Raw genomic sequence first — 57671 nt, 5'->3', positions numbered from 1 at the left:
GTTGTCAGAAACTTTCACTTCCTCAATTGGAATTTGAAGCTCCTTACCTTCTCTTAGTACAGTGGCTTCTTTTGCTTGGAGACTTAACAACTTCGATATGGCAAGCGTTGTTTTCCCTTTGGCCATCGTTTCAAATAATTTCCCTAATAGAATTAATGTAATCAGTACAGCACTTGTTTCAAAATATAGATGTGGCATATAGTTAGTGTTACCAATTGTTTTCATTCCTTCAGCTAAGCTATAAAAATATGCTGCTGATGTTCCTAACGAGACAAGGACATCCATATTAGCACTTTTATTTTTCAGGGCCTTAAAAGCACCCATATAAAACTGACCACCTATATAAAATTGCACAGGCGTTGCCAAAAGTAATTGAAACCATGGATTCATCAAAAAATGTGGCATTGGTAAACCAAAATCAACAGGCAAATGGGAAAGCATCGTATATAGAAGCGGTATTGACAGAATTACCGACAGAAGAAATATACGTTTTTTCTGTTTAATTTCCGCATCTTTATGCTGCTGTTTGGTATCCCTGTGAACCTTTTCTGTTGCTTCATAACCAAGATTTTCTATTTTAGTAATAATATCATTACTTGAAACCAGTTCTGTATCGAAAGAAATAGCTGCACTTTCCATTGCCAAATTGACATTTGCCTCAACACTGTCCATTTTATTGAGGACTTTCTCGATTCTCGTTGAACAGGCAGCACAGGTCATTCCAGAAATGTCTAATTTGAGCTGCTCTTTCATTTGGATCACCTCTTTTATATGTATACCCCCGCAATGTATATTTGGTCAAAGGATTTCTACCGAAAATAATACTATATTTAATTTAAGCCTAATTTTGACGTCTTTCGATGATTTTTGTCACAGAAGAGTTTTGTTTTTTATTTATTCTCCATTTTGGTAGTGAGTTCCTGTTAATTACTAAAATAAAAAGCCTCATCCTATTTGGAAAAGGCTCATGTTGATTATTCTTTTATTGCTGCTTCTAAAGCTACTTCTATCATATCGTTAAAGGTTAATTGTCTTTCTTCGGCTGTTGTTTCTTCACCCGTTAAGATGTGATCACTAACTGTTAGAACGGAAAGTGCTTTCCGATCAAATTTAGCGGCTAATGTATATAGGGCGGTGGTCTCCATTTCGATCGCCAGGATTTGATATTTAGCCCATTTTTCAAGTTCAGCGTTATCATTATAGAATGAATCTGCTGTAAAAATATTTCCTACTTTCAAGTTAAGTCCTTTTGCCACCCCTGCATCATATGCCTTACGAAGTAAATCAAAGTTTGCTGTAGGGGCAAAATCGACATGACCAAACGTTAAACGATTCATATTTGAGTCGGTTGAGCTTGTCATTGCCAAAATGACATCACGAACCTTTACATCTTTTTGAATGGCTCCACATGTTCCAACACGAATTAGATTTTGGACATTATAGCTTTGCATAAGTTCATTAATATAAATAGAAATGGAAGGAACACCCATTCCAGTTCCTTGTACAGAAATTCTTTTTCCTTTATACGTCCCAGTAAATCCGAACATATTACGAACTTCGTTGTAACATTTTGCATCATCTAGAAATGTTTCTGCAATATATTTAGCCCGAAGCGGGTCTCCTGGCAGTAATACTGTTTCAGCAATTTCGTTTTCCTTCGCACCAATATGTACACTCATCTATATTCCTCCAATCAATAACTACAGCCGTATTAAAACTGTTTTCATTGACAATATATCATAAACAATTTCTAATGAGAAACTCTGCAATGAAACAGACATGAATTTATTATTTTGTGGGAAGCTATTTTTAAGATTGGAGGGAGATCATTCATGGGTAAAAAACATCGAAGCCGCACTAATTCACCGAAGAAAAATAATCACATCCCTGCTGAGGCCATTGTGGCTGAACATGAAGCACATGCAAAAGAGCACAATGCAACTGGTGGAAGAAAGCACTAAGCTAAAAAACCTAAGGAATATTGTCCTTAGGTTTTTAACTTACAGAAGTACTATTCTGTTAATAGGAAACCAACCACCAGGTTTTAATTGATAATAATGCTGTCCTCCCCTGCCTTCGTCAATTAACACAATATCCCCGGTTGAGAGAAATCTGCCTTGATAATCTGCAGGGATTCTGTCAGTTACATTAAAGCGGCTGAAAGTTTCCTCTAAGCATTGCACCCGGCTATTTGCTGGAATAGTGGTTCGAAAAACCTCTTTATGCCCTTTATTTTCACGGTATTTTGGAGTTTGAAAGATCGTCACATCATATTGTATACATGCTCTTTTTGTTAATACTTTGATCATCATATACCTCCAATTATTAGAATTAATTGCTTATTCTAGTAATTAGCGATGGACATTGTCGATTCCTTCTTGAAAATCCCATTATTTTTGTCGAATTGCACTTTTTTTATCCAGCAAAGATGATTTTTGTCGAATCAAGCGTTTCAATAGACATAAAAACAATAGGACCAAGATGGCCCTATTGTCAGGATTTTATGAATATCGTTGAATTGCACTTTGAATTTTTTGTTGTAAATTCGGGATATCTGCATTTGAAACTGACAAGCGTACATTGGTCTCATCTGCACCCATTGCCTCTGAAAACAATCCTGATAGCCCTCTTGCCCGACGGTCCACTTGGAACATGATATCAAGCATGCCATTTCCAGACGGGAAGAAAACTACTTCTAGTTCATCTAATCTGCCACGAAATAATCCTGCAGTAGGTACAAACTCAAATTCTTGAAAAAACGGTAAACGTCCCCGTAATCGCCGCGGTGCTTCTTCACAATCGGCTTCTCGAATCCTAAATCCTAAATTATCAATAGCATTAAACACAGCAGACATAAGTGAGTTAGGGGCAACTTTTAGATAATCTTTATCGCTTGGGTCCACACCGCCTTTAATATCTAGACCGGTAGTTACCCAAATCTTTGACCTGCCAATGGAAAGCGGCGTATCCAAAGGAAGTTGAAAGGAAAATGGAATGTCTTTTTTCTCATTTGCACGAATGACAAAAGGAGTAGTTAATCGAAACTTTTCGATCGCAGCAGTGACGGTATACTTTTTGTCATCTGACTCTCTTAAATAGGTGGTATTTAAGGTGAGATAAATCTCATCAACCTGCTGATCGATCTTGCCTCCTTTAATTTCAACTACTCCGTTAACAGTCTCCCCCGGCATATAAGTATCTTTTTCAAGCTTTGTGTCCACTGCTGCTGACCCAATTCCTACGCTGGCAAATACTTTGTTAAAAAAAGACATTTTTTCTCCCCCTAGATTAAGTATAAATTTATTATTTCAGCTCTTATTTGGGCACAGTTTTCATATGCTGGTTCAATCTGTAAGAGCTTTCTAATTATGTGTTTGGCCTGGTTCGAAATTTCCAATTCCTCTTCCCAGCTTTTTTCCTGTTTGTGTTGTGGAAAAGTAAAATTTGAATACAGCAAAAACAATAGGAAATGTCCCAATCCATAAAAATCCGCTTGGCAGTTAACCTCTTTACGGATATTGTTTTCCTTTTTTGTTGTCTGAACTGCTGTTTTAAGATTAAGATGTCTTCCTAACCCTAAATCAATTAGCCTAATCTTAGCACCATCCGAAATGACATTCGGGATTCGGATATCTCTGTGGATTATTTTATGATTGTGCAAATATTCAATCGGATTTAGTAATTCATAGACGATTTGAAAAGCTTCTTTTTCAGAGACTTTCTTTCCTTCAGCAAAAATAAGCTGTTCAAAGTTCATCCCCTCAATAAATTCCATTGTGTAAAAAGGAATGTTGTTAAAGGTACCACCCTCAAAATACCTTGGAAAACCAGGATGTTCAATCGAACTTAAGAGTTCTTTCTCATAATCAAAGTCAATTCGACCCGATTGCGTTAATCTTTTATGGAGTCGCAAGGCTTTTAGAACCTTTTTTTGCTTTGATTCCAGATCATAAACCAAGTAACTATGACCGTAACCACCTGCTCCGAGATGTCTAATGACCTTGTATCGATCAGCGATGAGCTTATCATTCGGGAACAGTTGTTCAAATAAATTGGAAAATAGGAATGCAATTTTTTTTATCATGAGAAGGGCACCTTGCTAGCTGCTAAAAAAACTTCTACTTTTATACTTCTTTTTATAATGATGATGTCCTAGGTTGTTGTGCTTATAATGATTTCTTCTCTTCCAGGCATCACTTGAAGAGCTATATTGATGGTGATGGTGAAGCTTACTTTTGAAAATTAATTTAAGGATTTTTTTTAACAATTCTTTCCCCTCCTTAGCTTCGTAAACATTCATACGTTTAGAAAAAATAAAGGTTTCATGATTAGCGAAATTTACTAAATATGATGACCAATGCTCTTTGGCTAAAGGTTTTTTTAACGAGCACAACAAAAAGCGAGCACCGAATGCTCGTCTTCTGTATTAATCTATATTAAAAGGAAAAGACTATTTCCTTCTATTTGATTAATTAATTTTTTATTCATCCTCTTCTTCTTCGTCGATAATACTCTTCTCAATTAAATATTCGAAAGTTATGTCTGCAATTTCCTCTAATTCTTCTTCACTAGGAACGTATCCCCTTTTTACAAGCTCATGAAAGAAAAATTCGGCAATCTCTTCAGTATCAATAAATACTTCAATTTCTCTCATAGCATCGCCCCCTTTTTAGAGAATGTATGATGTACATGGCTTTTTCATGCTATTTACTTTAAGGACTTAACTGAATATCCATTTCCAAAGTGAACGAGGATTTATTAACCCCTTAAATTTCAATAAGAGATGAAGTCTTTTTTGGATTGGACAAGCATAGGATGAATGAAAAGAACTTTCCCTGAGGTGATATGATGTTAAATTTACAATTAAAATTAGAGGCATGGATAAATGATGTTAATCGGGAGGATGGTCTCACCCTCCAAACATTTGAGAAGATTCTAGATGTGATGTTTTTTCTTATTAAATGGGCTGGTATCCCGTTTGTTGTTTATTTACTATTTGAAATTTCGAGGTGGTAGCTTCTTTCTTAGACGTGACTCTTGCCATCGTTACTGACAAGACTTTCCAATTTCCGAAGAATCACACGCATTACTTGATAATATTCCTGATCCTGAAACATTTCATATAAAATCCGGTAATCATTAAATATGTCCAATAAGTTGTCAATTAATTCCTTTTTTTCCTTTTTTCGTTCAATTTCTTCGAATTCTGCTTTTCTAATAATGTTCTGGACTTTTGGATTATCGACTGCCTTTTCCTGCTTATTCACTAAGTATAGGAGACCCAGTTTTTGAATAAATGTATCAGCATTTTCAGCATCTGCAACAAGTGTCAATTCTTCTTCACCAGCTTCAAGCCATTCACCATCACTTACCCTTGATAGCTCATAAATGACATCTTCCCAGGCATCTTCTTTATAACGCCAAATTTCTGTACGGAAGCCTACAACTTTAAACAAGTCTGCACCATAACCGCTTACTTGAACTAAATCGCCGAAGAAAAAATTATATTCGATGTCAATTTGTTCTTGTTCCATTACAACGCCATCGAATTCTGATAGTAATTGTAAGGCGGATTCAATGAATAATCCGTCACTTTTGTTTACTTCATATACGTACTTCCCGTCTAGCCACTTTACATCTGTTACCTTGCCAACTGTTCCATAGATTGTAATCACGACCGTATCACCGATCTTATACTTCGGTTTTTTTCTATTTCCCATTTCCTCCCATCCTCTCAATAATAAGTCGTGAATTTTGATTACAATAGTATATGCGCCGTTTAAATAAAAGCGCATGTGAATTGTAAAATGAAAAAATCGCCTCATTTCTGAGACGATCACATTGTTCTATATTTTGCTTTCAGTAATCAAATATTGCTGCCATGCCTCATCAAAAACGGACATTGATTCTAAGTATTGACCATTCAGTTCTAGATAAGAACTTAACTCATGATAGTCCTCGGAAGTTTTCGGAAAACTATGATCTAAATAGGCATGATTGGCAAAGTCACTAATAGCATCCTTTGGAGCAGGATGCCTATATTTCATTAAAAAATGATAAAATGATTTAATCATATATAAACGCCTTCCTCATCCAGATTCACTATATATATATTTCTTATGAAATACTATAACGGATACTATGGTAAGCGTCCAGCGTTTAGACATACCATAAAGCATAAAAGCAGCCTACAATTGAGGCTGCTTTCATTATGATGAAAAGTCAAAGTAATTTTTCTTTAATAACCTTGGAACCGCCATTAACTCTTCGAAGCTGACCACTTTTCCAATCAGTTTACAATCAATTAAATACAACTGATTCTCTATTTCTTTTACAATTGGTTCGCTTTGATAAATCATTGCACAATCAGGGCAGGAAAAGGTGGGGGTTTCCGAGATTTCAATCGCTCGCGTCCCATCTGGCAGCTCCCAAAAAACTGAAGTGGTTACTCTTTCTACATTTGTGCTTGAACACCATTCACATACGGTTTCCAATTACACTCCTCCTATTCCTTCAACATCTAGGCTGATGTTCCATCCGTTTTTGTTTCCTGACTACCTGCTTCTTTTTGAGACAATGCTTTAAATTTCTTATCCTTTAATTCATCCCGTTTGCTGCGCTTATCCTTTAACGTCGTGTGTGCCGGGTCTTGGTAATAATCCTTACGGCGATTTAACCTTGTTAATCCCTCTGGAACAAGGTTAAAGTGTTGATCATTCATAATACCTGAGATTCCTGTAAGAGACCTTTTCGCTTCCATATCAGGGTAAACCTCTTGAAAATAACCCTCTGCCCTTCCAGGCACATAATTTTCTGGCTCTGGGTATGAGGTGATTACGCCTTCAAAATTCCGAAGGACCACTTTCTCTGGACTTTGCGAGATCAAGTAATTCGGCTGAAGGGCAATTTTACCCCCTCCACCTGGTGCATCTACGACAAAGGTCGGTACGGCATAGCCAGAAGTATGTCCGCGAAGCCCCTCGATAATTTCAAGTCCTTTCGAAACAGGTGCCCTGAAATGACCGATCCCTTCAGATAAATCACATTGATAAATGTAATAAGGCCGGACGCGAATTTTGACAAGATCATGCATTAGTTTTTTCATAATTGGCACACTGTCATTGATTCCTGCAAGGATAACAGACTGGTTACCAACTGGAACACCGGCATTGGCAAGCATTTCGCAAGCCCTTTTTGAGTCCTCGGTAATTTCGATCGAAGTATTAAAATGAGTGTTCAACCAAATTGGATGATATTTTTTCAAGATATTACAAAGGTTTTCGGTAATTCGCTGCGGGAACACAACAGGTGCTCTTGTCCCTATCCGGATAATTTCAACATGATCAATTTCCCTCAGGTTTTTAAGGATATATTCCAAAATATTATCATTAATCAGCAGGCCGTCCCCGCCAGAAATTAATACATCTCTTACCTGAGGAGTTTGCCTGATATATGAAATAGCTGCATCCAGCTGCTTCTTCGGAACACCCATGCCAATTTGCCCTGAAAAACGTCGCCTTGTACAGTAGCGGCAATACATCGAACACTGATTGGTAACAAGAAAGAGAACTCGGTCCGGATAGCGATGCGTTAACCCAGGGACAGGTGAATCTTCATCCTCATATAATGGGTCCTCCAGATCATATTTAGTTTTATAAATCTCCTTCGAAATAGGCACAGACTGCATTCTGATCGGACAACGTGGATCATCAGGATTCATTAAGGAAGCATAATATGGAGTAATATTTAAGGGGATGGTTTTTGTAGAAATTCTTACACCCTCCTCTTCATCTGGAGTTAAATGGATCACCTTTTTTAAATCATCTAACGTACGGATCGTATTCGTTAGCTGCCAAAGCCAATCGTTCCACTGCACTGAAGTAACATCTTTCCAAAGTTCTATATCTTTCCAATACCTTAGTGGTTTATATAAAAATTGTTTCACTGTAAGTTCCTCCCATCTTGCTTCACTAAAATAATATGCAAGAAATGTGCCAATGTCATAAGAAGGCTTAGAACTTACCCTTTTAGTTTTTTGCAAAAAAAAAACGCCGAAAACTCGGCAGCTTAGTCTATTATTTTTTTCAGTTTATATTGTAAGGTTTGCCTAGGAATCTCTAAAAGCTTCGCTGCTTGGTTAATGTTCCCTTCAGATAATTCAAGGGCATTCAAAATTAGATCCTTCTCTAATGTTTCAATATTTTTCCTTAATGATAGACTTTCCATTCCGACATTATTAGTTGTGGTTGTGCTTGGAAGATGTCTTAACATGCTTGGTAAATCGTTATACTTCAACTGCTTTTCTTCACACACATTCATCATGTATTCAATCGTATGTTTCAGTTCCCTTACGTTACCAGGCCATGGATAATTCATAAAAAATAGCTCAAGTTTCTTCTCATATCCGCTAATATTTTTATAGAGTTTTTGATTAAATCCCTTGATAAAATGATCTGCTAAAAAAAGAATATCTTCTTTTCTTTCTCTTAAAGGGATGAGTGAAAAGGTAAATACATTTAATCGATAGTAAAGGTCCGCACGAAGCGTATGATCTTGAAGGGCCTTGCTTGGAATGACATTCATGGCTGCAATTACGCGCACATCCACAGAAACACTATGCGAACTTCCCACTCTTCTTACCATTCCATCCTCCAAAACCCGTAATAATTTCGCTTGAAGTTCTATCGGCATCGTATGTAATTCATCAAGGAATAGCGTTCCGCCATCTGCAAATTCAAATAACCCTTTACGGTCTACTGCCCCCGTATAGCTTCCTTTAGCCGTACCAAACAGGATACTTTCTAACAGTGTTTCAGGAATGGCGGCACAATTTTGAGCAATAAACGGTTCAGATGAGCGAAGGGATTCATGATGCACTCCTTGAACAAATAATTCTTTCCCTGTTCCAGACTCGCCGTAGACGAGAATAGGGGAATCCGATTTCGCCAGTTTCTTAGCCTCATTTTTGATGCTCTGAAAGGGTGGATTAACCGTCAATAGATCATTTAATGTATAGTTTACCTGCCTGTTTACCTTCTTTTTACTGTTTTTCTTTAAACCCTTTTGTAAATCTAATAGTCGTTCCGCAAGTAGTTTCATTCGGGAATAATCTTTCGCTATTTCAACCGCGCCAATTATTTCTTCCCCGAGAAAGATTGGCAGGGTTGTATTGATGGTATCAATTCTTGTCCCATGCAAATTCATATAAACCTGTGTTTGGTTGTAGATCGGATGTCCCGTTTTAATTACTTTTAGCAAGGTACTGGACTCTTCCGTTAGGGAGGGAAATGAGTCAATTAAATGCTTTCCCTGCACTTCCTTTACGTCCATCCCATCGTGCTTTGCTGCCACTGCATTATAAAAAATTGTCTTTCCCTCAGTATTGACCACATGAATTCCTTCATCAATCCCTTTTAGAATGGCTGTCAGAACTTCTTGCGTTAAAGCGGTTAACTGAACCATTTGATTCACCTGCCCATCCTTCCAATTTAACAAGGTGCCGAAAAATTGGCACGGTAAGCCGAAATTTTAGCAGTTTGCCAGATTCTTTACCCACATATTCATATTTTCAAGCTTGTCATAGATAAAGCAATTATTCATCAGCCTGCCCCGATACGAATATCCCAGCTGAAATAAAACTGCATTCATCCCAAAGGATAACGATCTAGCAATCGAATAGGCACAAAAGATTCCCTTCCTTTTCAACTCAGCTTCAAGTTCCTGAAGAATAATTTTCATAAGCCCATATTTCCGATGTTCAGATAATGTTGCACAATCCGTTAACTCTGCATTTTTATAAAAAGAATTCACTTCGGCTGAAGCTGCACTGACTATTTTTCCTTGAAGGAAAAAAGCGTAATAGATGGTCCCATCCTTGATGGTCTTTTTTATATATTCCGGTTGATGCAAAGGGGTTGGGTAAATTTGAAACACTTGCCCGTACAGTACCGCAAGTTCCACAGCACTGCTCTCGTCGACCTTTCGTAATTCATATTCATTTGGTGGATATCCTTTCTGAATCGACGTGTCTAATTGATATATACTGTTGACCATCTCGTCTTCGGTCACCCAATGATCATTTTTCTTCCGGTCTGGCGTGTAATACTTTGAAAAAAAATGGGCATCTGAGCCAAGAAAATAGCGATCAACAACAGCTTCTGGCTGTAGACCCTTTTCCAAGAAACTAAGAAAGTCTTCATTTCTGACTTTGACAATTAACTTTTCAGCCTTGTGCTTTGCTGCGAGCTCTTCCGCTCGTTCAATTAGCAATTTTGTATTTCCACGATAATCATCCACACGAATACGTTTATTAAATGGATCAAGATATATTTCAAGAAAATAGCTTTTTTCCTCTAGAAATATAGTGGATGCCGTTTGATTCATCGAGTTCACCCCATCGGTAAATGATAATTTCACTAGCATTCTCGAAAAAATGTCTGGCCTAGATTAGCCAGACATTCCCACTAGGTCGGTATAAATCAATTATAGCAATCTTTTGATCAATAAATGGAAAAATCTGTTTACTCTGCCGCCTCACACCATTTTAATAAAGTAAGAGCAATAATCTCACTTGCGATAAACATATCTTCGAGAACAATATGCTCATTGGCGTCATGTGCTGTTTCTGTTATCCCAGGTCCGAAAATGACCACGGGAGTATTACCAATATTAGAAAGAATACCGCCGTCTGTTCCCCAAGGGCTTGCCTCGATGATAGGACTACTACCCTTTACTTCTATAAAACTCTTTGTCAATTCATTCATTAATGGATGGTCATTTTCAAGACTTCCTGGCAGCCACCTGCCGCCAAACCATTCTATCTTAAGAGGATTTTCCCTGAGCCACTTATCATTTTCACTTATTTCTCTCAAGCAAGCTTCCATTTCAAGTTGTGCTGATTGAATCGTTTCTTCCGGAGAAACTCCCATTCTCCCCTCAATAATTGCGGTGTCAGGCACCGAAGAAGGCCATTCGCCGCTTGAAAGCTTTCCAATATTTATTGGAATAGGAATGGGGATTTTTTCAAAGAGAGGATCAGTAATCCTAGCATTTCTATCGTTCTCTAACTGTTGTAATCTTTGAATGACTACTAGTGCTTTTTCAATTGCGCTTACACCTTTATACCTGGTTCCTCCATGGGCTGCTCTGCCTTTCACGGTAATTCTGAACCACATTGAGCCCTGCTGCTTCGGGAATATCTTCAAATTGGTCGGTTCTGGAATAATGGCCCCATCCGCATGGTAACCTCTAAGAACGGCTGCTAGGGTACCAGCTCCGCCGCTTTCTTCTTCAATGACACTTTGAAAAATAACATCCCCTTTTAGTTTAATATCATTTGCAATTAAGGACTCAATCGCCATTATCAGGGCAGCATTCCCACCCTTCATATCCGTCGCGCCTCTTCCATAAAGCTTGCCACACTCAATAGTCCCGCTAAATGGGTCATGTTTCCAGCTTAATTCATCCCCGACTGGGACCACGTCAATATGACCATTTAAAATCATCGATTTGCCGCCGCCTGTACCTTTTAACACAGCTACTAGGTTAGGATTCCCGCCGAAGTTCTGACGGTCACAACAATAAGCAGGGTGGGAATTTAATTCATCACCACCGATTTCCCAAATATCGAGTGCTAATCCTAACTGTCGGCATTTTTCAATAATAATCGCCTGGGTACTACTTTCGTTCCCCCGAGTGCTGTTTTCTCGGACAAGGATTTGTAAAAGTCTTGCCCCTCGTGCTCGATTCTCTTTTATCCATTGTTTTATGCGCATTTCATTATTGTCCAAACGATTCACTCCTTTTAGAAATGATTCAGCTTAATACGGAATCATACGAACAGTTTCTCGTATCTTAAATTCGCACCCGGTTTTGTTGACAACAGTTTCTAAACTGTAGGGCGCAAACAATTCTGTTAATAGTAAACCCTCTTCAGATACACTGAAAACAGCTAGATCAGTGATAATTAAATCGACACAGGCTGAGGATGTTAATGGTAACGTGCATGATGTGACAATTTTGGGTCTACCTTGTTTATCACAATGATTCATGACAACAATGACTTTCTTAGCTTTTTGAGCAAGTTCCATCGCTCCGCCCATCCCTGGAACCTTCTTTCCTGGGACAATCCAGTTAGCAAGGTCGCCCTTTTTACTGACCTCTAGCGATCCTAAAATCGTTATATCCACTCTGCCCCGGCGAATCATTCCAAAAGAAATTCCACTATCACAATAAGATCCGCCCTTGTTTAGCGTGACTGGAAAACCTCCTGCATTACATAAGTTTTCATCTTCTTCTCCCTTTACTGGGGTAGGTCCCATGCCGGTAATGCCGTTTTCAGCGTGAAACATCACATTTGTCTCGGTTGATAGATGGTTCGGAACGAGCGATGGAATCCCAATTCCAAGGTTGACAACCATTCCCGTTTGAATTTCCTCTGCAGCCCTTTTAGCCATTTGATTTCTCATATCTACTGCCATGCCCATTTCCAATTCACCCCCTTAGATGGAATGACATAATCTACAAACACTCCTGGTGTAATGATGGCATCGGGGTCAAGACTACCAAGCGGGACAATTTCCTCTACTTCTGCTATCGTGATATCCCCTGCCATAGCAACGAGCGGATTTGTATTGCGGGCACTTTTGTCATAAATTAAATTCCCATACTCATCTGCCTTTTTCGCATAAACAATCGACACCTCAGCCGTTAAAGCTGTTTCAACAAGAAACTTCTTATCTCCTAGAGTAAAAAATGGTTTGTTTTTCGTAACCATTTCATTGTCCGTACCGATATCTGACAATATCGCTGGCAGGCCAACACCGCCCGCGCGTATTCTTTCTGCTAATATTCCCTGTGGTGAAAACTCTACCTCCAGCTTTCCCTCATGCATGAACTGGCCAGCAAAGGGATTGGAGCCAATATGAGAAGCAATTACTTTCGCTGCCCTTTGTTGACTGACTAATTTCCCTATGCCAATTTGCGGGAATCCCGTGTCGTTCCCAATTAAAGTAATATTACGAACTCCTTTTTCAAGAATACCATCGATTAATGCCGGCGGAGAGCCGACCCCGCCAAACCCGCCAAACATCAATGTCATTCCGTCATGAAAATATTCCATAACAGCTGCTAAGGTTGTAATTTTTCTGAATGGATTTTCCATTTACATCACCCCTTCCCCTACATTCAGTTGGTTAGAAAAATCTTCAAATGTTTCTTTTAATAAGTGGACCAATTCCTCCATTTCTTTTTGAGTGATAGTAAGTGGAGGAGAAATAATAATAGAGTCTCCGTTTATCCCATCAATGCCAGCACCAGCTGGATATACAAGCAGTCCTTTTTCCTTTGCAAGAGCTACAATCCTTTGTGTAATCTGGGCGTTTCTAGGGTAGGGTGTTTTGGATTCCACTTGTTGGACAAACTCTATTCCCAGTAATAGCCCTTTGCCTCGGATATCACCAATAAACGTGAAAAGTGGTTTTAATCCTTCAAGTTGTGCTCTTAAATAGGCACCCTTACTTTCAACCTCTTGAATAATATTGTTTTGTTCTAAATATTCGAGAACAGCTAAGGCAGTTGCACAAGCCTGTGGATTGGCACTTAAGGTATGGCCGCTCATGACCACCTTTGTTCCTGCCATTATCGGCTCGATGACTTTTTCGGTTGCAACAGCAGCTGCAATCGGTGCGTAGCCTGCACCCATCCCTTTTCCTAATGCGACAATATCAGGATTGATTCCCCACTGTTCACTCGCAAGCATTGTGCCAGTCCTGCCACAGCCAGTCATAACTTCATCAGCGATAAAAAGAATGTCATAATCCTCACAGATTTTCTTTATGACCTTGTAGTAATCTTTTGGCGGGGCAATTGCTCCGCCTGCAGCTCCGATGACGGGTTCTGCGATAAAAGCGGCGATTTGTTCGGCGCCAATCCGCTTAATAGCTGTTTCTAACTCATGGGCACATAAATAGCCACAGTTAGGTGCCTCGAGGTTATAAGGGCAACGGTAGCAATACGGGGGATTAATGACAGGGAAATCCTCTAAAAGTGGAACAAATCTTGCTCTCCTCCCTGTATGACCTGACATCGAAAGAGCACCTAGGGTAATCCCGTGGTAGCTTACCCATCTTGATAAAACCTTGGTTTTCGTTTGAACACCCTTTTCCTGCCAATATTGAATCGCCATTTTCATGGCCGTTTCAGTTGCTTCAGAACCGCTGTTAACGAAAAAACACCAATTGAGATCTCCTGAAAGCATATTTGCAATTTTTTTCGCTAAATTTTCAGCTGCTTCACTCGTAAATTGTGATCGATACACAAACGAAACTTTTTTTGCTTGTTCATTCATTGCTTCAATAATCTCTGTTACACCATGACCAATATTGGCAGTTACAGCGCCGGAAGCAGCATCTAAATACCTTTTTCCATCCATATCAAATAAATAAATTCCTATGCCGTAGTCAATCACAGGGTAAGTGTCATCGAGTATTGGTTTTATTAGAAACGAATGATCCATAGGGAAACACTTCCTTATTAAATTAGGCAGGCCTTATAGAAATTGTATGAACTTTTACTTTTCAAGATGATTAATATAAAATTACTTTTAGAATTATAGAAGGAAAGGATCCTATGAGCACAATAAAAAAAATAAAGTTAAAAACGAAAGATATTTCAACCATTCAATTAATCGTTATTTTTTATTTATCCGCATTAATCGTTTCTACTCTTTTATTAAAAATCCCAATGGCTCACCGTCCAAATGTTTCACTACGTTTTATTGATGCGATGTTTACCTCCGCTAGTGCGATCAGTGTAACCGGTTTAAGTGTCATTTCAATTAAGGATACCTTTAGTAATTTTGGAATCTTTCTCTTATGCTTAATTCTGCAATTGGGAGGCTTAGGCGTTATGTCCTTTAGTACATTCCTATGGATTATGTTGGGTAAAAAAGTAGGCTTAAAAGAAAGACAACTGATTATGATTGATCAAAATCAATCCAACCTAGCTGGTTTGGTCCAGCTGGCAAAACGGATCCTGATTATCTTTATTTCGTTTGAATTTGTGGGGGGAATTATCTTAGGGATTCGCTTTTTAAACTATTTCGAAAGCCCATTGTCTGCTTTTAAACATGGATTTTTTTCATCCATCAGCGCCACTACCAATGCGGGATTCGATCTGACGGATGCGTCACTCAGTCCCTATAGTGAGGATTATTTTGTTCAGACGATAATAATTTTGTTGATGATTGTTGGGGCAATTGGCTTTCCCGTGATGGTTGAGGTTTTTGAATTCTTTTTAAGCCTAAATAGAAGGAAGAAATTTCATTTCACCTTATATACTAAGTTAACCACTATAACGTTTGTCCTCCTTACCATAGCAGGTGCATTTTTGATTTACTGTTTTGATAGTCAACACTTTTTTTCTGATAAAAATTGGCATGAATCCTTTTTCTACTCTTTATTTAATTCCGTAACAACTAAAAGTGCTGGATTAGCAACAATGGATATCAATGATTTTACTCCGAGTAACCAACTTTTCCTGTCGATATTAATGTTTATTGGCGGTTCACCGAGTAGTGCGAGCGGGGGCATACGAACCACCACGTTTGCCATTGTTATTTTAGCGATCATATTTTACGCACAAGGAAAAAGCTCAATCAAAATCTTTAGACGTGAACTGCTAAGTGAGGATGTCCTTAAATCATTTATCGTAATCGCGACCGGAGCATTTTTATGTTTGTTCTCCATTTTAATCCTATCGATTACAGAACATGGCACTGTGATAGAGGTTATTTTCGAAGTATCTTCTGCTTTTGGCACCAATGGATCATCGTTGGGTTTAACACCAAGACTTACTACCTTTGGACAAATACTCATCATTATCCTGATGTTTATTGGAAGAGTGGGCATTGTTACCTGTTTACTTATCTTAAGAGGCAAAGGCAGCAAGGAAAAGTTCAACTATCCGAAAGAAAAGGTTACCATTGGTTAAATATAAAAAAAATAACCCGCAAAAATTTGCGGGTTAGACAAGAATGGTTTCCTGGGTTCGTTCAGTTTTTGCCTTTTTTATAATGTCCCGAGCAATCCAGACTCCGCATGCACTTGCTTGTGCAAGACCACGGGTAATCCCCGCTCCATCGCCACCGACATAAAGTCCCCTGATTTCCGATTCAAAACGGTCGTTTAAGCGTGGTCGCGCCGAATAGAACTTAGCCTCAACACCGTAGAACAAGGTATGCTCTGAAGCAAGTCCTGGTGTCACCTGATTCAACGCCTCGGTCATTTCTATTAAGCTTTTTAACGTATTATACGGAAGAACTAACCCAAGATCACCGGGGACAGCCTCTTTTAATGTCGGCTCAAGGAAACCTTCCTTAATCCTTTTTGCAGTAGATCTTCTGCCCTTTAAAATATCTCCGTATTTTTGGACGATTAGTCCGCCATTTGAAAGGCTGTTTGCTAAGCGGGAAATTTCATGTGCATATTCATTCGGCTTATCAAATGGATCTGAAAACGTATGGGAAACAAGTAAGGCAAAGTTTGTGTTCGGACTGCCAAGTTTCGGATCTTTGTAGGCATGTCCGTTGGCAAGCATAATCCCGGAATGATTTTCAACCACCACATGCCCAGATGGGTTACTGCAAAATGTTCGTACAGTTGTCCCAACAGATGTATTAAAAATAAATTTCCCTTCATACAAATGCTCATTGATTTCCTGCATGACAATATTGGATGTTTCAACACGAACACCAATATCTACTTGGTTACTTATCATGTGTAATCTGCGCGATTTTAAGATACCAGAAAGCCATTTAGAGCCATCTCGGCCTGGTGTAATGACCACCTTATCCGCATAAATATTTTGGTCCCCTTTTAGATTAATTCCTTTCACCACAAGCCCATCTGTTGTTTTTTCAGTTATTAAATCCACAACTTCTGTTTTATAAGACATTTCAATCTTTGTCTTTAAGTATTCGTAGATACTTTTCATGATTTCAAGATTTTGTTCAGTCCCTAGATGGCGTACCTGTGCACGTAACAACTTTAATCCAGCAGCATAACCGCGGCGTTCGATGTTTTTTACTTCATCTGTTAATGGGTCAGTAATGCTCGTGGTTGCACCATGCTGTAAGTTGATTTCATCAACATAACGAATTAACTCAACTACCTGAGAATCCGGAAGATAATCTGTCATCCAGCCGCCAAATTCACTTGTGATATTAAACTTTCCGTCCGAATAAGCACCTGCTCCACCAAAACCATTAGTAATCGAACATGCCGGAAGACACCCAGCAAATTCTTTTCTCCCAGCTGCCGGAGGACATTTCTCAATTTTCTTTTGTAAAATCGGGCAATTTCTCCGATAAATATCATGTCCTTTATCCACTAATAGAACCTTTGCGTTCGGCATTTTTAGTGTCAGTTCATAGCAGGCAAATATCCCTGCAGGGCCAGCACCCACTACTATCACATCATATCTCGTATCCATTGTCCAATTACCTCCAAAGTCATTTTACTCAACATTTGTAAATATATCAGACTAATTTTGTTCCGTCAACAATAAATACGAACTATTTTTTAAAAAAATATTCTATCGTTCGGATTTCGCTCGTTTGTCAGAAAATTATATAAAAAGGAAATGGCTGACCCGTTTTGAGTCAGCCTTTATTTCATAATTTAATAGCCCCAGCTTGCCCCGATAATGATTAATAAAATAAACAGGACGACAATTAACGCAAATCCACTGCCGATTCCGCAACCTCCTACAGGGTAACCGCAACCTCCTACAGGATATGCAGGGTAACCACAACCACCATGTCCGTAATACATACACTTCACTCCTCACGAAATTGTTTCTTAACACTGTTACTTTATGTAGTAGGTACTTGACCCGTATGTGCATTCGCCTATATTATGAAATACAATGATAAAAATTGTAGGTGAAACGATGAAATCCATTTTGAAAAACTTTATTAACGGTATTTTAACAATTGTTCCAATCATCCTTGTGATCTATGTCATTTACAAAACGTTTCTATTCTTAGACGGTTTACTCGGAAACACACTGAAGCCTTATTTAAAGGAAGATTACATCCCTGGGATTGGCTTACTAACAACCATCATTTTAATTACTGTTTTAGGCTGGCTATCTACGAAATATATATCGGGGAAAATCATCCGCTTGATCGATATTCTTCTAGACAAGATTCCAGTTGTCAAAACCATCTATTCTGTTATTAAAGACACCGTCCAATCCTTTCTTGGCGAGAAAAAATCTTTCTCTAAGGTCGCCCTGGTTGTTATCCCAGGAACAGAAATGCGCAGCCTGGGGTTTATTACTTCAGAACAATTAGAGGAATTTTATTCTCCTCTAAAGGACCATGTGGCTGTCTATATCCCGCAAACATTCCAAGTGGCCGGGTTTACCTTTCTAATACCAAAGGAACAAGTAGAAATTATCGACGTCAAACCCGAGGAAGCAATGAAATTTGTCTTATCGGGCGGAATGACTTCAAGCTCAAAACAAAAGGTAAAATAAAAAAGCCGCAATCGCGGCTTTTTATTTTGCTCCGAAAAGTTTCGTGTATTCCCCATATCCTTCTTCTTCAAGTTTATCTATGGGAATAAATCGTAACGCAGCAGAGTTGATACAATAACGCAATCCAGTTGGGTCTGGTCCGTCATTAAAGACGTGACCTAAATGGGAATCGGCGGATTTACTCCTTACTTCTGTCCGAGTCATATAATGACTGAAATCAGCTTTTTCAATCACTTCTTCGTCTTGAATCGGTTTAGTGAAGCTCGGCCAGCCGCAGCCGGCATCAAATTTATCCAAAGAACTAAACAGCGGCTTCCCAGAAACAAGATCTACATAAATCCCCTCTCTCGTTTCATTCCAATATTCATTTCGAAACGGAGGTTCTGTGCCATTATTTTGTGTGACTTCATACTGGATCGGTGTTAATTCCTTTTTTAGATGTTCTACATCCTTATTTTTCATTTTTCTCCCCCCAATGACTTTGAATAAAGCCGGCGCGGCCCGAGCCTACTTGATAGGATTCATAATGGGCCCGATTTTTCTTATAGTACTGTTGATGATATTCTTCAGCCGGATAAAAGGTCTGTGCTGGCAAGATTGGTGTGACAATCGGTTTGCTGAAGCGGCCGCTTTCTTGTAGTTCTTGCTTGGATTGTTCGGCAAGCCTTTTTTGTGTGTCATCATGATAGAAAATTGCCGTTTGATACGATTGCCCTCGATCATAGAATTGGCCGCCCGGGTCGGTTGGGTCAATTTGCTGCCAAAATAACTCCAAGAGTTTTTCATAAGGAAAAATCTCTGGATCATAGGTGATTTGGACGGCTTCAAAATGGCCGGTAGTATCCGTACAAACTTGTTGATATGTCGGGTTTTCTACGCTTCCCCCTGTATAGCCTGAAATAACACTTTTAATTCCGGGCTGTTCATCAAATGGTTTCACCATACACCAAAAACAGCCGCCGGCAAACGTTGCAACTTGATTTGTTTTTTCCAAGTTCCCACACCCCTTTAACTTTATTTCACTTTGAGTATGAGTATACAGAATGATTTAGGAAAAACAAAATCTCCTGACTGAAAGAAGGGCGGAGTCCTCTAAACGCTAGGCCTGTAGCTAGACAATAATAAAAGGCTAAACAAGTCACGGTCGACATCGACCTAACTTGTTCGGCCTTTCCTATTTTAATAGCTCTTTCGCTGCTTCATCTGTTTGTTTATATTTTTCCATTGTTTTTTAACTTCTGCTTGTGCACGTTTATCAGCTTTCCTTTCGATAAACGCCAACTCCTTTTGCAACTTGTTGTAGCTTGTCAGCCGCTCAGCCTCAATCAATCCTTCTTCAATTGCCTTCACCACAGCACAGCCGGGCTCATTCTTATGCTGACAATCTCGGTAGCGACACTGGGTAGCTAATTCTTCAATTTCTGAAAAGGTCTCTGTTAAACCGTCTGAGCTTTCCCAAAGCTGCAGTTCCCTCATTCCTGGGGTATCAATCAAAACACTGCCATTCGGGAGAAGGATTAGTTCACGGTGGGTAGTTGTATGACGCCCTTTATCATCTGCCATTCGAATATCCTGAACTAGCTGTTTCTCCTCTCCTAAGAGACGATTCGTTAAGGTCGATTTCCCAACCCCTGAAGAACCAAGCAAGGCAATTGTTTTTCCTGGCTTCAAGAAAGGCTCTAGTTCCTCAAAGCCAGTCATCGTTTCGGCACTAACTGCAATAACTGGAACTCCACCAAGGCTAATCGCTTCAACCTTAGCCAGCATATTATCGAGATCCTGACAAAGGTCTGCCTTACTTAAAACAATAACTGGGTTTGCCCCACTTTCCCAAGCAAGCAAAAGGTAGCGTTCGATTCTTCTTAGATTCAAATCTTCATTCAGTGAATTTACGAGAAAGACAGTGTCGATATTAGTCGCAATGATTTGCTCTTGTGCGGTAAGACCAGCTGATTTTCTCGAAAACTTACTTTTTCGCGGCATGATGGCCAAAATGGTGCCTTTTCCTTCGTTACTCCTCGGCATTAGAGCAACCCAATCACCTACAGCTGGGAAGTCCTCTCTGTTAAGGGCATTGAAGCTAAACCTGCCCGATACCTCACATAATAATTCACCCTGTTCTGTCCACACCCTATACATTCGTTTGTGCTCGAGTGCCACACGGCCAAGAATCATCTCATCATTTGTATTTAATTTATGAAAATCATTTTTTACAGTTTCAGTTAAACCCATTGCTGCTAAATTCATCTTTATTCCTCCAGCGAATCATTATTTTTTCATAATAAAAAACCATAGGCACACACAGCCCATGGTTTTATTCGCATTATGGAATAAATGGTCCCTAACAGGAAAATCTTTGGGCTGTGCAAACAACAATATTCAAATTACGGTTTGGACTCATCGATTCAATTGCCATTGCACTTCACCCACTTTCAAACATATTTGTTATCAGTATATGTGTAATATTCCCATTTGTAAATAAAAAATGAAAAATTTCCAAATTACTGCGATATAAGTTAGACACCTACCTATTTAAGCTTGAATAAATTATGGTGTAACCCATTAGATAGGAGTTGATAATATGTCCGAGAAAAGAACTCATTCCGATTATCTTCAAAAAGCGGCGATGTATGAATTGTTAGCTCAATTTTATAAATACTCATTTCCAAACTTACACATGCAGTATTATTTAAAACATATAAAATACATGAATAAAGCGATGAACTTGATGCGTACCAATTCCCAACCAATACAATTAGAAGCGAAGGTGCGTTTCCTTCACACCTCCCCAGATTCCCCGAACATTGATATTTATATAGACGGGAAACGAGTGATAAGAGACTTACCATTTAAAAAGGTAAGTATGATTCTGTCATTACCTGCTGGAAAACATCATATTGACATTTACCGAACGGGCAACATGGTGGACAGTGTTTTAAATAAAACGATTACTGTTGAACCTGGAAAATCCTATACACTTGCTGCAATTGACTCTGTTAAGAAATTACGCCTGCTCGTGTATCAGAATCAACCAACAGTACCAAGAAATGAATCGAAGGTTCGCTTTATCCACTTATCACCAGATACTTCGCCACTAGATATTGCAGTCAAAGACCGAGATGTGATTTTCCCAAATGTTTCTTATAAGCAGGCAACCGAATATTTAGGGTTAACACCTATGACAGTCGATTTGGAAGCAAGGGAAACTGGCAGTAAGACCGTACTTCTACCCCTGCCGAGGGTTCAATTTATGGCAAATGAAAGCTACACAATTGTCTTTATTGGCTTAGCCAATGGTCAACCAGAATTCCAATTCATCACTATTAGGGAATAAAAAACAGGTGCCTCCTAATGATGAGGCGCCTATTTAACTGGTACTAAAATCGTAAAGGCAATATCATCCTTCTTTAAATCAAATTTATCTGCCTTTATTCTTATATCACTTTTTTGTTTTAACTGTTGCATATTAACATAAATAAGTTTATCTTTAGGTCTTATGTCGACTCCCTTTGGAATCTTATAATTTTTGCTAATAAAAGTTAGGACGTACGAAATGGGGAGATGTAAACTGCCGATTGTCATTGATTTCTGATTTAAAACCAAATCACCATTTTCAAGTGCCTTAGGCTCGAAGGTTAACCTCATATTCAATTCCTCACTAAAGAAGGGCAAGGTACCATATAATTCAACCTCATCTCCCAAAATGATTCGATAATCAATCGGTGAATCAGCGGCCTCTTCCTTTAAATAATGATTGATGAGTTTATTTAAATCATTCTTATTTGAATTAACATGGAATGAAACATGTTCACCCATTGGCACATTCCATTTGCTCGTTTGCCGGCCATCCGACGGAAACATGACCAGCGACAACATAACAATAGCGAACAAAAGGTTGATTCCTATCAACAGCAGGAATCCGATTTTCCATTTGTTTTTCATCTAATTCTCCTCTGTATTGACCATATATGGCGTTTTGTCCAATTCAGGTAATACTTGTTCTTCTAATGTCTTGTTCAACCTTTGAGCAATCAACTCATAGCCTTTGTCATTTGGATGAAAATTATCTGTATATAATAAATTTTCGTTAGAATTTAAAAACATGTCTTCTATCGAGACAAAATAGGCATTGGGGTAATTAGCAACGACCCTTTGACCAGCCTTATTCCAATCAGCAACAATCTCATCCAACTCTTTAATTTCTGAAAACCATTTAGAAAATGGATTATATAACCCCACTAATACAACCTGAGTATGGGGATTTTCCTCAATGATAACCTCGATAATTTGAGTTAAATGAGTTCGATAGGATTCTTTTTCGGTGGTAAACGTGGAAAGTTGAAGGTTTTCAATATTATCCTTGACGACTTTCATTATGTCGTTTCCACCTATCGTTAGAATAACAAGATCTGCCTTTTGTATCACAGCTTTCATTTCTGGCGTTTTCAATCGTTTTAAAAGTTGAGTTGTCCGATTACCTTTTACGCCATAATTATAGAAATCAACTTCTTTTATACCTTTTTCTTTTTCAAGCATTGTTTCTAAATATGGCAAGTAGCCGCCTTTGTTTGTACTATCACCTACCCCTTTGGTAAGTGAATCGCCTGCTGATAAAACTGTTAATTTGCGGGGGACGAAGTCAGCGGGAACTTGTGCAAATGCCTGTGCTGCTGTTTTCTTTTCAGAATGTAACGCCCATTGGTCAACTTGATTACATGAACATAGGAATAATACTGTGAGAATTAGAAGGGGGAAGAGCTTTTTCATCTTAAATTCACCTGCCTTCTAAATTATAATTATTATAACACGGCTTGAATCATTCAAAACAATATGTACTATATCCTATTCCTGCCAAAAAAAATAGACCTGTCCGAAGGTCTATTGCAATGCTTTCATATCATGAATTATTTCATCAAAGGGAACATCCTTGTAACCATCATAGGATTTTTTAATATGTCCTTCTTGGTCTACTAAATATAGAGAGGTCCCATGAATCACTTGATTACCCTCGACAGGTTTTTTGACAAGTGCTTTATAATTTTTCAGGGCGAAGTTTTCAATAAACTCCTGCGAGTATCCAGTCACAAAGGTCCAATTTTTAAAATCCACTTGGAATTGTTCCCCATAACGGGTTAATACTTCAGGGGTATCGACATCTGGATCGACACTGAAGGAGACCAATTCAACATTCTTCAAGCCCTCATCCTTGACCATTTTTTGTAATTTTGTCAAGTTAGAAGTCATCGGCGGACAAACATCTGCACAGCTTGTAAAAATAAAGTCTGAAATCCATACCTTACCCTTTAAATCCTTTAATCCAAAGGATTTATTGTCTTGATTTGTAGCTGTAAAGTCCTTAATTGGCCAGTCGACGGCATTTTCTATTTCTTTTTGTCCACACGCCGACATAATGAGTGTAGTAAGAACTAAGACCACTACTAAAAACCGAGCTTTCATACCATCACCTGCAACCTTTTTTCTATTCCATATCGTGAATAGTTTAACAAAGATTTGAAAAAGAAGAAAGGAATTGGTTTGTTAATCGATTACACCTGTTCGTTCAATCATATTCTTTACATGGACATCAAAGGTAACATCCTTATACTTGCGGTCCCACTCCTCCTGCGTGATCGGTTTGCCCCTTAAGTGGGCTTCGTATTCATTTCCAAGACCGATCGGGTCAATTTCTAATTTCTTAAAACGAAGAAGTAAACTTTCTATTTTTTCTTTCATCGACTCATCTAACTTTTTTTCAAGAAACTTTATCGAAGTCGGTTTACCTAAATCTAAGGCTTCGGTCATTTCTAATACCCTTGAATCTAAGTCTACATCCACTCTAAAACGGAGGTTTTTTTTATCGACTATTTCAATTTTAGTCTTACTTCGAATGTTATCAATGCTGACATATATTTTACTGAATATTGGTTTTTTAGTGTAATTTTCGTTTTTTATAATGATTTTTTTTAATTGATCTGTCTTATACCCCATTTCTTTTGTACCAGCTTTATATTTATCAATTAATACTTTCAAATAAAAAAGATCCCCTTGCCTTAATTCATCAACTAAACGGTCACCTTTAAAAAGACCCACACCAGAAATAATAACATCTTTATCCTTTACTTTAAGGATTGGGAGAACAGGGTCCTTCCCAATATCATAATAATTATGGTTAAACTCATGCAGGGTCGGGGAGATAATTTGTTCCCCCTCCACATTTTGTTTAATTAAATTGTACATATATGTCCCAAGATTTAGATTTTCTTTACTATTTTCAATTTGCAATATTTCAGCTGCTGATTGGTCTGCAATGGTCAAATAAACCATATTACCGATGGCAGCATCTCGATTTAATGTATCTACGAGCTGAATAATCCCTTTTTTAGCAAGATCTCTACTGTAGACAACCGAACGAAGCTGACCAGAAACGAGTTTCTGATTGGATTGAAGATTTTGTTGTTGTCTTAATCCTTTGCTTGTTTTTGCCACAGATGTAATTACTTTTGTGGCAGATTGGGTGGTCATTGGATCAAATTTTTGTACGACTACGGTGCCTTTTATTTGATTTTTCCCTTCCATATCGAATCCCGATGTTGTAATAAGACCTAATTTTTCAAGAGGCTTTTGCTGAACACAACCTGCGCTGATGATCATCGTCATGGAACAAACCAAGAGAAGGATTGTTCTGCTTTTATGATGCTTCCGCACTTGTTTTCTTCCTCCTTAAGAACCATTTTTTCACCAAAACCAACAATGAAAGGAGTATAGGATAGCAGAAGGCAGATAAAAAGCCAAGATGAGCTACAAAATCAGTCAGTTCATTCATTTGATACCTTGCTTTAATAAAAAATGAACCACCCCAAACAAGGATACCAATAATCCAAATTCCCTTCTTTTGCTTCCAATTTATGATCCGACTAAAGCCCTTTGATGCAGCCCATAAATAACTGCACATGTTTGGCAAAATGACTAACATCCAAAATGAAACGGCAATAAATTCAAACCGTTCTAAGTTTGGTAACCGAACGATTTTAAACATCGATAAAACAGGCCAAATGGTCCGGGCCAACCCATTTTCCGCAAAGAAGGTAATACACACCATTGTAATCAAAGTAAAGAGAATAGTCGTGTATAAATTTCCAATTTGTGAATACAGAAAAACCTTTTTTTTATCCTTAACATATGGATATAAAAACATAAGCAGTTCAAAGCCCATTAGTGAAAAGGATGTTTTAAACACACCATTTATAATATGTCTCAAATCTGTATTTAAAAGAGGAAGCAGATTCTTAGGATCTGCATACTGCATCGGCACGATAAGGATAAAGATCATCCAAACAGTCCCCATTACAGAAATAAAAGCCACTCCGACAATAATACGAATGCCTCCATTAACGGCATAAATTGTTAAAAGGATTAGCGCAAGAGAGAGTTGCCATATTGGTAAGTCAGGAAAAATCCATACTTGAACAATTTCAATATAATTCATGTGGATGACAAAAAAACTTAAGCTCATGTAGATCATATAAAAGATGTTCATCGCATTCCCAAGCCACTTGCCAAAAATATCTACTTGGATTCCATATAAATCAGCGCTATCATATTTTTTTAGCATTAAAACCATCATTGCTAAGACAACGGCAGATAAGATTCCACCGAGAAATACAGATATCCATGCATCATGTTTGGCCGCTAAGTACACAATCCTCGGTAATCCAACAATTCCTACGCCAGTTTGCGAAGCATGTATAAAAAACATGACAAGGAATGCATTAACTAATAATCCTTCCTTTGGCTGCAAATTCACTTTCATCCTGACCGCTCCTATTCATCTACATCCTTTTTTTCCACACCTTTTTGTTTTGGAAAAAGGTCATTGTCAACGGGACGGTTCGTTACTGGCCTGTGAGATAAGAATTGAGCAGGAAATTTAATAATACTGTATCCTAAGTCCCTCCACCTAAAGGGATAGAGTGGCATGAGATAGGGACTCCCAATTGTAGTTAATCTTAAAAGGTGAATGAGAATAAAACAAAATGATAGCATAATTCCAATTCCCCCCCATATACCTGCTAAAACGATAATTGGAAAACGAATCATCCGAACGGCAGTACCCATTATATAGCTAGGTGAAGTAAAGGAACCTAGCGCACTAAGTGCGATGATGATTATTAAAATATTACTTGTAAACCCTGCTTGTACCGCTGCCTGACCAATTACAATACCACCAACAATACCCATTGTTTGACCTACTTTGGTTGGCAGCCTTGCCCCAGCTTCTCTTAAAAGTTCGATAACAAATTCTAAAAGAAGGGCTTCTAGTACTGGTGGGAACGGAACATTTGCCCTCGATTGACCAAGAGAAATTAGCAGCGCAGATGGAATGACCTCATAATGATAAGTCAATACAGCCACATAGGCCGGGGTCAATAATATTGATAAAAAAATAGAAATAATTCGAAGCAGTCTTAAGAAAAAACCCATATTCCAACGCATGTAAACATCTTCGGTTGATTCAAAGAAGCTTAGGAATGGTGTCGGTCCATAAATAGCAGAAGGAGAACGATCCATCATTACGGCAACCCTCCCCCTCATTAAGGAAAGGGTGACTCGATCTGGTAGTTCAGTTGACATGATTTGCGGGAATATCGTCCAACTATTATCCTCTATTAACTGGCCAAGTACCGTTGTATCCGGAATATAGTCGTACTCTAACTCCGATATTCTTTGCCTAAACGTATTTACATTATTTTCATCAGCGATATCTTTAATGTATACAAGCTTTCCAGGTGTTTTCACCCTTTTTCCGATCGTGATATCCTCCATGCACAATTGTGGGTCTTTCAAATTACTCCTGATAATATTTAAATTTCCTATTAGGGATTCTGTAAAGGAAATCTTTGGACCGTACACGAGCGACTCGGTTTCTGCCTTTTCAAGGGATCTTTCAACAGTTTTCCCGACATTTGCAAGGATCCCGTACGGTTCACCATCCACATAAATGTACGCTTTTCCTTCTATTAATGAAGACACGATTTCTTTTAATTGATTGGCTGCAGAGATTTCTGCAATCGGCAATATTTGGGCAAGACTCTCGGTGGTCCATTCAACTTGTGTATTTTGTTGAACGGGTATCAATGCAAATTCATCAAAGCTTGTTTTATCAATAAGGCTGCTTAAAAAGCAAAAGATAATCTTTTTACCATTCTTTTTTAAGGTCCGAAAATTCAGATCTGAACAATCGCCTATCTCTGCTTGCAATTCTGATTTTAGATCGTCCACATTTAAACTATGCGGTTTCTTATCTTCAGACTGTTTATTTTCTGATCTTCGCTTAAACATTGGCAACACCTTAACCATTCAATTTTTTTTATCTTTACCAAAAACTCTAATATTAACCAAAAGAAAATAAAGGGTGTCAGGCACCATGTGAAAACTTCACATGGTGCCTGACACCCTTCGTCTGATAAATTTATTCAAAATAATACATGAGGGCAATTGTCCCCGGTCCAGTGTGAGTGCTTATCGTAGGACCCGTGTAATCAATCGAAATATCTTTATACCCGGTTAATTCAGTAATTGCCTTTTTCAGTTTAGAGGATAATTCGTATGCTTCCGCATGAACAATGCCAGCACCATATATCGTTTTTCCTTGGACATCCTCCGCAAATTGCTTGGCCATATATTTAACCACCTGTGTATGGCTGCGAACCTTGGCGACGGGATTGTATTCCGAGCCTTCAAGCGAGGCAATCGGCTTGATATTTAATAATGAACCTATAAAGGCTTTTCCCTTACCAATCCGTCCACCCTTCACCATATTCTCAAGGGTATCTATCATAATATACAATTTTGTATGTTCGCGCACCCTATCAAGCCGGTTAAGGATTTCGTCCATTCTCTTACCCTGCAAGGCCATTTCCGCTGCTTCCTTTACCTGGAACTGGAGGGCTATCGAGATAAACATCGAGTCAATAACTGTAACTTTCGTTTTCGTCATTTGGGCTGCACTCTCAGCAGATCGAACTGTCCCGCTCATTTTGCCTGTCATATGGATTGATAATACCTCATAGCCTTCTTCTCCAAGCCGATCGTAAACTTCAAGAAAAGTACCCGCAGAAGGTTGGGAACTTTTCGGTAATTCCTCAGATTTTTTCATTACTGTTATGTATTCAGCTGCATCAATTTCTACTCTGTCTAAGTAAGATTCACCATTTATTGTTACGGACAAGGGCACAACCACAATACCCAGTTTTCCGGCCATTTCTAGCGGCATGTCCATTGTTGAATCGGTTACAATTTTAATTTTGCTCATAACTATCACTTCCCTAACAGTACTGCTATGTATTATACAATTAACTACTATTGAAAGGAATAACATCCATCACTTTTCATGTTTTTTTAAAATAGGTTCTGTTAAACTTGGCTTTTGATTTCCGCTCCAGGTGCGTGCGGTTCGGGGGTACTAACCCGCCTCCTCGGCGCTTGCGCCAGCGGGGTCTCCATCAGGAGTCTTCGCGCCTTACGCTCCAATCAACATAGTGCCAAAATCAACAATGACATAGCCAAAATAAAAGAGCACCGCTGGGGGATACCCTGCGGTGCTCGAATGGCATTAAGCATTAAGCGTTATTCTTTAATTCTCCAACTTTAAACAATTGTTCATAATCTGGCCACTTCATGACCTTTTTCAAATAATCTTTAAAGGAGTAGCATTTTTTTAAGTTTATTTCGTCGTAAAGCGACGTAACAAACTTCTGTAAACGGACTTGGATCATAAATTTATAAGTGCTATCTTCCTCCAATACAGGAATGTCCATGACTTTAACCTTCTGTCCAACAACATTTTTGAACTCTAGGCTTTTGAATAACAAAATATCAATCCTCTTTTTCACCCGTTTGAGTATATTATACACTCTTTGGACGACGAATTGTGTCTAATTATGAATAGATTAAAAAATATTTATGAATTATTAATATGTCGGTACTTAAAAAACATAAAAAACAGGATCTTTCAGCTAGAAGTTAAAACCGATCGTATTTCAACAAAAAAAGACCCTAAGGGAGTTTTATCTCTTAAGGTCTTTTGTATTCCATTTATGCTTCGACTACCTCATCTTCTTTGTCTTCTTCCTGCAGCTTTTTCAAGCGTTTGCGGTAGACAAACTTCGATAAATTAATACTGATTTCATAAAGGAGCAAGAGTGGCAAGGTTACCACAAAATCAGACATAAAGTCTGGTGGTGTAATAACGATTGCAATAATAATCAAAACGAAATACGCATATTTACGAATTTTTGCTAAAACAAACGGATTAATGATGCCAAGTGAAGTCAAAAACATAACTACGACTGGAAGCTCAAACAGTACCCCGAATGGCAAGGTCATATTCATGATAAAGCTAAAATATCTTTCGGCAGTGAAGTTTGTGACAAACATATCTTTTCCCATATTCACCAAAAAGTCTAGAACCATCGGAAAGATAATAAAATAACCGAAGGCAAGACCAATGATAAACAAGAAAAATAAAGCCGGAACATAAGAAATCGTTATTCTTCTTTCTATCGGTCTTAGTGCTGGTCTAACAAATAGCCAAATTTGTAAAGCAAGAACTGGAATAGTACCCGCCACAGCTACAACAGTTGCCAGCATGAAATAAATCCACATTATATCACTTGGTCCGAGAACCATCAGTTTTGTATTTCCAACAAACCATTTATAGATATCGTCTACATAAATAAAACCGGCGATAAAAAAGACTACAAATGCAAGTGCAGATACAATAATTCTTTTGCGTAGTTCTTCTAAATGATCAACTAAATTTAATTCTTTATCATCCATGTACTTCCCCTGCCAATTTCAAAAGGTTAAAGATGTGCACGTATATATCGCTCAGAGAGTTGACTCTAGACGAAATATTGCCATTGTTTTAATAAGATGAACAAGTTTTCATGCATTTTTATAGGTTAAACCTAGAGAAGAAAAAGGTGTAGGACTTAAAATCTCACACCTTATTTAATCAAATTTTTCTTTTCTTCATCAATATCTTTCATAACATCGTCTGTTAGTTCACGGGTTGACTTTTTAAATTCTTTTAATGTTTGTCCGAAGGCGCGGCCAATTTCCGGAAGTTTCTTAGGTCCAAAAATAATCAATGCAAGTGTTAAAATCAAAATCAATCCTGGTATACCGATATTAGAAAACATGGATTTTCATCCCCTTTAATTGTTGTATTATATCTACTATGATTATAGTACCGAAAATTCATTTTGAGTTAGTTAAATGCAATAATTCATAGTAAATTCACAATATCTAGAAAAAGTAAAACAATAGTGATTTATAGCATTTTCGTATCATATTATTAATTACTAATGACAATTTAACAATTACAACAAACGAAGTCAATGATTAAATGCGTTTAAGGAATTATTAAAATATTTTGATAACTTTCTTTTATTTGAATATAATTGGATCATTAGGAACATATATTTTTCAAAATGACAAATAATAAGGATAGGATGTGATGAGGATGGAATTTTCACTTTGCAGTTATGATGGGGCTCTTCCTGTGGAGGTAACACTTGATGATGATAATGGAAGATACACCATTCGTAAAAGCGATCGTAGTGGGGAATATTTTAATAGCCCACAAGAACTAATAAGCTGGGTTAAAACACATTTCAACGAAAGAGAATTTTGCCATCCACATGAATTTAGGGGTATGCTTGCTAAATTAGCAGATTACGAATTAAATGGATCCTATTTCTAATATCAAACAAAAGAAAGCACCAGCGATGCACTGATGCTTATTTTTATGAGTCCAAACCTGATCAATCCGCGCTACGATTTTCTTTCATATATTTTGAATTCATAATCGTACGGATTCTTCTCATCCATTAAGCCCTTTTCACTAGACACTAGTTCCCATTTGCTACGATCAAATTCAGGAAAAAACGTATCCCCCGCAAATTCTTCATGAATAAGCGTGATGTATAGACGATCCGCAAACTCAAATGTCTCGTTAAATATTTCCGCTCCACCAATGACGAAAATTTCTTCGCTTTGCTTTTTGCTGTTCTTTACAAAATCCTCAATGGAATAAAAAACCGTACAATCTTCACTCTGATAATTAACCTGGCGGGTGATCACAATATTTTCTCTGCCAGGAAGGACACGACCAATGGATTCATGCGTTTTTCTTCCCATCGCAATTGGGTGGCCCATCGTCACCCTCTTAAAAAATTTTAAATCCTCCGGCAATCGCCATGGTAATTGATTATCTTTCCCTATTACTCTGTTTTCGTCCATCGCTACAATAAAAGAAATCATACACTCACTACTCCTTTAATGTGAGGGTGTGGATCATATCCCTCTAGTGTAAAGTCTTCATACTCAAAAGAGTAGATATCCTTGACTTGTGGATTAATTTTTAGAGTTGGCAACGCTCTCAGCTCTCTCGCCATTTGCAACTTTACTTGTTCGAGATGGTTTTGATAAATATGAACATCACCAAAGGTATGGATAAATTCACCTGGCTCCAAGCCGCACACTTGGGCAATCATCATTGTTAGCAGTGAATAGGATGCGATATTAAATGGGACGCCAAGAAATACATCGGCTGAGCGCTGATAAAGCTGGCAGGACAGCTTTCCATCTGCCACATAAAATTGGAACATACAGTGGCACGGCGGTAACGCCATATTATCTACCTCAGCAACATTCCAGGCATTGACAAGTAGTCTTCTTGAGTTGGGATTCGTTTTAATCTGGTTGATAAGCTCTGTAATTTGGTCAACGGTTTTTCCATCTGCACCTGTCCAAGAACGCCATTGGTGACCATAGACAGGACCTAATTCCCCATTTTCGTCTGCCCATTCATTCCAAATGCGTACCCCGTTTTCCTGTAGATACCGAACATTGGTATCCCCATTTAAAAACCAAAGCAGTTCATAGATAATCGATTTTAAATGTAATTTTTTGGTCGTCACGAGTGGAAATCCTTCTGCCAAATTAAATCTCATTTGATAACCGAAGGTGCTAATTGTACCCGTACCAGTTCGGTCGCCCTTTATGTTTCCATTTTCAAGTACATGCTTACATAATTCTAAATATTGCTTCACCGTGGACACTCCCTTATCTGAACATATTTATCTATTTTAACAATCAAGGGCAAATTAGTGAAGCGATAGCTGTTTCAAAAATTCAAATGTTTTTGGTGCTTTCTTCCGTAATAGTTCTTTTGTATCATCATTTAAATAGTACATTGCGAAGGTCTCAGCAAAATATTCTTCCGGATATAAAAAATAGCTGTTTCCCGGAAATAATTGTTCATGTTCCTTTTCCCATACGCTCATAAAGTCCTTGGAACCACTAATCTCCCCATACACATAGTGATCGATCGAATGGGCCAACTCATGTAATTCTAGATTTACAGAACTATGACCCTTTCCTGATTCACTGAAACCAATCTTAACAAGGACCACCTTCGATCCTCCAATCCCAGGGACATCATCCCAGGTTACGTTAGATGTATAACCCCGCGGAACCTGCCCAGCTAATTGCCTTGCAGTGGGATTATCCGTCAGCTTTCCATTAAAAAGTTTCAGGTTAATTCCCTGATTGTTTATTTTTTTCAAAAGGGAGAAAGGTAAAGAATTGATTCTGGAAATCATAGCAGCCGCTTCTTGTTGATCAAAGTGCTCCTTTGGTAATACAATTATTTGATCTAAAAGTGCTACTGACCGATCATCTTTAAGTGATTGGTAGATTAGCGAATTTCTAGGATAATCTCCAAGCAAAATACCATCATAAGAAGCTTGTGATGTAGTTATGGATGATAGAAACAAACCAGCGATTAGTAGAGTAATTACCGATTTACGCAAATTATCATCCCCTAATAATTCAATATATTAAATGAATTATAACATAGGACTTAGTTAGTTATTTTGAATTTACAAGCCAAAAGTGGGGAATAAAGGCAAAAAGCTGCCGAATACGGCAGCTTCACAATTTTAATAAATTTAAACTTCTAATCCATAATTTCGGCAAAGGGAGGCTAATCCACCTGCAAAACCACTGCCAATCGCGTTAAATTTCCAATCACCGTTATGGCGGTAAAGTTCACAAATAACAACCGCTGTTTCGACCGAAAAATCCTCGCCAAGGTCAAATCTTAAGACCTCATTATTAGTATCTTCGTCAACCAACCGAACAAAGGCATTAGAAACTTGGCCGAAATTCTGGAATCTTGCGTCCGCATCATGAATAGTCACAGTAATCGCAATTCGATGCACATGCGTGGGAACTTTACTAAAGTCAATCTTGATTTGCTCGTCGTCGCCGTCGCCTTCTCCGGTTCGATTATCACCCGTATGTTCAACAGAGCCTGAAGAGTGAATCAAATTATTGTAAAAAATAAAGTCGGAATCTTGGATAACTCTGCCATTCGCATCTGTTAAAAACGCGGATGCATCCAAGTCAAAGTCATTTCCACCATGATAACGATTCGTATCCCAGCCGAGTCCAACAATTACCTTGGTTAGCCCAGGGTTCGTTTTTGTTAAATCAATTCTTTGTCCCTTTGCTAAGTTAATACCCAAACGTATCACCTCTATTTGAACTTTATTATTTTATCTAACTAAAGGAACGAACAACTTCACTTAGGCTGGCTGCATTTGTACCGCTGCCGATTGCCGCAAACTTCCAGTCATTGCCGTGACGATAAATTTCTCCTGTCACAAGGCATGTTAGCCCGCTGTAATTATCTGATAAATTATAATGGATGAGCTCTTGATTGTTTCCAGGATTCACGACTCGGATAAAAGCATTTTTCATCATCCCAAAGTGCTGCTTTCTCTTCACACAGTCATAGATATTAACAACGAAAACAAGTTTCTGAATATTGGACGGTACTCTGCTTAAATCGATCATTACCTGCTCATCATCACCGTCTCCGTCGCCTGTTAAATTATCTCCTGAGTGTTGTACACTGCCGTCATTGCTCTTTAAGTTGCCAAAGTAAACAACGTCCTTATTGTTTTGGAGCTTGTCGTTTGCACCAAGCATAATAACGGAAGCATCACAGTCTATATTAGCTGCACCACCGCCGCTGAATAAACCGCCGAATAAGCCGCCGCCACCGCCGCTTTGTACTGGATCCCAACCTAAACCTACCATGATTTTAGATAATCCTGGATTACTCTTCGTTAAATCAACACGTTGCCCTTTTTGTAAATTAATAGCCAATTCAATCACCCCAATAAGAAATTTAGTAAAGCAAAATCTATATATTAACTAAGATTGTTTCAACTGTTTAAAGTTATTTTGCAGTTGTTCTAAACGTTTGGTGCCTTCAATCCGCATCCGTTTATTTTCATCTTCGATAGCCCTTGTTTCCTGCATGCCTTTGATGATAATATTCCAAGATTCTTCAATCGTCTCGATTTTTATACTTGGACCTCCGGCAAGCCTAGCAATATCCGTGCTTTGCTGGGAAATGTTTTGCGCATTTTTCAGAAGCATTTCATTTGTCCTACGGTCAAGTTCACTCATTGAATCAGCAACCAGCTTTTGTCTTTTCGCCGCCATCGCTTGAATCAGACCATTTTTAAAAATCGGGATGGTCGTCACAAATGCCGAATTGATTTTTCCAATCAGTTTCGTATTTCCTCTTTGCAAAAGACGAATCTGCGGAGCAGTCTGCAGTGAGACCATTTTGGCCATTTCTAGATCATAGATGCGTTGTTCTAATAACTCAATGACATTTTTCAGCGAGTCCAATTGCATGGAGGCAAGTTGATCACCTGCTCCAGCTCGGGATTCAAGCTGGGGAAGTTGATTATTTTTTAGTTCCTCAACTTTTATCTCACCCGCAACAATATACTTTTCAAGCGTTAAATAGTATTGATAGTTTTGCTCATACATTTGCTCGAGCATATTTGTTGCATCAACCATTTCATGCTGATATTTCGAAATTTCTATGTATACCTTGTCAATCTCGGAGCCCATGGTTTGGTATTTGCCGAACAGCTTTTCGACCACTTTTTCACCCTTTTTAAAGAGCTTACCAAAAAATCCACTTGAAGTTTTTTGAAAGTCCTTAGCATCAAACTTATCCATAATCCGGCCCAGTTGTTTAAGCAGTTCACCAGAATCCTCCACTTTTGAAGTCTTCATATTGTTTAATATCTGATCCGAAAAACGGGAAATTTGGACGGCTGGTTCCTTCCCAAACTCTAAAACTTGGATTTGGTCACGCTCATCAATCGTGCGGGCTAAATTTTGAATTTCTGGTTCTTTCCGAAGTGCAAGTTTAATGTCAGAGACTTTTGTTTCTGTTAGGATGTCATCCGTACCTGCTGGCTTTAAACCGCTTGATGGATTCGGCGTAAGAGTCACTTATTAATCTCCCCTTAAATTTTTTAAGATTCCTTGAAAAAGCCCTTTTTTAAAAATAGACGGTTCTTTAAATTCTAAATCAAAAACAACGTCTTCAAGCCAATGCTTATCAAATAAACGTTCGTCCAAGAAATTTTCAATATCATTATGACCAGGAGGATTATACAGGATGATATCAATACCAAATTGATTTAATAGCAAGATAAGTGCTGCATCTGACCTTGAGAGTATACCTGCTAATTCATTATTATAAATGATTAATTTAGGTATATGTTGCGAGTAGTCAAATCTTTCAATTAACTGAATGATGGGTTTTGGCATAAACAAGGCCTGTGTAAATAAATACATTTTTACGTCTTCTATACTTTCCTTAGGGAAGGGCTTTAAACCTGGTTTTTCACAGATTCTCCTAACGGCATTAGCGATTCCTTTTTGTAATCCTGAAGATAAAAAGGAATATGGCCAGTAATGTGCTTGCATCATAGTAGCCGGATTAATTAAGCCATCCTTATCAAGGGCATTTCGATAATGAAAGCGAAAATCACTTGTGCTTGTCATCGTGATTGGCAAACGGCGAATCAGTAAACTATGCTCTAATTCACTGAGTGATTGCAGACGGTCCCAGTACTCTTTGCGATTTTTACTAACACCCTGTACTTTAGCAAAGATAGAAGGTATTTTGACTTGTTGGTTCCCCACCTCAAAATCTGGTCTGACCATCGCCATTTCTTTCCCAAGAATAAATAGTTCATCATAGGTCGTTTTTAATGTAATCGAGGACGGAGTATAATCTCTTAATTGCCATGGTTTATAAAGACCTGAACCCTCTTGGTTTAAAATCGTTTCAATTTCTTTTGAAGCTCTATATGCAACCGTTGCCTTACGACTGCGCTTTTCCTTCGGGAACGGTTCCGCAGGCAGCTTATTTTGAAATTGATGCGAGAAGATTGGGTCCTCCATCATACCTTCTAAAATATCCTTACCTTCTGGATGGAAAATAACAATATCACAGGCAAGCCTGCTTAAATAATATAAAAAATATTGGTGGCTTTTCTTAAAGTCGCCGTACCACAAAAATCTAGGCATTTCGATTTGTGGATCAGCCTTCTCCAAAACGGGCTGTAAATGATTGATGGACCATTTAACAATGTCAACAAGCACCCGCCTAAGCTCGTGGTTCTTTAGCCCGTCCCCTTCAAGTTTTGCGTACAACTCCAGTGTTGCGATCATCGCTTCTCTTATCTTCCTATGGATTACCGGTACCTTTGATTTCAATAATAACTGTTCCCCATCTAGAAAAGCCGTAAATCGGTTGATGGACAGCTTTTGTTCACGATTAATATTTATGACTTTTTGAATGGATTGAAAGTGAGTGTTGTTAATTGTTTTATCTAGTGATTCCTCACTTAGCAAATGAAGTCTCCATTCCTCATTATTAACATAATCAAAAAGCTGGTTATAATAGGTATCCGTATCGATTGGTATCCCAAGGAACTTTCCAAGTACTTGCCCAATGTGAATTTTCCCATTTTCTAATGAATAATTTGGCCGTTCAGGTAGCGGTTTTTTCAGCAAGGCGTGCCAATTTTCATATGAAAGGGATACTGGATGGGCGATTAGCTGATTTAATGATGGATGCATTCATAATCCCTTCCTCAAAAAAGAAAGCTATTTTTCTAGCGCTAGAAAATTATGTAAGGTTTCCATAACATCATATCATAGTTATTTAATTGGTTCATTTGTTTATACGAATGTCATAAAAAAATGTTTCGTCTTTTTCACCATTTCCTCATTTTTCACCTTTTTCCTTGTCCTTACATACTATTTGAGTACTGACGTTAAAGTAGGTGACTCGAATGAGATTTTTATATAAGCGGCCTAGGATAGAACACATTCAGGAAGAATTAAATACCGTGATGGAAGTGATGGTTTCCGATGTTTTTATTTACCTAGATTTATTTGTGTTTAGCTTAATCTTTACGATGCTGCTTTCTTCAACATTGCATTCACTAGCCATGTCGATTCTATTCTTTATTGGATGCTATAGTTTATTTTCTTGCGTATACTTATTTGTTTTTAACCGAAAAGTGAAATAGATTAAACTATAAGTTGTTGCAGCTGTAAAAATTGTTGGGTAATCTCCTCCCCTGCACTAACACCATAATTTTTTGTAAGTGTAAAATTACTAGTGCCTGACACCCTAGCAAGCTCACCATGGGCTGGGACAAATCGATATTGGCAGTTTTTCAGAAAGTCCCAATCTAGTACGGAGTCCCCCGCACCCGCAATGACTTCCATACCTTCTCGCTTAGAGATAAATTCAAGTGCATCCCCTTTGCTGATCGCAAGAGGGATAAAGTAGAGCTTTCTCCCCTGAATGGAGATCCTCCAACCATATGATACAGCCAAATCATTAATCGCTTTTCGATCTGAAGCAGGAGGAAGACTGTTTAAGATGAAGTAGAAAAATAAATTCTCCGCCTGCTTTATTTGCCCATCAAAATGAAAGCCTTCTCTTTTTAAAATCGCAAGCAACTCATTTTGGGGAACCGATTCCGCGTTCATGCGCTGAAAAATATAGGTCGACCAATCTTTCATTATTTCACCTTTATTAAGAATATTGGCCCCATTTGAAGTAATTGCATATTTTAGCTGTATCTCCTCCTTAAAAATGTAGAAACGGTTAAATTGCTCTGTTGTCCTCGTTGTAACCGGAACAAAAAGACTAGTTAGTGATAGCTCTTTTAAAGCAAAAAAGGATCGTTCTGTCATATAGGCAACCCAATTATTATCTTTTTTTTCAACGGGTTTTAAGACTGTTTTATCTAGTTCTCCTAGTTCTTCAATAGCCCGTTTCGAATAAACCAATGTACGATCAAGGTCAGATGCAAAGATCATTTTTTAATCCCCTTAACCGACTTAATTAAGCCGCAGCATAAATACTTTAAATTTGGATATGGTACAACCTCTACACCCTTTTCTTCGGCAAGCATGAGAATATGTTTGACAAATGGACTTGACGGATCGCGCATTAGTATCTTCCATGGAACCCTGCGAAGCAGAACTCTTGTTGTTTCTCCGACTCCTGGTTTGATATAATGGGTACTTTCAATTTCAAACTCAGATTGAATTCGCTTGACGTCCTCCATCCCCAAGAATCCAGTTTCTATTTTCTCATTTTCCTTATGTGTAGCTATCTCCGCCGCTTCGCTTGCAATGTTTACAAATTCATTGCTAATCAAATCAATATATTCATTGGAAACATCAACAGGAATCAATTCCTCGTAATACTTAGCTCCATGGAATTCATCCTTCCCGATATATTGATCATTTAAAACCGTCCTGCTCACCAACCCAGAAACAGTTGAGTTTAGACATGCACTAGGAATTAAAAAATCCTCACGGGTTCCGAACAAAGTGGTACAATAACCTGGATCTGCGATGACTGCTAATGTGTCGTCAAGGTTTATCCCATATTTTTGTTGATAATCATGACAGGCTTTAGTCAATTCAAGCGAAATTGCCCCTTTACCTGTCCACCCATCAACAAATTGAATATCAGCCTCTGGATGTTGGCTAAGTATATATTGAAGTGCATTTTCGTCAATCCCTCTGTCGCGGATAATTGAAACACTGTAATGCGGCAATAATACATGGTAATGCATGTGTATATACCTTTTTATTAATATCCCCACAGGCGTTCCTGCACGAGCCAGAGAAACAAGTACGGCCCTATCACCCTTAGATTGATAGATTTGTTCAGCCACAACACCAATACATAGGGCAACTTTTTGTTTGTATTCCTGTAAGGTTTCCCAAAATAAATCCACATACGCCTTTGGCGGCTGGTACTCAATTGGCAGTGATTCGCTGTAGTGAACACCTGATTGAACCATCAATTCCCGATTTTCAGTCGAATCCTCTAGCTTTATATCACTTAAATCCTTTAATAGAAATTGAACATCCTCCGCATTATAGCTTCCGATCTTTGCCGGTTTATTGATTGTGGTTTTCAACTTGTTCACCTCGATATTCAGAAAAAAAGACAAGTCTTATCATCTTTATTTGTAATTTATTTAGTTCTTTCAGTAATGGTTGAAGATTCTCTAACTTTACTGTTCTTTCAAAAAAGATAAATATTTCATCGTAGAATCCTGGTGGAATATTGTAAAAAAAGTGAGTAATATCTTGGTCTTCAGGATTAGGAAAAGACGCACCATACCTCGCTCCATATCCTACTTTGTCTTCGATAAAAATCGGGCTTCGAGTTGTTGATTGATAATAAACACCTTTACCCATTTCGGCAGCTAGTTTCATCGGAAGATACATAAACTCTCCAGTTCCTAGGCAAAGTGTCCTTTTTCCAATCCTTTTTTTGTTTAAAACGGCCGCAGCTTCAGAGGTTTTCTGTTGAAGACTCCTATTTTCCGTACTGCTTAGGCCGAATCGACCTGTCTCTTTAATAAATGCTGCCTTATTCATCGGGTTATTGGCTGAATAGAGGGTCATGGTAAAAAAAGGTGATAGGTCTATTTGTTCGACAGAGGACTCCACGCGCTTGTTCGATTCCTCTTTTATTGACCAATTATTCATTTCATTATGCTGTTTAACCTGTACTGTACCAGCCAAAAGGCTTACCACATTGATTTTTATCCCCAGGTCCTGTTCAAGACGGATAAAACCATTTCGATTTTCTTCTGAACGCCAATCCAAAATGGAAACAACGGTATAAACATGTCTTGGGAATTTAGCATGGATCGATTGGATAATATTTAAAGCGGTTTTACCCGTTGTTAGTTCATCATCAACGAGGATGATCTCTCGTTCATTTTGTATCATTTCTAACGGAATAAAACAACGATGTGATGTCGCATGGGAATGCTCTTCTTCAAAGGTAATTTTTGGTTTCACCTGTTCGAGTTCTTCTCGAGTGGTATGAAAGTATTCAGCCGAGTTAAAGCAATCAAAAAAAGCATGCCCAAGTGATGTGGCGGTTTCAGCAAATCCTATCACTACAGGACGAATATTGTCAGGGATAAAGGCCTTACTCTGATATAATTCTCCATTTTTAAAGGAGGTTAATAGACTCTCAGTTTCTAAACATTTTATCTCCTTTACCGTTTCAAGGAATCTCGCACCAAGAAGTGCTCCAGTTTGGAGTCCTTTATTGGGATCAATTGGTAAGTGTTTACCAAGCACTTTACTTACAAACAAAAACGACCGTTTCTTATTTATTCTAGCTGCCATTGTAAATAATTCTTCTAGTGTCAAATCATACGGATTTTCAGAAACTTCTATCTCTGTTTCAATGGAGTCTAGGATATTATACATATACTTCTTTTTTGATAAGGTCAATGGTTGTGAATTCTTCATGTAACACCCCGTACAGCTGTGATTTTAAGATGGTTTTCTTTGCCCAATAATAATGAGGTTTTATTTCATTCATTTTATTAGCAAAATTACTTTTCAAAACGCCAATATCCCCATTTGCCGCATTTATGATATTGCTAGCATCAATGAATTCCTCGTAGGAAACAACATTTAGGGCTTGCACTACTTTGATATGTGAAGGATGAATAATCGTTTTTCCTGTTATTCCGTTTGCAATATCCATTAAGATTTCCTGGATTAAACCATCCATATGTTCATTGATTAATTTTGCTCTCCATTTCAACCCTTCATCCCCGTACCGTTCTCGGAACGGTGTTTGCCTAAGCTGTGGCTTTAACATTCTCTTTTTCGCAGAAAAATACTCCCAAACTGGACCCGATACAACGTAGGAACTATCAAAGCGTTGAAAGACATTGATAATATCTGAAATGCAATCTCTTAAGACAGCGATATCATAAACGGTAGTATCCGCACTACGGCGTATTCCATATAATCCACAAAAATCAGTAGCCCCAATCCGAACATTAAGAATAATGTCCTTGTAGCGATCAAGAAGATTCTTTATACTCATTAATTCTTCCATTCTCGTTTCTTTTTGAATGACCTTTGCTGTCTCCAAGATCGGCATAGCATAAAATGGGTGCTCCTTTGTATGTAATCGGTGTACTTCCATTAATAATTCTTCTCCAATTTCAGCACTGAATTTTGGAAGCACGACCCCAGTAAGCAGACTTATTGCATCCCCTAATTGTTCGGTAACCCGATTTAACTGCTCTAGGTTTCGGATTCGGATAAACATAAGCGGTAGATCTGTATAGCTCAAAAAGCCTTTATTTAATTCAAATAATAACTTTAATAATTCACTGATAAGCATTGCTTCAGCATCAGTTACCTCGTTATCACCAACAGCATCTTCTAAGTCGATGACAAGGGAGGTTAAACCTTCATGCTTCTTAGAGAGGATTTCTTGATGAATATTAGGGCGTGTGGCAGGCATATAAAGCGTGGCGCCTAAACCATAGGACAGTAGTTCACGGTGAGAATATTTAGTAAAAGCCTGCGGTTTTTGGAAGAAGAATCCTTTAATTTCATTTTCGTATAAGTATGTAAAAAATTCCATAACCACTTTCTCCTCTTTAAAGGTAAAAAATAGAGGAGACGGACTCTCGTCAGCTCCCCTTTTTAGTCAACAATTTTTAATTTTCTTTGCTAGTTTCCTTTTTCTTATTCATGAAGTGAACAATAAAGGTAGCTCCAAATGTTACGGCTAGAATAATAAAGAAATGTAATGATTCAATATGGATGTTGAATAACGGTAAGGTTAGTGCCATCTTAATAGAAATGATTAGGATTAAGATATAAGCGGTGGTTTCAAGTTCAGGAATCCTGTCGATTAGTGTAAGAAAAACTCCGGCAACGCCACGCATCATTAACACACCAAGGATCCCACCTACAAATAAAATCCATACCTGATTGCTGACCCCAAATGCCGCAAGAACGCTGTCTACTGAGAATGCAATATCCATTAATTCAACGGCAGCTACCGTTCCCCAAAAGGTACCAAATAAGCGTATTAGCAAGCCGCCTTGGTTAATTCCTGCTGCTTCCTCATCATCGTGACCAGTATCACCTTTACGCTTATCGATGAAATACTTAATCGCTAACCAAGCAAGATACGCGGCACCAAGGGCTTTAATGACCCAAAACTTGATTAAGTATACTCCGATTCCAATCGCAATAAATCGGAATATATATGCTCCTAATAAACCATAGAACAAGGCTCTCTTACGCTTTTTAGGTTCCAAATGTTTAACCATAACGGCTAAAACAAGCGCATTATCAGCAGAAAGTAATCCTTCTAAAATAATAAGTGTCCCAATAAGTCCCCAGCTGACTGGATCGGCTAATATTTTACCCCACATATTCAAATCAAAAAATTGCGCATAGGTGTCCAAGATATGATTCAAAACTGACATTAAAGTAATTCCTCCTAGAATAGAAAAGCGGAAGCGCCTTGTTCAGGGCAAGCATAAGACTCCGTCATGAAGGTTGTACTTTAACCTCCATGATGGATTGGCTGTAGACCATAGAGCCCCTAGGCGCAGCAGCTAGACATATTGTTAACAAAGCTTTTGTAAAAAGACCCATTATTGATTGGGTCTCTTCATTTTGAAATATTAACCTATCGATAGTCCAAAGTCAGTTGCAAGTGCAGCTAATCCGCCTTGATACCCACTGCCGATGGCACTAAATTTCCATTCACCATTGTGGCGATACAATTCACCAACAACAATTGCTGTTTCAATCGAGAAGTCCTCACCTAAATCATAGCGAATCAATTCTTCACCGTTTGCCTCATTGTAAATGCGGGCATAGGCATTTGAAACCTGTCCAAAGTTTTGATTTCTGCTTTCTGCGTCATGAATTGTAATGGTAAACGCAATCCGCTGAATATTGGCTGGAATAGTTGTAAGGCTTACTTTAATGCCTTCATCATCACCATCACCAGCACCTGTGCGATTATCTCCAGTATGTACCACAGCTCCATTTGCTCCTTGTGGATTATTATAGAAAATAAAGTCACTTTCATTTGTAACTTTTCCATTTTCTCCTAATAGGAAAACTGATGAATCTAAATCAAAGTCATTTCCACCATCATATTTGTTTGTGTCCCATCCTAATCCAACCACAACATTTGTTAAACCAGGATTGGTTTTTGTTAAATCAACTTTTTGACCTTTTGATAAACTTACTGCCATTTTTCATTCCTCCAATTTAGGTAATAGTCTATTTACGAGTTTGTCATAAAAAGGTTTCATTTATTATAATAAAATTTTTTCCTGCTAATAAGCAAATTCACATTAACTCATCCATTTAGGTGGTGTATTTTTAGCCCAAAAAATAGACCCTAACTCATGATGGTTCTGGAAATTATCATGGTAGGTGTGGTAATGAAAATTAAACCAGTAACCTGCTTGCGGTGGATTATCTCGTCTTACATGAAAACGAAGTATTTCTTTACCGATAGCGCGATTGTTAATATTAAAGATTTTTTCAGAAAGGCCGGCACCAGGATGTTCGGTTATGGTGAGATTTTTCAAATCTTCTTCAGGAAATTGGACAGCAATTTCTTCAAGTGCAGTTTCGATATTTGGTAAAATCATTTCCCGAAATTCATTTTCGATGACTGGTTTAATCCTTGGACCAAATTTTTGATATGACTGGAATTCTGCTTGTTTTATTAATTCTTCAATAAACTTTTCTTTGTCAAAATCTGATTCTTCAATAAACGTGTTTGTTTGTCCAAAGTGACTTTCGGTCGATGGCGCTTCAAAGGCATCACGATCGGCAAGATTCTCTCCATTTACCGTATTGATTAATTGTGTGGGGGTAACAAGTCCAAAAGTTAAAACAGATACTAATACAAATAACGTTTTACGAAGCCAATTGTTCATTTTTCATTTCACCTTATTCTTAGCAAGATTATGTATAATCTATTTTTTCTAAAATTAGTTATTATACAAAATATTATACTTCTTTTTTCTTATAAATGGAAAAAAACAGTTTAAAAATCACAATTTAATCATAGAAAAAGGATGTCGGTTGACATCCTAATTAGCAGTGGGCTTCAAATGCCCCAAGTAAATTATGCATAACTGTTTCCATCGGCATTCCTTCAATATCATGTCTAGGAATGAAATGAACGACTTTTTTATCTTTTAATAATGCCATAGATGGTGATGATGGTGCAATACCTTCGAAATACTCACGCATTTTCGCTGTGGCTTCTTTATCCTGTCCAGCAAAAACTGTTACTAGGTGGTTTGGCTTTTTTTCGCTATTTAGCACCGCTTGCGTTGCAGCAGGACGAGCCAATCCAGCAGCACATCCGCACACAGAATTTACGACAACCAGCGTTGTTCCGCTGACATTTTCCAAAAATTGTTCTACCTCTTGTGCAGTAGGTAGCTCTTCGAAGCCAGCTCTTGTTAATTCTTCGCGCATCGGTAAAACCATTTGTTTCATATATTCATCATAAGCATTTGACATTTTAAATCACTCCGTTTCGGTTCATCCACTTTAGAATACCTAATCTATTAGCTATTTGCAATTTTATTCGGTCGCTTTCCTTGATTCAGTCATTTGCTTCCAAACAGAACCTTTAGCTTCTTTACCGCCTTCAATTCTTTCAATCGCCATTTTTATTTGCAAACTGACTTCAAATTCCGAATCATTTTCGGCAGCTTTTAACGCTGGAAGGGCCTTTTCATCGCCTGCCTCATATAAAAACATAGCTGCCCGCCAGCGAACTAACTTGCTCTTATCCTGCAATGCTTCCATCATCTCGTCGGCTGCTTCTGGAAACCCTAAATCTGATAGACAATCTCCCGCGGTTCTTCGAACGGTCACAGTTTTATCTTTCAATGCCTGATATAAAAGCGGAAGTACCTCTTTCTCTTTGATCATGCCTAGGTACACTGTTGCAAGCCTTCGAATCGAAGCCTTTTCATCAGATAATGCTTTTTCAAGTACGGGTAAATCCTCTAGTTCCGGATCATCCATTTGCTCGAGGAGTTGATAGCGAATCTGCCAATCGGGATTCTGCAAATCCTCCAATGTTACCTTTTTGCGAGAAAGATTAATTTTTGGTTCTGAAGTAGATTCTGCTGATTGAGCATTTGTAACTAATTCTTCTAATCGTTCCAGTGGATACGCGGCAATGAGTTCATCGACTACCTCCTTGCCAATTTGGTCAAAATCTCCATAGCGAACGCCCTGATTTTGCCACTTTCGCAATAAGATATAGTTATCTTCAGGAAGCTGTGCCCTTTCTCTTGCCTTTAAAAAGTGTTCCGCCAATCCAAACCGTCTTTCAGTAGCACCATCGGTAAGCTTTACTTGGAGTGGAATATCCTTAAACATTTGGATTTCAACCTTAATTTCACCAAAATGTTCATCTATTTTTTCTGTGTTTGCAGTTTCATTCGCTTTTTCTCCAAATGCCTGGCGAACTTGAGGTAATAATTCCTTCCAATCATATCTTGCATTCCGCTCGACAGCAAGAAAGTCTGCGACATGGTACACGCCTTTGATGCCTTCGATTTGAAGGATGGATTGGATAACGGCTGGCGCATTTGTTGCTGTTTCTTTTTTATAATTATGGCTTTTCCCCATAGGAAGTTCTTCATCTAAATTAATTTTCATTGTATTCGGACTTGGCGTTGGTTCAATCGCCTTAATTTTCAAAAAGATCACCTAATTCTTATGATTTCTTTATCCAGTTTATCATATTCGATAAGTTTCAATCACCGGATATGCTTGAAGAAAAAGAGTACGTCCATGGACGCACTCTTATTCCTTTTCGGCCAGCTCTGCCAGATATGACCAGCGTTCGATTAAGTACTCAAGCTTTTCGTTTAATTCGTTTTCTTGCTTCATCAAATCCTGTGCTTTCGTAAAATCACTGCCTGTTTTCGCCATTTCAACACCTATTTCTTCAATGCGGGTCTCTGTTTTCGCAATATCCTCGTCAATTGATTCCCATTCTTTTTTCTCTAGATAAGTCATTTTTTTCTTTTTTTCTTTCTCAACCGGTTTAGTTGGCTTGGCCGAAACTGCGACTGTTTTTCGTGCTTCAAGCGCTGATTCCTTCTCAAGATACTCTGTATAATTCCCAAAGAATGAATCTATCGTACCTTCCCCTTGTAGTACGAGAAGCTGTTCAGCCACCTTATCTAAGAAATAGCGGTCATGAGAAACAGTGATTACCACTCCCGGGAAATCTTCCAAATAATCTTCAAGTACCGTCAGTGTCTGGGTATCGAGATCATTGGTTGGTTCGTCCAACAATAACACATTTGGTGCAGTCATCAATATTTTTAACAAATATAAACGTCGTTTTTCTCCGCCCGATAGCTTTCGAATTGGGGTACCGTGCGAAAATGGAGGAAATAGAAAGCGTTCAAGCATTTGAGCAGCAGAGATCGTTTTCCCATCCGATGTTTCGACAATCTCGGCCGTCTCTTTAATGTATTCAATCATCCGCTTATTTTCATCCATATCTTCACTTTCCTGTGTATAATAAGCGATTTTCACCGTTTGCCCCATGATAAACTCACCCTCATCAAGGGGGATATGTTTTGCGAGGATATTTAATAAGGTTGATTTCCCGGTTCCGTTTTTCCCGATAATACCAATCCGATCCCCCGGCTTCACAAGTAAATCAAAATGATTTAAAATCGTTTTTGCTCCGTATCGCTTGGAAGCATCCTTCAGTTCAAATACCTGCTTGCCAAGCCGACTGCCATTTAACGAGATATCCATCTTTTCAGAAGATGACTGCCCACTCGAAACCTTTTCATCGAGCTCATCAAAACGTTGAATCCTCGCCTTTTGTTTTGTAGACCTGGCTTTTGCACCACGCCTAATCCATTCGAGCTCCCTGCGGAACAGATTCTTACTTTTTTCAAAGGTAGCTGCCTCATTTTCTTCACGAATCGCTTTTGCTTCTAAAAAGGCGGCATAGTTCCCTTTATAACTGTATAATTGACCACTATCGAGCTCAAACATCCGATTCGCAACCCGATCTAAAAAGTAGCGATCATGTGTGACAAGCAAGATCGAGCCATTGTATCTACTTAAATAATCCTCTAACCATTTTACCGAATCAAAATCAAGATGGTTCGTAGGTTCGTCTAAAATAAGTAAATCCGGCTCGGCGATTAATACTTGAGCTAATGCGACGCGCTTTTTCTGTCCGCCCGAAAGTTCACTGATTCTTTTTGTAAATTCCTCAATCCCTAATTTCATTAAAATCGACTTTGCATTGGTACTAGCATCCCAAGCATTTAAAGCATCCATTTGCTTTTGTAATTCAAAAAGGTCTTCTTGGACTTTCGTGTCATTTGGAGAAAGATTCAGTTCTAATAAAGTTTTTTCATAAGCACGCATTAGTTTTAGGATGGGAGCATCGCCATGGAAGACTTGTTCAAGGACCGTTTTGTCACCGTCTAACTCCGGCTGTTGGTCTAAAAATGTAATGGAATAGTCTTTACTTGTGATGATTTTTCCTTCGTCAGGAGTATCTAGTCCTGCAATAATTTTTAATAATGATGATTTACCGGTCCCGTTGATCCCGATTAATCCCACACGATCTTTTTCTTTAATCGTGAACGAGATATTGTTAAAGAGCTGTTTTTCCCCATACGTTTTCGAAACATTTTCTCCTGTGAGCATTTTCATTCTTGTCCATCCCATTCTTGGTAAAATTGTTCTAAAAAGGTTTCCATCATTTGTTGACGGCTTTCTGCCATTTCTCGGGCAGACTCTGTATTTAGTAAATCTTTTAATTTAAGCAACTTTTCATAAAAGTGGTGAATACTTGTTGATTTACCTTTTCGATACTCTTCTAAGCTCATTTCGTTTCGAACCTTAATGCCGGGGTTATAAATTGGTTGTCCTTTTTTACCGCCATAGGCAAACGCCCTCGCAATCCCGATGGCTCCAATCGCATCTAATCGGTCTGCATCCTGGACGATTTTGGCTTCAATCGTTGAGAGCTCACTGTTTATGCCGCCTTTATAGGAAATCGTTGCGATAATTTGTTTTATATGTTTTTTTTCATTATCTGTTAGCGGAATTGTTTGCAAAAAGGTTTCCAATTTTTCTTCACCTTTTTCGATACTTTCATTCAACTTTTCATCAGGGATGTCATGGAGTAATGCAGCCATTTCAATAATGAACGCCTCTCCTGTCTTTTCTTCCCTGCAAATATGTAACGCATTCCGTCGAACGCGGTCGACATGGAACCAATCATGGCCTGTCGCATCTTCAGCTAATTCATTACGGACAAATTCTTCTGTTAGCACAATTATCGGATTCTTCATTGCTTGAAAGCACCTACCTTTATCCTTGCTATTTTAACATGAAAAACAAACAAAAAATAACCCCGAATGTTCGGGATTATTTTTTGTTAGCTTGGCGTCCGCTTTTTTTCTGACTTTGCGACTTGCTATTACCAATTTGAAACTCGCTTCCAAGTTCAATATCATTTCGTTTGTCTTGCTTTTCAATTTGTTCTCTTGTTTGGTTCGGATTTTGTCTCCCTTGCTTACTAATGGCGCATCTCCCTCTCATCTAAGATTTAATGCAATTTTAGTATGCTCAGTTTGGGAGTAAGTTATTTCAACTCATTATGCCAGCTGATGCCAAGGGTATTTTCACCTGCATGCACGCCGATTACCGCGCCTAATGGACAACAGTTAATTTCTAGTTGAGGAAATTCCTTTCTTAATTCATCCTTCCAATTAGCTGCGTGACCCTCGTGCAATCCATATAAAATATATACCTCTTTAAAATGATGCTGCTCGTAGGATGACCTTAAGTAATCCAATATTTTTTCCTTTGCCTTTTTCTCACTTCTTGCTTTTTCTTTCACACTCAGCGCACCATCTTCGATCGAAATAATTGGTTTAACGTTAAGCATGCTGCCGAGAAAGAATTTCAAGCCTGACATTCTGCCGCTTCGGTGGAGCTGTTCTAAACTGCCAACAAGAACATAGGTCTCGTTGGTTTTCTTAATTCTTTCGAGTTGACTGATTACTGATTCAAGACTAGCGCCTGCTTCAAGCAGCCTTATTCCTTCTTTAAGTAAAGCCGTCATTGGATAGGTTAGGATATTGGAATCAAAGGTGGTTACCGGAATCTCAACAAGCATTGCAGCTTGATCACTCGAGGATACCGTGCCACTTAATTTTCCTGATAAAAGAACGGCGACAACTTGGTCGTAATCCTTAGACAGTTGTTCGTATAATGTTTGAAAGGCTCCAATGGAAGGTTGCGATGTTTTAGGTGGATTTTTAAGTTGCTTTAATCTCTCGAATAATTGAGCAGGGGTTAAGTCAATCCCATCAGAAAATTCCTCACCATCAAGTAAGATCGTTAGTGGAATGGTATATAAATCTGGATGATTTTTTAATTCTTCGTCTAAATAGGCTGTACTATCTGTGACCCAAGCCGTTTTGACCAACGTCATCTCCCCTTTTTTATAAAAAAATGAACAGATATGTAAATTAATCGTACATAAAAATTTGAATATTGTAAATATTTTAAAGACCTAATTAAAACCAGCTTTGGATAAAAAGCTGGTTTCGCTTCATATTACTAAAATTCCCTGTTCAGTTGCTTAAGAGTTGTCATGATAAACTCAGTCATTTCAACCAAATCATCCACTTGGTCTTCCCGAATCAATCGATCAAAATCAACATTAATCACATGAGTCTGCTTTCGTACAATTTCAAGTGGTCGATACTGAACAATTTGAGTTATCTTTCGCGTGGACCCCCATACGTTTAGTAGGATGTTTTCAACCGCATGAAAGTCTATTTCCATGTCTTTATGTTCAATTAAAAATTGAAGCCTTAAATGACACCCTGCCTTCTGTTCTGATTGTAAGGCCGGTAAAAGCTCTGCTGCTAGATTAACCAGGTTTGATGTCATTTCAATATTCGCTATTATACTGCTTTTAGGTAAACGGAAAGATACATCAAATTTCCGAGACATCTTAGCCATGTTGATTAGATCGTTTCGGTCCGTAATAACAATCTCACCGATAATATCTAAATCATAAAGTGCACCTTCAATCACCACTTTCATGTTATCAAAGGCTGTCGGATCAAACATATCCCATCTACTCTCCTCTTAAGAAAAGCGCAAGCGCCCGCTCGGCCTCTTGCGCTAGACAGTTATCTAGGTTCAAATTTTGCTACTTTCTTTTTTGATTTAGAAAAGCCCAACTGCATTCCCGTTTTCATCCACATCCATATTTAAGGCAGCAGGTTTTTTCGGCAGCCCTGGCATGGTCATAACATCTCCAGTTAACGCAACGATAAATCCAGCCCCAATCGAAGGTTTAAACTCCCTGACCGTCACGCTGAAATCCGTTGGTCTACCTAACTTTACAGGATCATCAGACAAGGAATATTGAGATTTCGCCATACAAACAGCTAAATTAGACCAGCCGAATTTTTCAAAATCAATCAATTGTTTTTTAGCCTTTGAAGAAAATTCTACATCTTTTCCACCGTAAACCTTTTGGACAATTGTTCTAACTTTCTGTTCAATCGGATCAGATAGGTCGTATAAAGGCTTAAAATTGGTTTCATTCTTGTCAATGACAGCCAAAAGTGTTTCAGCTAGCTCGATGCCTCCTGCTCCGCCTTTTTCCCACACTTCGGTTAAGGCAACAGGAACATTCTCTCTTTCACACCATTCAAGTAATGTTTTTACTTCAAGTTCTGTATCAGTGATGAATTTGTTAACAGCAACAACTACTGGTAATCCAAAGCTATTGATTGTCTCAATGTGTTTTTTTAGATTTGCAAAACCAAGTGTTAGTGATGGAATATTCTCTTTAGCTAACTCACTTTTTGCTACTCCCCCATGCATTTTTAAGGCACGAATAGTCGCAACAATAACAACTGCTTCTGGTTGAATCCTCGCACTTCTTGATTTAATATGTAAAAACTTTTCTGCACCTAAATCTGCTCCAAAGCCAGCTTCAGTGATAACATAATCCGCTAACTGAGCTGCAGCTTTAGTTGCTATGACGCTATTACACCCATGGGCAATATTTGCAAACGGACCGCCGTGAATAAGAGCAGGCGTATGCTCAATTGTCTGAACAAGATTTGGTTTGACCGCATCTTTTAACAATAACGTTAATGCGCCTTCCACACCTAAGTCACCGACCGTTACCGGCTCCTTATGATAATTATAGGCAACAACCATCCGTGATAATCGTAGTTTTAAATCCTTTAGATCTGTTGCTAAACATAAAACCGCCATAATTTCCGATGCGACCGTAATGTCAAAGCCATCTTCCCTTGGAACACCTTGAAGGGGTCCACCAAGACCGATAATAACTTTTCTTAGTGCACGGTCATTTAAATCAAGGGACCGTTTCCAAACTATTCTCCGTTGATCTATGTTAAGTTCATTTCCTTGTTGAAGATGATTATCGATTAATGCGGCGAGGGCATTATTTGCAGTCGTAATCGCATGTAAATCTCCAGTAAAATGTAAGTTGATGTCTTCCATTGGCAGAACTTGCGAGTATCCACCGCCAGTCGCCCCACCCTTAATACCCATAGTTGGGCCGAGTGAAGGCTCTCTAATTGCGATCATTGTCTTTTTACCTATCCGATTAAAAGCATCTGCCAGTCCAACTGTCACAGTCGATTTACCTTCGCCTGCTGGTGTTGGATTAATGGAAGTGACAAGGATAATTTTTCCGCTATTCTTCGTTTTGAGTTTAGCAAGAGCTTCATTTGAGATTTTAGCTTTGAATTTACCAAAAAGTTCTAGATCATCCTCTTCCAAACCAATTTTTTCGGCGATTTCAACAATTGGCTTCATCTTTGATTCTTGTGCAATATCAATGTCTGATTTCACTTCTGTCTTTAATACCACCTTTATCCCTCGCATTCAGCATTTAGAATTGGACTTACGGTTTCATTGTAACAAATTAGCGCTTTCAATCCGATTATTAATTATGACAAATTAATTAATACTTTTCTGAATTTACAATAATGTTTATAATATAAATATCAAATATTTCAAATATTCATTGACTCCTTATCGTAGGTAGTTATATAAATGGATGTAGTATTTAGAAATACGCCTAATTAACCTGAAGAAAGGGGCTGATCACTTGCCAATTAACATTCCAAAACTCCTTCCAGCGAGGGAAATTCTCGAACACGAAAATATTTTCATTATGGATAATGAACGTGCTATTGCTCAGGACATCAGACCATTAAATATCCTCATTCTGAATTTAATGCCTGAAAAAGAAAAAGCAGAAACACAGCTTTTAAGACTATTAGGGAACTCGCCTTTACAAGTAAATGTCAATTTTCTAAAAACCAACTCTTATGAATCCACCCATACGAGTAAACAGCATCTCGAACAGTTTTACACCACCTTTTCCCAAGTGAAAAACCTAAAATTTGATGGGATGATTATTACTGGTGCCCCTGTAGAGCTATTAGAATTTGATCAAGTTAAATATTGGTCGGAATTAACTGAGATTATGGACTGGGCCAATCAAAATGTCACTTCGACGTTACATATTTGCTGGGGTGCGCAGGCTGCTCTTAACTATCATTATCGGATTGATAAATTTGAGTTACAGCGAAAATGCTCAGGTATTTATCCTCACCGGATTTTCGAACCAAATGACACTTTGCTGCGTGGGTTTGACGACCAGTTTTATGCTCCCCATTCTCGCTATACTGATGTATCGATTGAAGCAATTAAAAAGAATCCAGAATTAAAATTATTAGCCGCCTCTGAAGATGCAGGTGCCTTATTAATTGCCTCTCGGGATAGAAAGCATGTCATGATTACTGGACATTTGGAATATGAATCAGATTCACTGGCCCAAGAGTATGAAAGAGACTTGAACAAAGGCCTTGAAATCCATATACCGGAGAACTATTTTCCAAATAATGATCCAACCCAGCCGCCAATTAATCGCTGGCGTTCTCATGGTCATTTATTCTTTTCAAACTGGCTTAATTATTATGTATACCAGGAAACCCCTTTTTTTTGGGGTTAACACAAAGTATCGGGTAAATTCCGATGCTTTTTTTATATGATTGTTTGTTTATTATTTGAAAAAATAGAAAGAATATAGAAAAAAGCAAGGTATTGCTTTTAATAATAATTTTAGAGGAGACTTTTCATGGAATCAATTGTGGCACTTCACCGTAATTACTTTGGGGAAATTATCAATTTTGTCACTTCCGAGGGACGAATCATTTCTTACCGAAAGGCAATATTAGAGGCAGAAAATGGCCTAATTCAAGGGGTTCAGGCTATTGAGGAAGAGCATGGCAGAATGTCTTTAATCCCAGAGAGCGACCAATCTTTTGATCAATTCCCAAATTTGTATTAAAAGCACCTAGCAATTACTGCTAGGTGCTTCTTTATTAATCACTTTCATTCTGTTTTTGTATTTCATTTAATGCCTCTATACGCTTTTGGTCTTCTTCAAAAAACTGAACCAGGTCACCAATTCGATCAATTGAATCCCAGCTTAAATGGTGTTCAATCCCTTCGACATCGTTATATATATTTTCATTTTTTACACCGATGATTTTGAGGAACTGTTCAAGTAAATCATGTCTGAAGACCAGGCGCTTCCCAATCTTTTTCCCCTTGGCTGTTAACACAAGTCCTCTATATTTTTCGTAGACTAAATATTCATCTTTATCAAGTTTTTGCACCATTTTCGTTACTGAGGAGGGATGTACTGACAGCGCTTCGGCAATATCTGAGACTCGAGCGTATCCTTTTTCTTCAATCAATATATATATTTGTTCAATATAATCTTCCATACTTGGTGTTGGCATCCCATACCCTCCAAAAAATTACTCAACTAAAAGTTTACTATAGAAAAAAAATAGTGACAAGGCACTTTATCACTTATATAAAATAACAATTCTTTATTTTGCTGTCGTTTCTTCGAATAAAAATTTTACCCTTTTTTCAGTTTGGTCTATAAAAAGCCGGGCATTAAAGTTTTTTTCTTTATTGGTAAAACCTTCAATCAGCTCGGTTTTTCCTTCTGATAATAACAGTTTAATGTTCTTCTGGGTAATATTTTTACCTAATATCTTCTTTGAAATGGTGAAATCACAATGATTTTTTTGGTAATTTGAACAACCGTAAAAGCTGCCCTTATCTACGACTGAACCATCACATTTGTTACAAGGACCCAGCTTGGTAAAAGCCTGCTTCCTCCCTTTTTGCTTCCCAGGTGCAAAATTTTCGCGAATCTCCTCTGAGAACGACCAGTTAGTAGCTTGACCAATACTTGACGAAATTAAGTGAATGACCATCTTTTTTGTTTGCTCCATAAATTGCTTTGGTGCAGCAGACCCCTCTGATATTTCCTTTAGTTTCTGCTCCCACTTTGCGGTCATTTCTGGTGAAGCTAAAATTTCTTTGCCAATAGCCTCAATTAGGATTTTGGCTTTAGCTGTAGCATAAACTAAATTCTTAGTAACCTCAATATATAGACGGTCCTTTAGCATTGTAATGATGCCTGCTCTGGTTGCTTCTGTTCCAAGGCCCTCGGTCTTTGTCAGAATTTTTTCGAGTTCTTTATCATCTATATGCTTACCGGCCGTTTTCATTAACGTAATCAATTGACCTTCCGTATAGCGTTTTGGCGGCTGAGTTTTGCTTTCTTTGACTTCCACTTTATCCGTCCGACCCTGCTCACCTTCTGCTAACTTTGGTAGTGCTGGTTCATCATCGGTATCTTTTGGATTCAGGACTTTACGCCAGCCTTCTTCAATTTGAACCTTTCCTTTCGAGATAAACGCTGCCCTTCCATCCACCAATGTTGTCACAGTAGTATATTCAGCAATAGCCTTATTGTAGTGTGCGGCGATCAAACTTGTAACAACTAAATCGTAGATTTTTTTCTCATCTGGAGTGAGCCGCTCAACATTAGGGATTTGTTCCGTCGGAATAATCGCATAGTGGTCTGTGACCTTCTTTTCATTCACATAGCGTTTGTTTTCTGAAATCGAAGCAAATGGTAACGGGAAGAAGCTTTCGTAATCTTTAATATGACTTAATTTGTTTAAGACTTCCGGGAAAGTATTCGCTTCTTCTTTTGTAACGTACCGTGAATCTGAACGAGGGTATGAGACATTTCCCTTTTGATAGAGCTTTTGCATAACATCGAGAGTTTTCTTCGGTGAGAATTTAAAGCGTTTATTTGCCTCGGCTTGGAGGGCGGAAAGATTATACAAGAGTGGAGGAAAGAACTCTTTCCTTTCTGAAAGAACCTCGCTGACTTCGGCAGGTTTATCCCTGCAAAAAGCCGCAACTTTTTCGGCTAACTCTTTTGTATTCACTCGGGTTTCCCCATCGTTCTGCCATTTTCCAGTATATTTTTTTCCATTCATTAAAAAATGTGCGAGAACTTCCCAAAAGGGTTCAGACTTAAAGTTCTCTATTTCTATTTCTCTTTTAACAATAAGTGCTAAGGTTGGTGTTTGTACTCTACCAACTGAAAAGACATCGGAAAATCCTTGTTTTTGTAAAAGTAAGCTATACAAACGTGAAGCATTCATACCAACCACCCAGTCAGCACAAGCCCTTGTGTAGGCTTCAAAAAATAAGCTCCGTGTTTCTTGCTCGTCCAACAGCTTTTTAAAACCCTCTCTAATGCTATTAGCTGTTAACGACGAGATCCACAGCCTTTTCATGGGTTTGTGACATTTTGTTAACCTGAGGATATTGCGGATAATTAGTTCACCTTCGCGCCCCGCGTCACCCGCATGAATAATTTCAGTTACATTAGAATCAGACACTAACTTTTTTATGACTGCAAATTGTTTTGCCTTATCTTTCGTTACTTCGTATTCAAACTGTTCAGGGATAATTGGTAAATTATCTAACGACCATTTTTTCCAGCCTTGCTGATATTTTTCGGGAGAGACTAATTGGCATACATGACCAATTGCCCAAGTCACATAAGCTCCCTTAGGAAAAATATCATTTGGATAGATTTCGATAAAACCATTTTGTTTTTTATGTTTAAAGATTGATGCTAAGGTTGACCCTTGATCCGGCTTTTCGGCAATAATTAATTTCATTATGATTGCTCCCTTTTTACAAAGCATCCCGAAATCCATTTTACCCATTAAATCCATTGTTCGTAAAGATTAAATAATCACCACATCAACTAATTTCCTTTCCAATTTTATGATAGAGGATGATCGAGAATATATAATCGACTGTATCATTCTTCACTTTTCAGTAATTGTAGATTCATTCAATTTCTAAGTACAGTGGTCATAATGATAATAATTATTTTTAGAATTCCTCTCAAAGTTCTTACTATTAAAATAGCAGACTGCGTCACGAAATCTCCTTAGTATTTTGTCTGTTATTTGACAAATAGACTAAATAATAAAAAAGAGTGATCAAATGATCACCCAGTCTGTCGAAACATTCGACAGCCTCTTATTTTCTACAATAATTTTAACCATTCACCGCGTTAATTTATTATAATATTATTAATATATAGGCTTTGCAACATGTCTGTTGATTTGCGCTCCAGGCACTTCGCTTTCCGCGGGCGTGCCGGGGAGCCTCCTCGGCCCCGTACTCGAGGGCACTGAAAAAGTCCCTTGTTTTATAGCAGTTGTAGGTTGATTTTATCAACTCTTCAACTGCTTTTTATTTTATAATTGTGGTAATAAAACATTTTAGGTGGTATACAAATGATTTCCTTTCAAGATTCATTCAATCTTAGCCCATTC

62 protein-coding genes and 1 pseudogene (1 of these 63 running past the window's edge) are annotated in these 57671 nt (G+C 38.2%); 9 read left to right on the top strand and 54 right to left on the bottom strand.

The annotated features are described in order from the left end of the window. Positions 1–747: pseudogene (locus tag J7E66_RS20450) on the bottom strand (heavy metal translocating P-type ATPase) (its annotated part extends 1440 nt beyond the left edge of the window); the annotation flags it as partial. Between the two features lie 227 nt (positions 748–974). Next, entirely contained in the window at positions 975–1679 is a 705-nt protein-coding gene (gene deoD, locus J7E66_RS20445; protein WP_168244803.1) for a purine-nucleoside phosphorylase, read from the bottom strand. Positions 1680–1832: 153 nt separating this feature from the next. On the opposite strand from deoD, the gene J7E66_RS32340 reads away from it, so the two are divergent. After that, the gene (locus J7E66_RS32340) at positions 1833–1961 is read left to right on the top strand and encodes a hypothetical protein (RefSeq protein WP_088088665.1); all 129 of its coding nucleotides are present in this window, start codon (positions 1833–1835) and stop codon (positions 1959–1961) included. Between the two features lie 39 nt (positions 1962–2000). Here J7E66_RS32340 and J7E66_RS20440 read toward each other — a convergent pair whose 3' ends face one another. The 4 genes from J7E66_RS20440 to J7E66_RS20425 form a co-directional block, all read right to left on the bottom strand. Continuing rightward, positions 2001–2312, bottom strand: coding sequence for a YodL domain-containing protein (locus J7E66_RS20440; RefSeq protein WP_214712540.1), 312 nt, complete (start codon positions 2310–2312; stop codon positions 2001–2003). A gap of 189 nt (positions 2313–2501) precedes the next feature. After that, the gene (locus J7E66_RS20435) at positions 2502–3272 is read right to left on the bottom strand and encodes a sporulation protein (RefSeq protein ID WP_215003221.1); all 771 of its coding nucleotides are present in this window, start codon (positions 3270–3272) and stop codon (positions 2502–2504) included. A gap of 11 nt (positions 3273–3283) precedes the next feature. After that, positions 3284–4084, bottom strand: a complete 801-nt coding sequence (locus tag J7E66_RS20430; RefSeq protein WP_215003219.1) for a serine/threonine protein kinase — start codon at positions 4082–4084, stop codon at positions 3284–3286. Between the two features lie 396 nt (positions 4085–4480). Beyond that, positions 4481–4654: a YozD family protein gene (locus J7E66_RS20425; protein WP_066256754.1), complete on the bottom strand. Its 174-nt coding sequence runs from the start codon at positions 4652–4654 to the stop codon at positions 4481–4483. Between the two features lie 194 nt (positions 4655–4848). Between J7E66_RS20425 and J7E66_RS20420 the strand changes: the two genes are divergently transcribed. Next, the gene (locus J7E66_RS20420) at positions 4849–5016 is read left to right on the top strand and encodes a hypothetical protein (protein ID WP_215003218.1); all 168 of its coding nucleotides are present in this window, start codon (positions 4849–4851) and stop codon (positions 5014–5016) included. An 8-nt stretch (positions 5017–5024) separates the two neighbouring features. Here J7E66_RS20420 and J7E66_RS20415 read toward each other — a convergent pair whose 3' ends face one another. From J7E66_RS20415 to J7E66_RS20370, 10 genes are all read right to left on the bottom strand, one after another. Further along, on the bottom strand, positions 5025–5720 hold the full coding sequence (locus J7E66_RS20415) for a hypothetical protein (protein WP_215003217.1): 696 nt from the start codon (positions 5718–5720) through the stop codon (positions 5025–5027). Between the two features lie 126 nt (positions 5721–5846). Beyond that, positions 5847–6071 carry a YozE family protein gene (locus J7E66_RS20410; protein ID WP_210427180.1) on the bottom strand — a complete coding sequence of 75 codons (225 nt, stop codon included), beginning with the start codon at positions 6069–6071 and terminating at the stop codon, positions 5847–5849. Between the two features lie 138 nt (positions 6072–6209). Beyond that, on the bottom strand, positions 6210–6494 hold the full coding sequence (locus J7E66_RS20405) for a YokU family protein (protein WP_088088672.1): 285 nt from the start codon (positions 6492–6494) through the stop codon (positions 6210–6212). 26 nt (positions 6495–6520) lie between these two features. Further along, positions 6521–7945: a lysine 2,3-aminomutase gene (gene kamA, locus J7E66_RS20400; protein WP_215003216.1), complete on the bottom strand. Its 1425-nt coding sequence runs from the start codon at positions 7943–7945 to the stop codon at positions 6521–6523. A gap of 122 nt (positions 7946–8067) precedes the next feature. Beyond that, entirely contained in the window at positions 8068–9462 is a 1395-nt protein-coding gene (locus tag J7E66_RS20395) for a sigma-54 interaction domain-containing protein (protein WP_215003244.1), read from the bottom strand. 66 nt (positions 9463–9528) lie between these two features. Further along, positions 9529–10383, bottom strand: a complete 855-nt coding sequence (ablB, locus tag J7E66_RS20390) for a putative beta-lysine N-acetyltransferase (protein ID WP_215003215.1) — start codon at positions 10381–10383, stop codon at positions 9529–9531. A 137-nt stretch (positions 10384–10520) separates the two neighbouring features. Continuing rightward, the gene (locus J7E66_RS20385) at positions 10521–11774 is read right to left on the bottom strand and encodes a peptidase (protein ID WP_215003242.1); all 1254 of its coding nucleotides are present in this window, start codon (positions 11772–11774) and stop codon (positions 10521–10523) included. Positions 11775–11819: 45 nt separating this feature from the next. Continuing rightward, on the bottom strand, positions 11820–12485 hold the full coding sequence (locus J7E66_RS20380) for a 3-oxoacid CoA-transferase subunit B (RefSeq protein ID WP_214712531.1): 666 nt from the start codon (positions 12483–12485) through the stop codon (positions 11820–11822). Beyond that, a complete protein-coding gene (locus tag J7E66_RS20375; protein WP_088088678.1) occupies positions 12470–13162 on the bottom strand; it encodes a CoA transferase subunit A in 693 nt (230 codons plus the stop codon). Before J7E66_RS20375 ends, J7E66_RS20380 begins: the two co-directional genes overlap by 16 nt. Next, complete coding sequence (locus tag J7E66_RS20370; protein ID WP_215003214.1) at positions 13163–14515, bottom strand: aspartate aminotransferase family protein; 1353 nt, start codon at positions 14513–14515, stop codon at positions 13163–13165. 122 nt (positions 14516–14637) lie between these two features. Between J7E66_RS20370 and J7E66_RS20365 the strand changes: the two genes are divergently transcribed. After that, the gene (locus J7E66_RS20365) at positions 14638–15990 is read left to right on the top strand and encodes a TrkH family potassium uptake protein (protein WP_374103870.1); all 1353 of its coding nucleotides are present in this window, start codon (positions 14638–14640) and stop codon (positions 15988–15990) included. A gap of 33 nt (positions 15991–16023) precedes the next feature. Here the strand turns inward: J7E66_RS20365 and J7E66_RS20360 are convergent, their stop codons facing one another. Together J7E66_RS20360 and J7E66_RS20355 are read right to left on the bottom strand one after the other, a co-directional pair. Further along, positions 16024–17490 carry an NAD(P)/FAD-dependent oxidoreductase gene (locus tag J7E66_RS20360; RefSeq protein ID WP_215003211.1) on the bottom strand — a complete coding sequence of 489 codons (1467 nt, stop codon included), beginning with the start codon at positions 17488–17490 and terminating at the stop codon, positions 16024–16026. A 188-nt stretch (positions 17491–17678) separates the two neighbouring features. Next, positions 17679–17831 carry a YjcZ family sporulation protein gene (locus J7E66_RS20355; RefSeq protein WP_088088682.1) on the bottom strand — a complete coding sequence of 51 codons (153 nt, stop codon included), beginning with the start codon at positions 17829–17831 and terminating at the stop codon, positions 17679–17681. Positions 17832–17949: 118 nt separating this feature from the next. On the opposite strand from J7E66_RS20355, the gene J7E66_RS20350 reads away from it, so the two are divergent. Beyond that, on the top strand, positions 17950–18540 hold the full coding sequence (locus J7E66_RS20350) for a DUF502 domain-containing protein (protein ID WP_214712520.1): 591 nt from the start codon (positions 17950–17952) through the stop codon (positions 18538–18540). A gap of 21 nt (positions 18541–18561) precedes the next feature. Here the strand turns inward: J7E66_RS20350 and msrB are convergent, their stop codons facing one another. The 3 genes from msrB to rsgA form a co-directional block, all read right to left on the bottom strand. Next, positions 18562–19002, bottom strand: a complete 441-nt coding sequence (gene msrB / locus J7E66_RS20345; RefSeq protein ID WP_215003209.1) for a peptide-methionine (R)-S-oxide reductase MsrB — start codon at positions 19000–19002, stop codon at positions 18562–18564. Next, on the bottom strand, positions 18992–19483 hold the full coding sequence (gene msrA, locus J7E66_RS20340; protein WP_374103869.1) for a peptide-methionine (S)-S-oxide reductase MsrA: 492 nt from the start codon (positions 19481–19483) through the stop codon (positions 18992–18994). The genes msrB and msrA overlap by 11 nt, the downstream gene beginning before the upstream one ends. Positions 19484–19719: 236 nt before the next feature. Next, on the bottom strand, positions 19720–20787 hold the full coding sequence (gene rsgA, locus J7E66_RS20335) for a ribosome small subunit-dependent GTPase A (RefSeq protein WP_215003204.1): 1068 nt from the start codon (positions 20785–20787) through the stop codon (positions 19720–19722). Positions 20788–21121: 334 nt separating this feature from the next. On the opposite strand from rsgA, the gene J7E66_RS20330 reads away from it, so the two are divergent. Continuing rightward, a complete protein-coding gene (locus tag J7E66_RS20330) occupies positions 21122–21874 on the top strand; it encodes a DUF4397 domain-containing protein (protein ID WP_215003202.1) in 753 nt (250 codons plus the stop codon). Positions 21875–21903: 29 nt separating this feature from the next. Here J7E66_RS20330 and J7E66_RS20325 read toward each other — a convergent pair whose 3' ends face one another. From J7E66_RS20325 to J7E66_RS20280, 10 genes are all read right to left on the bottom strand, one after another. Further along, entirely contained in the window at positions 21904–22482 is a 579-nt protein-coding gene (locus tag J7E66_RS20325; RefSeq protein ID WP_215003199.1) for a YpmS family protein, read from the bottom strand. Continuing rightward, positions 22483–23307 (bottom strand): SGNH/GDSL hydrolase family protein, encoded by an 825-nt coding sequence (locus J7E66_RS20320; protein WP_215003197.1) that lies wholly within the window; start codon positions 23305–23307, stop codon positions 22483–22485. Positions 23308–23418: 111 nt separating this feature from the next. Then, positions 23419–23997 (bottom strand): SCO family protein, encoded by a 579-nt coding sequence (locus tag J7E66_RS20315; protein ID WP_215003195.1) that lies wholly within the window; start codon positions 23995–23997, stop codon positions 23419–23421. Positions 23998–24078: 81 nt separating this feature from the next. After that, positions 24079–25245 (bottom strand): Ger(x)C family spore germination protein, encoded by a 1167-nt coding sequence (locus J7E66_RS20310; protein ID WP_215003193.1) that lies wholly within the window; start codon positions 25243–25245, stop codon positions 24079–24081. Then, on the bottom strand, positions 25229–26350 hold the full coding sequence (locus J7E66_RS20305) for a GerAB/ArcD/ProY family transporter (protein ID WP_215003191.1): 1122 nt from the start codon (positions 26348–26350) through the stop codon (positions 25229–25231). Before J7E66_RS20305 ends, J7E66_RS20310 begins: the two co-directional genes overlap by 17 nt. 11 nt (positions 26351–26361) lie before the next feature. Then, complete coding sequence (locus J7E66_RS20300) at positions 26362–27879, bottom strand: spore germination protein (protein WP_215003189.1); 1518 nt, start codon at positions 27877–27879, stop codon at positions 26362–26364. A gap of 130 nt (positions 27880–28009) precedes the next feature. Further along, complete coding sequence (locus J7E66_RS20295) at positions 28010–28852, bottom strand: DegV family protein (protein ID WP_215003187.1); 843 nt, start codon at positions 28850–28852, stop codon at positions 28010–28012. Positions 28853–29159: 307 nt separating this feature from the next. Next, positions 29160–29411, bottom strand: a complete 252-nt coding sequence (locus J7E66_RS20290) for a DUF2535 family protein (protein WP_215003185.1) — start codon at positions 29409–29411, stop codon at positions 29160–29162. 223 nt (positions 29412–29634) lie between these two features. After that, positions 29635–30378: a twin-arginine translocase subunit TatC gene (gene tatC / locus J7E66_RS20285; protein ID WP_168244829.1), complete on the bottom strand. Its 744-nt coding sequence runs from the start codon at positions 30376–30378 to the stop codon at positions 29635–29637. A gap of 170 nt (positions 30379–30548) precedes the next feature. Beyond that, on the bottom strand, positions 30549–30743 hold the full coding sequence (locus J7E66_RS20280) for a twin-arginine translocase TatA/TatE family subunit (protein WP_098931751.1): 195 nt from the start codon (positions 30741–30743) through the stop codon (positions 30549–30551). A gap of 323 nt (positions 30744–31066) precedes the next feature. Between J7E66_RS20280 and J7E66_RS20275 the strand changes: the two genes are divergently transcribed. Further along, entirely contained in the window at positions 31067–31306 is a 240-nt protein-coding gene (locus J7E66_RS20275; RefSeq protein ID WP_215003184.1) for a hypothetical protein, read from the top strand. 71 nt (positions 31307–31377) lie between these two features. Here J7E66_RS20275 and J7E66_RS20270 read toward each other — a convergent pair whose 3' ends face one another. From J7E66_RS20270 to J7E66_RS20240, 7 genes are all read right to left on the bottom strand, one after another. After that, positions 31378–31866: a dihydrofolate reductase gene (locus J7E66_RS20270; protein WP_215003182.1), complete on the bottom strand. Its 489-nt coding sequence runs from the start codon at positions 31864–31866 to the stop codon at positions 31378–31380. Further along, entirely contained in the window at positions 31863–32657 is a 795-nt protein-coding gene (locus J7E66_RS20265; protein WP_215003180.1) for a thymidylate synthase, read from the bottom strand. The genes J7E66_RS20270 and J7E66_RS20265 overlap by 4 nt, the downstream gene beginning before the upstream one ends. A gap of 54 nt (positions 32658–32711) precedes the next feature. Next, positions 32712–33419: an anthrax toxin lethal factor-related metalloendopeptidase gene (locus J7E66_RS20260; protein ID WP_215003178.1), complete on the bottom strand. Its 708-nt coding sequence runs from the start codon at positions 33417–33419 to the stop codon at positions 32712–32714. A gap of 138 nt (positions 33420–33557) precedes the next feature. After that, complete coding sequence (locus J7E66_RS20255) at positions 33558–34136, bottom strand: TerD family protein (RefSeq protein ID WP_088088701.1); 579 nt, start codon at positions 34134–34136, stop codon at positions 33558–33560. A 34-nt stretch (positions 34137–34170) separates the two neighbouring features. Further along, positions 34171–34782, bottom strand: coding sequence for a TerD family protein (locus J7E66_RS20250; RefSeq protein WP_215003176.1), 612 nt, complete (start codon positions 34780–34782; stop codon positions 34171–34173). Positions 34783–34830: 48 nt separating this feature from the next. Next, entirely contained in the window at positions 34831–35934 is a 1104-nt protein-coding gene (locus J7E66_RS20245; RefSeq protein WP_215003174.1) for a toxic anion resistance protein, read from the bottom strand. A gap of 3 nt (positions 35935–35937) precedes the next feature. After that, positions 35938–37575 carry a YceG family protein gene (locus tag J7E66_RS20240; RefSeq protein WP_215003172.1) on the bottom strand — a complete coding sequence of 546 codons (1638 nt, stop codon included), beginning with the start codon at positions 37573–37575 and terminating at the stop codon, positions 35938–35940. Positions 37576–37790: 215 nt separating this feature from the next. Here J7E66_RS20240 and J7E66_RS20235 point away from each other — a divergent pair, with 215 nt between their 5' ends. Further along, positions 37791–38030, top strand: coding sequence for a hypothetical protein (locus J7E66_RS20235; protein ID WP_168244836.1), 240 nt, complete (start codon positions 37791–37793; stop codon positions 38028–38030). Position 38031: 1 nt separating this feature from the next. Here J7E66_RS20235 and J7E66_RS20230 read toward each other — a convergent pair whose 3' ends face one another. The 14 genes from J7E66_RS20230 to J7E66_RS20165 form a co-directional block, all read right to left on the bottom strand. After that, complete coding sequence (locus tag J7E66_RS20230) at positions 38032–38832, bottom strand: HAD family hydrolase (RefSeq protein ID WP_215003170.1); 801 nt, start codon at positions 38830–38832, stop codon at positions 38032–38034. Next, a complete protein-coding gene (locus J7E66_RS20225) occupies positions 38829–39950 on the bottom strand; it encodes a cysteine protease StiP family protein (RefSeq protein WP_251033035.1) in 1122 nt (373 codons plus the stop codon). The genes J7E66_RS20230 and J7E66_RS20225 overlap by 4 nt, the downstream gene beginning before the upstream one ends. Then, the gene (locus J7E66_RS20220; RefSeq protein ID WP_215003168.1) at positions 39931–41307 is read right to left on the bottom strand and encodes a phosphoribosyltransferase family protein; all 1377 of its coding nucleotides are present in this window, start codon (positions 41305–41307) and stop codon (positions 39931–39933) included. Before J7E66_RS20220 ends, J7E66_RS20225 begins: the two co-directional genes overlap by 20 nt. Next, positions 41258–42445: an HpcH/HpaI aldolase/citrate lyase family protein gene (locus J7E66_RS20215; protein WP_215003166.1), complete on the bottom strand. Its 1188-nt coding sequence runs from the start codon at positions 42443–42445 to the stop codon at positions 41258–41260. Before J7E66_RS20215 ends, J7E66_RS20220 begins: the two co-directional genes overlap by 50 nt. A gap of 76 nt (positions 42446–42521) precedes the next feature. Beyond that, on the bottom strand, positions 42522–43301 hold the full coding sequence (locus J7E66_RS20210; RefSeq protein WP_215003164.1) for a TerC family protein: 780 nt from the start codon (positions 43299–43301) through the stop codon (positions 42522–42524). A 201-nt stretch (positions 43302–43502) separates the two neighbouring features. Continuing rightward, positions 43503–44084 carry a TerD family protein gene (locus J7E66_RS20205; RefSeq protein ID WP_088088708.1) on the bottom strand — a complete coding sequence of 194 codons (582 nt, stop codon included), beginning with the start codon at positions 44082–44084 and terminating at the stop codon, positions 43503–43505. 102 nt (positions 44085–44186) lie between these two features. Next, positions 44187–44780, bottom strand: a complete 594-nt coding sequence (locus J7E66_RS20200; RefSeq protein ID WP_215003162.1) for a YpjP family protein — start codon at positions 44778–44780, stop codon at positions 44187–44189. A 160-nt stretch (positions 44781–44940) separates the two neighbouring features. Then, positions 44941–45375, bottom strand: a complete 435-nt coding sequence (locus J7E66_RS20195; RefSeq protein WP_215003160.1) for a BrxA/BrxB family bacilliredoxin — start codon at positions 45373–45375, stop codon at positions 44941–44943. Between the two features lie 63 nt (positions 45376–45438). Further along, a complete protein-coding gene (locus tag J7E66_RS20190) occupies positions 45439–46572 on the bottom strand; it encodes a conserved virulence factor C family protein (RefSeq protein WP_215003158.1) in 1134 nt (377 codons plus the stop codon). A 105-nt stretch (positions 46573–46677) separates the two neighbouring features. Then, the gene (locus tag J7E66_RS20185) at positions 46678–48567 is read right to left on the bottom strand and encodes an ABC-F family ATP-binding cassette domain-containing protein (protein WP_215003156.1); all 1890 of its coding nucleotides are present in this window, start codon (positions 48565–48567) and stop codon (positions 46678–46680) included. Then, positions 48564–49211 (bottom strand): HD domain-containing protein, encoded by a 648-nt coding sequence (locus J7E66_RS20180; RefSeq protein ID WP_168244844.1) that lies wholly within the window; start codon positions 49209–49211, stop codon positions 48564–48566. The genes J7E66_RS20185 and J7E66_RS20180 overlap by 4 nt, the downstream gene beginning before the upstream one ends. A gap of 293 nt (positions 49212–49504) precedes the next feature. Beyond that, complete coding sequence (locus J7E66_RS20175) at positions 49505–50353, bottom strand: DegV family protein (protein WP_215003154.1); 849 nt, start codon at positions 50351–50353, stop codon at positions 49505–49507. A 134-nt stretch (positions 50354–50487) separates the two neighbouring features. Then, a complete protein-coding gene (locus J7E66_RS20170) occupies positions 50488–51006 on the bottom strand; it encodes a hypothetical protein (protein ID WP_215003152.1) in 519 nt (172 codons plus the stop codon). 99 nt (positions 51007–51105) lie between these two features. Further along, entirely contained in the window at positions 51106–52809 is a 1704-nt protein-coding gene (locus tag J7E66_RS20165; protein WP_251033034.1) for a formate--tetrahydrofolate ligase, read from the bottom strand. A gap of 226 nt (positions 52810–53035) precedes the next feature. Between J7E66_RS20165 and metA the strand changes: the two genes are divergently transcribed. Together metA and J7E66_RS20155 are read left to right on the top strand one after the other, a co-directional pair. Beyond that, the gene (gene metA / locus J7E66_RS20160) at positions 53036–53944 is read left to right on the top strand and encodes a homoserine O-acetyltransferase MetA (protein WP_215003148.1); all 909 of its coding nucleotides are present in this window, start codon (positions 53036–53038) and stop codon (positions 53942–53944) included. A 126-nt stretch (positions 53945–54070) separates the two neighbouring features. Beyond that, positions 54071–54283 (top strand): DUF3892 domain-containing protein, encoded by a 213-nt coding sequence (locus J7E66_RS20155; protein ID WP_215003146.1) that lies wholly within the window; start codon positions 54071–54073, stop codon positions 54281–54283. Positions 54284–54317: 34 nt separating this feature from the next. On the opposite strand, the gene mntR is transcribed toward J7E66_RS20155, so the two are convergent. After that, the gene (gene mntR / locus J7E66_RS20150; RefSeq protein ID WP_215003144.1) at positions 54318–54740 is read right to left on the bottom strand and encodes a transcriptional regulator MntR; all 423 of its coding nucleotides are present in this window, start codon (positions 54738–54740) and stop codon (positions 54318–54320) included. 93 nt (positions 54741–54833) lie between these two features. Continuing rightward, complete coding sequence (locus tag J7E66_RS20145) at positions 54834–57002, bottom strand: DNA topoisomerase III (protein ID WP_215003142.1); 2169 nt, start codon at positions 57000–57002, stop codon at positions 54834–54836. Between the last annotated feature and the right edge of the window lie 669 nt (positions 57003–57671).

It is taken from the genome of Bacillus sp. ISL-7 (assembly GCF_018613065.1).
The sequence above is the reverse complement of the archived record's forward strand: the minus strand, read 5'-3'. Positions and strand labels throughout refer to the sequence as shown.

Excerpts from the sequence above, each read along its gene's own strand:
- deoD (WP_168244803.1), bottom strand. The coding sequence starts at position 1,679 with ATGAGTGTACATATTGGTGCGAAGGAAAACGAAATTGCTGAAACAGTA.
- J7E66_RS32340 (WP_088088665.1), top strand. The coding sequence starts at position 1,833 with ATGGGTAAAAAACATCGAAGCCGCACTAATTCACCGAAGAAAAATAAT.
- J7E66_RS20440 (WP_214712540.1), bottom strand. The coding sequence starts at position 2,312 with ATGATGATCAAAGTATTAACAAAAAGAGCATGTATACAATATGATGTG.
- J7E66_RS20435 (WP_215003221.1), bottom strand. The coding sequence starts at position 3,272 with ATGTCTTTTTTTAACAAAGTATTTGCCAGCGTAGGAATTGGGTCAGCA.
- J7E66_RS20430 (WP_215003219.1), bottom strand. The coding sequence starts at position 4,084 with ATGATAAAAAAAATTGCATTCCTATTTTCCAATTTATTTGAACAACTG.
- J7E66_RS20425 (WP_066256754.1), bottom strand. The coding sequence starts at position 4,654 with ATGAGAGAAATTGAAGTATTTATTGATACTGAAGAGATTGCCGAATTT.
- J7E66_RS20420 (WP_215003218.1), top strand. The coding sequence starts at position 4,849 with ATGTTAAATTTACAATTAAAATTAGAGGCATGGATAAATGATGTTAAT.
- J7E66_RS20415 (WP_215003217.1), bottom strand. The coding sequence starts at position 5,720 with ATGGGAAATAGAAAAAAACCGAAGTATAAGATCGGTGATACGGTCGTG.
- J7E66_RS20395 (WP_215003244.1), bottom strand. The coding sequence starts at position 9,462 with ATGGTTCAGTTAACCGCTTTAACGCAAGAAGTTCTGACAGCCATTCTA.
- ablB (WP_215003215.1), bottom strand. The coding sequence starts at position 10,383 with ATGAATCAAACGGCATCCACTATATTTCTAGAGGAAAAAAGCTATTTT.
- J7E66_RS20385 (WP_215003242.1), bottom strand. The coding sequence starts at position 11,774 with ATGCGCATAAAACAATGGATAAAAGAGAATCGAGCACGAGGGGCAAGA.
- J7E66_RS20380 (WP_214712531.1), bottom strand. The coding sequence starts at position 12,485 with ATGGGCATGGCAGTAGATATGAGAAATCAAATGGCTAAAAGGGCTGCA.
- J7E66_RS20375 (WP_088088678.1), bottom strand. The coding sequence starts at position 13,162 with ATGGAAAATCCATTCAGAAAAATTACAACCTTAGCAGCTGTTATGGAA.
- J7E66_RS20370 (WP_215003214.1), bottom strand. The coding sequence starts at position 14,515 with ATGGATCATTCGTTTCTAATAAAACCAATACTCGATGACACTTACCCT.
- J7E66_RS20360 (WP_215003211.1), bottom strand. The coding sequence starts at position 17,490 with ATGGATACGAGATATGATGTGATAGTAGTGGGTGCTGGCCCTGCAGGG.
- J7E66_RS20355 (WP_088088682.1), bottom strand. The coding sequence starts at position 17,831 with ATGTATTACGGACATGGTGGTTGTGGTTACCCTGCATATCCTGTAGGA.
- J7E66_RS20350 (WP_214712520.1), top strand. The coding sequence starts at position 17,950 with ATGAAATCCATTTTGAAAAACTTTATTAACGGTATTTTAACAATTGTT.
- msrB (WP_215003209.1), bottom strand. The coding sequence starts at position 19,002 with ATGAAAAATAAGGATGTAGAACATCTAAAAAAGGAATTAACACCGATC.
- msrA (WP_374103869.1), bottom strand. The coding sequence starts at position 19,483 with ATGGTGAAACCATTTGATGAACAGCCCGGAATTAAAAGTGTTATTTCA.
- rsgA (WP_215003204.1), bottom strand. The coding sequence starts at position 20,787 with ATGAATTTAGCAGCAATGGGTTTAACTGAAACTGTAAAAAATGATTTT.
- J7E66_RS20330 (WP_215003202.1), top strand. The coding sequence starts at position 21,122 with ATGTCCGAGAAAAGAACTCATTCCGATTATCTTCAAAAAGCGGCGATG.
- J7E66_RS20325 (WP_215003199.1), bottom strand. The coding sequence starts at position 22,482 with ATGAAAAACAAATGGAAAATCGGATTCCTGCTGTTGATAGGAATCAAC.
- J7E66_RS20320 (WP_215003197.1), bottom strand. The coding sequence starts at position 23,307 with ATGAAAAAGCTCTTCCCCCTTCTAATTCTCACAGTATTATTCCTATGT.
- J7E66_RS20315 (WP_215003195.1), bottom strand. The coding sequence starts at position 23,997 with ATGAAAGCTCGGTTTTTAGTAGTGGTCTTAGTTCTTACTACACTCATT.
- J7E66_RS20305 (WP_215003191.1), bottom strand. The coding sequence starts at position 26,350 with ATGAAAGTGAATTTGCAGCCAAAGGAAGGATTATTAGTTAATGCATTC.
- J7E66_RS20300 (WP_215003189.1), bottom strand. The coding sequence starts at position 27,879 with ATGTTTAAGCGAAGATCAGAAAATAAACAGTCTGAAGATAAGAAACCG.
- J7E66_RS20295 (WP_215003187.1), bottom strand. The coding sequence starts at position 28,852 with ATGAGCAAAATTAAAATTGTAACCGATTCAACAATGGACATGCCGCTA.
- tatC (WP_168244829.1), bottom strand. The coding sequence starts at position 30,378 with ATGGATGATAAAGAATTAAATTTAGTTGATCATTTAGAAGAACTACGC.
- J7E66_RS20280 (WP_098931751.1), bottom strand. The coding sequence starts at position 30,743 with ATGTTTTCTAATATCGGTATACCAGGATTGATTTTGATTTTAACACTT.
- J7E66_RS20275 (WP_215003184.1), top strand. The coding sequence starts at position 31,067 with ATGGAATTTTCACTTTGCAGTTATGATGGGGCTCTTCCTGTGGAGGTA.
- J7E66_RS20270 (WP_215003182.1), bottom strand. The coding sequence starts at position 31,866 with ATGATTTCTTTTATTGTAGCGATGGACGAAAACAGAGTAATAGGGAAA.
- J7E66_RS20240 (WP_215003172.1), bottom strand. The coding sequence starts at position 37,575 with ATGCATCCATCATTAAATCAGCTAATCGCCCATCCAGTATCCCTTTCA.
- J7E66_RS20235 (WP_168244836.1), top strand. The coding sequence starts at position 37,791 with ATGAGATTTTTATATAAGCGGCCTAGGATAGAACACATTCAGGAAGAA.
- J7E66_RS20230 (WP_215003170.1), bottom strand. The coding sequence starts at position 38,832 with ATGATCTTTGCATCTGACCTTGATCGTACATTGGTTTATTCGAAACGG.
- J7E66_RS20220 (WP_215003168.1), bottom strand. The coding sequence starts at position 41,307 with ATGAAGAATTCACAACCATTGACCTTATCAAAAAAGAAGTATATGTAT.
- J7E66_RS20215 (WP_215003166.1), bottom strand. The coding sequence starts at position 42,445 with ATGGAATTTTTTACATACTTATACGAAAATGAAATTAAAGGATTCTTC.
- J7E66_RS20210 (WP_215003164.1), bottom strand. The coding sequence starts at position 43,301 with ATGTCAGTTTTGAATCATATCTTGGACACCTATGCGCAATTTTTTGAT.
- J7E66_RS20205 (WP_088088708.1), bottom strand. The coding sequence starts at position 44,084 with ATGGCAGTAAGTTTATCAAAAGGTCAAAAAGTTGATTTAACAAAAACC.
- J7E66_RS20200 (WP_215003162.1), bottom strand. The coding sequence starts at position 44,780 with ATGAACAATTGGCTTCGTAAAACGTTATTTGTATTAGTATCTGTTTTA.
- J7E66_RS20195 (WP_215003160.1), bottom strand. The coding sequence starts at position 45,375 with ATGTCAAATGCTTATGATGAATATATGAAACAAATGGTTTTACCGATG.
- J7E66_RS20185 (WP_215003156.1), bottom strand. The coding sequence starts at position 48,567 with ATGAAAATGCTCACAGGAGAAAATGTTTCGAAAACGTATGGGGAAAAA.
- J7E66_RS20180 (WP_168244844.1), bottom strand. The coding sequence starts at position 49,211 with ATGAAGAATCCGATAATTGTGCTAACAGAAGAATTTGTCCGTAATGAA.
- J7E66_RS20170 (WP_215003152.1), bottom strand. The coding sequence starts at position 51,006 with ATGTTTGATCCGACAGCCTTTGATAACATGAAAGTGGTGATTGAAGGT.
- J7E66_RS20165 (WP_251033034.1), bottom strand. The coding sequence starts at position 52,809 with ATGCGAGGGATAAAGGTGGTATTAAAGACAGAAGTGAAATCAGACATT.
- J7E66_RS20155 (WP_215003146.1), top strand. The coding sequence starts at position 54,071 with ATGGAATCAATTGTGGCACTTCACCGTAATTACTTTGGGGAAATTATC.
- mntR (WP_215003144.1), bottom strand. The coding sequence starts at position 54,740 with ATGCCAACACCAAGTATGGAAGATTATATTGAACAAATATATATATTG.
- J7E66_RS20145 (WP_215003142.1), bottom strand. The coding sequence starts at position 57,002 with ATGAAATTAATTATTGCCGAAAAGCCGGATCAAGGGTCAACCTTAGCA.